45 protein-coding genes (1 of these 45 running past the window's edge) are annotated in these 57671 nt (G+C 73.0%); 8 read left to right on the top strand and 37 right to left on the bottom strand.

What is annotated here, in order from left to right; genetic code table 11:
- Window positions 1–640: the beginning of a diguanylate cyclase gene (locus ACIBQZ_RS37675; protein WP_396093694.1), read on the bottom strand. 959 nt of this gene lie to the left of the window's left edge; the window shows 640 of its 1599 coding nt (coding positions 1–640); its start codon is at window positions 638–640; the stop codon falls past the left edge of the window.
- A gap of 256 nt (window positions 641–896) precedes the next feature.
- Here ACIBQZ_RS37675 and ACIBQZ_RS37670 point away from each other — a divergent pair, with 256 nt between their 5' ends.
- Complete coding sequence (locus ACIBQZ_RS37670) at window positions 897–2321, top strand: S8 family serine peptidase (protein WP_396093693.1); 1425 nt, start codon at window positions 897–899, stop codon at window positions 2319–2321.
- A gap of 106 nt (window positions 2322–2427) precedes the next feature.
- Window positions 2428–4536: an MMPL family transporter gene (locus ACIBQZ_RS37665; RefSeq protein ID WP_396093692.1), complete on the top strand. Its 2109-nt coding sequence runs from the start codon at window positions 2428–2430 to the stop codon at window positions 4534–4536.
- Here the strand turns inward: ACIBQZ_RS37665 and ACIBQZ_RS37660 are convergent.
- Window positions 4424–5176 (bottom strand): winged helix-turn-helix transcriptional regulator, encoded by a 753-nt coding sequence (locus ACIBQZ_RS37660; protein ID WP_396093691.1) that lies wholly within the window; start codon window positions 5174–5176, stop codon window positions 4424–4426. The two genes, ACIBQZ_RS37665 and ACIBQZ_RS37660, sit on opposite strands and share 113 nt — an antisense overlap.
- Before the next feature lie 106 nt (window positions 5177–5282).
- Between ACIBQZ_RS37660 and ACIBQZ_RS37655 the strand changes: the two genes are divergently transcribed.
- Window positions 5283–6116 carry a class I SAM-dependent methyltransferase gene (locus ACIBQZ_RS37655; RefSeq protein WP_396093690.1) on the top strand — a complete coding sequence of 278 codons (834 nt, stop codon included), beginning with the start codon at window positions 5283–5285 and terminating at the stop codon, window positions 6114–6116.
- Window positions 6117–6156: 40 nt separating this feature from the next.
- Here the strand turns inward: ACIBQZ_RS37655 and ACIBQZ_RS37650 are convergent, their stop codons facing one another.
- From ACIBQZ_RS37650 to ACIBQZ_RS37525, 26 genes are all read right to left on the bottom strand, one after another.
- A complete protein-coding gene (locus ACIBQZ_RS37650) occupies window positions 6157–6624 on the bottom strand; it encodes an FMN-binding protein (RefSeq protein ID WP_396093689.1) in 468 nt (155 codons plus the stop codon).
- A gap of 25 nt (window positions 6625–6649) precedes the next feature.
- The gene (locus tag ACIBQZ_RS37645) at window positions 6650–8068 is read right to left on the bottom strand and encodes a ferric reductase-like transmembrane domain-containing protein (RefSeq protein WP_396093688.1); all 1419 of its coding nucleotides are present in this window, start codon (window positions 8066–8068) and stop codon (window positions 6650–6652) included.
- 89 nt (window positions 8069–8157) lie between these two features.
- Window positions 8158–9957 carry a BTAD domain-containing putative transcriptional regulator gene (locus ACIBQZ_RS37640; RefSeq protein WP_396093687.1) on the bottom strand — a complete coding sequence of 600 codons (1800 nt, stop codon included), beginning with the start codon at window positions 9955–9957 and terminating at the stop codon, window positions 8158–8160.
- A gap of 43 nt (window positions 9958–10000) precedes the next feature.
- Window positions 10001–10534, bottom strand: coding sequence for a GNAT family N-acetyltransferase (locus tag ACIBQZ_RS37635; RefSeq protein WP_396093686.1), 534 nt, complete (start codon window positions 10532–10534; stop codon window positions 10001–10003).
- A 51-nt stretch (window positions 10535–10585) separates the two neighbouring features.
- Window positions 10586–12487 (bottom strand): RiPP maturation radical SAM C-methyltransferase, encoded by a 1902-nt coding sequence (locus tag ACIBQZ_RS37630; RefSeq protein ID WP_396093685.1) that lies wholly within the window; start codon window positions 12485–12487, stop codon window positions 10586–10588.
- 4 nt (window positions 12488–12491) lie between these two features.
- On the bottom strand, window positions 12492–12716 hold the full coding sequence (locus ACIBQZ_RS37625) for a hypothetical protein (RefSeq protein ID WP_396093684.1): 225 nt from the start codon (window positions 12714–12716) through the stop codon (window positions 12492–12494).
- On the bottom strand, window positions 12709–15549 hold the full coding sequence (locus ACIBQZ_RS37620) for a BTAD domain-containing putative transcriptional regulator (RefSeq protein WP_396093683.1): 2841 nt from the start codon (window positions 15547–15549) through the stop codon (window positions 12709–12711). The genes ACIBQZ_RS37625 and ACIBQZ_RS37620 overlap by 8 nt, the downstream gene beginning before the upstream one ends.
- Window positions 15550–15752: 203 nt before the next feature.
- Window positions 15753–16604 (bottom strand): formyltetrahydrofolate deformylase, encoded by an 852-nt coding sequence (purU, locus tag ACIBQZ_RS37615; protein WP_396093682.1) that lies wholly within the window; start codon window positions 16602–16604, stop codon window positions 15753–15755.
- Window positions 16605–16633: 29 nt separating this feature from the next.
- Window positions 16634–17413, bottom strand: a complete 780-nt coding sequence (locus ACIBQZ_RS37610; protein WP_396093681.1) for a thioesterase II family protein — start codon at window positions 17411–17413, stop codon at window positions 16634–16636.
- Entirely contained in the window at window positions 17410–18261 is an 852-nt protein-coding gene (locus tag ACIBQZ_RS37605; RefSeq protein WP_396093680.1) for a thioesterase domain-containing protein, read from the bottom strand. Before ACIBQZ_RS37605 ends, ACIBQZ_RS37610 begins: the two co-directional genes overlap by 4 nt.
- Before the next feature lie 14 nt (window positions 18262–18275).
- Window positions 18276–21518 (bottom strand): amino acid adenylation domain-containing protein, encoded by a 3243-nt coding sequence (locus ACIBQZ_RS37600; protein WP_396093679.1) that lies wholly within the window; start codon window positions 21516–21518, stop codon window positions 18276–18278.
- A 25-nt stretch (window positions 21519–21543) separates the two neighbouring features.
- A complete protein-coding gene (locus ACIBQZ_RS37595) occupies window positions 21544–22845 on the bottom strand; it encodes an MFS transporter (protein WP_396093678.1) in 1302 nt (433 codons plus the stop codon).
- Window positions 22846–22879: 34 nt separating this feature from the next.
- The gene (locus ACIBQZ_RS37590) at window positions 22880–24019 is read right to left on the bottom strand and encodes a saccharopine dehydrogenase family protein (RefSeq protein ID WP_396093677.1); all 1140 of its coding nucleotides are present in this window, start codon (window positions 24017–24019) and stop codon (window positions 22880–22882) included.
- Complete coding sequence (locus ACIBQZ_RS37585) at window positions 24012–25055, bottom strand: saccharopine dehydrogenase (RefSeq protein WP_396093676.1); 1044 nt, start codon at window positions 25053–25055, stop codon at window positions 24012–24014. The genes ACIBQZ_RS37590 and ACIBQZ_RS37585 overlap by 8 nt, the downstream gene beginning before the upstream one ends.
- Window positions 25056–25083: 28 nt before the next feature.
- A complete protein-coding gene (locus tag ACIBQZ_RS37580; protein ID WP_396093675.1) occupies window positions 25084–26199 on the bottom strand; it encodes a cytochrome P450 in 1116 nt (371 codons plus the stop codon).
- An 11-nt stretch (window positions 26200–26210) separates the two neighbouring features.
- Window positions 26211–27443 (bottom strand): acyl-CoA dehydrogenase family protein, encoded by a 1233-nt coding sequence (locus tag ACIBQZ_RS37575; RefSeq protein ID WP_396093674.1) that lies wholly within the window; start codon window positions 27441–27443, stop codon window positions 26211–26213.
- Window positions 27443–29620 carry an iron-containing redox enzyme family protein gene (locus tag ACIBQZ_RS37570; RefSeq protein ID WP_396093673.1) on the bottom strand — a complete coding sequence of 726 codons (2178 nt, stop codon included), beginning with the start codon at window positions 29618–29620 and terminating at the stop codon, window positions 27443–27445. Before ACIBQZ_RS37570 ends, ACIBQZ_RS37575 begins: the two co-directional genes overlap by 1 nt.
- Window positions 29621–29638: 18 nt before the next feature.
- Window positions 29639–30559 carry a 3-oxoacyl-ACP synthase gene (locus ACIBQZ_RS37565; protein WP_396093671.1) on the bottom strand — a complete coding sequence of 307 codons (921 nt, stop codon included), beginning with the start codon at window positions 30557–30559 and terminating at the stop codon, window positions 29639–29641.
- On the bottom strand, window positions 30556–31572 hold the full coding sequence (locus ACIBQZ_RS37560) for a C45 family autoproteolytic acyltransferase/hydolase (protein WP_396093669.1): 1017 nt from the start codon (window positions 31570–31572) through the stop codon (window positions 30556–30558). The genes ACIBQZ_RS37565 and ACIBQZ_RS37560 overlap by 4 nt, the downstream gene beginning before the upstream one ends.
- On the bottom strand, window positions 31569–32174 hold the full coding sequence (locus ACIBQZ_RS37555) for a GNAT family N-acetyltransferase (protein ID WP_396093667.1): 606 nt from the start codon (window positions 32172–32174) through the stop codon (window positions 31569–31571). Before ACIBQZ_RS37555 ends, ACIBQZ_RS37560 begins: the two co-directional genes overlap by 4 nt.
- Window positions 32171–32431: an acyl carrier protein gene (locus ACIBQZ_RS37550; protein WP_396093666.1), complete on the bottom strand. Its 261-nt coding sequence runs from the start codon at window positions 32429–32431 to the stop codon at window positions 32171–32173. Before ACIBQZ_RS37550 ends, ACIBQZ_RS37555 begins: the two co-directional genes overlap by 4 nt.
- The gene (locus tag ACIBQZ_RS37545) at window positions 32421–33926 is read right to left on the bottom strand and encodes an AMP-binding protein (protein ID WP_396093665.1); all 1506 of its coding nucleotides are present in this window, start codon (window positions 33924–33926) and stop codon (window positions 32421–32423) included. Before ACIBQZ_RS37545 ends, ACIBQZ_RS37550 begins: the two co-directional genes overlap by 11 nt.
- Complete coding sequence (locus ACIBQZ_RS37540) at window positions 33926–37186, bottom strand: amino acid adenylation domain-containing protein (protein ID WP_396093664.1); 3261 nt, start codon at window positions 37184–37186, stop codon at window positions 33926–33928. The genes ACIBQZ_RS37545 and ACIBQZ_RS37540 overlap by 1 nt, the downstream gene beginning before the upstream one ends.
- Window positions 37183–39429 (bottom strand): class I tRNA ligase family protein, encoded by a 2247-nt coding sequence (locus ACIBQZ_RS37535; RefSeq protein WP_396093731.1) that lies wholly within the window; start codon window positions 39427–39429, stop codon window positions 37183–37185. The genes ACIBQZ_RS37540 and ACIBQZ_RS37535 overlap by 4 nt, the downstream gene beginning before the upstream one ends.
- The gene (locus ACIBQZ_RS37530; RefSeq protein WP_396093663.1) at window positions 39429–40460 is read right to left on the bottom strand and encodes an NAD(P)/FAD-dependent oxidoreductase; all 1032 of its coding nucleotides are present in this window, start codon (window positions 40458–40460) and stop codon (window positions 39429–39431) included. The genes ACIBQZ_RS37535 and ACIBQZ_RS37530 overlap by 1 nt, the downstream gene beginning before the upstream one ends.
- Window positions 40457–41764, bottom strand: a complete 1308-nt coding sequence (locus ACIBQZ_RS37525) for a lysine N(6)-hydroxylase/L-ornithine N(5)-oxygenase family protein (protein ID WP_396093662.1) — start codon at window positions 41762–41764, stop codon at window positions 40457–40459. Before ACIBQZ_RS37525 ends, ACIBQZ_RS37530 begins: the two co-directional genes overlap by 4 nt.
- A gap of 545 nt (window positions 41765–42309) precedes the next feature.
- Between ACIBQZ_RS37525 and ACIBQZ_RS37520 the strand changes: the two genes are divergently transcribed.
- The 5 genes from ACIBQZ_RS37520 to ACIBQZ_RS37500 all read left to right on the top strand — a co-directional run bounded on the left by ACIBQZ_RS37520 (window position 42310) and on the right by ACIBQZ_RS37500 (window position 49234).
- Window positions 42310–43272, top strand: coding sequence for a DMT family transporter (locus ACIBQZ_RS37520; protein ID WP_396093661.1), 963 nt, complete (start codon window positions 42310–42312; stop codon window positions 43270–43272).
- A gap of 294 nt (window positions 43273–43566) precedes the next feature.
- Window positions 43567–44736 carry a serine hydrolase domain-containing protein gene (locus ACIBQZ_RS37515; RefSeq protein WP_396093659.1) on the top strand — a complete coding sequence of 390 codons (1170 nt, stop codon included), beginning with the start codon at window positions 43567–43569 and terminating at the stop codon, window positions 44734–44736.
- A 279-nt stretch (window positions 44737–45015) separates the two neighbouring features.
- Window positions 45016–46191: an RCC1 domain-containing protein gene (locus ACIBQZ_RS37510; RefSeq protein WP_396093730.1), complete on the top strand. Its 1176-nt coding sequence runs from the start codon at window positions 45016–45018 to the stop codon at window positions 46189–46191.
- A 401-nt stretch (window positions 46192–46592) separates the two neighbouring features.
- Window positions 46593–48197, top strand: a complete 1605-nt coding sequence (locus tag ACIBQZ_RS37505; protein ID WP_396093658.1) for a methyl-accepting chemotaxis protein — start codon at window positions 46593–46595, stop codon at window positions 48195–48197.
- 8 nt (window positions 48198–48205) lie between these two features.
- Complete coding sequence (locus tag ACIBQZ_RS37500; protein ID WP_396093657.1) at window positions 48206–49234, top strand: BMP family protein; 1029 nt, start codon at window positions 48206–48208, stop codon at window positions 49232–49234.
- Window positions 49235–49255: 21 nt separating this feature from the next.
- On the opposite strand, the gene ACIBQZ_RS37495 is transcribed toward ACIBQZ_RS37500, so the two are convergent.
- From ACIBQZ_RS37495 to ACIBQZ_RS37455, 9 genes are all read right to left on the bottom strand, one after another.
- Window positions 49256–50362 carry an ABC transporter ATP-binding protein gene (locus ACIBQZ_RS37495; RefSeq protein WP_396093656.1) on the bottom strand — a complete coding sequence of 369 codons (1107 nt, stop codon included), beginning with the start codon at window positions 50360–50362 and terminating at the stop codon, window positions 49256–49258.
- Window positions 50359–51342, bottom strand: coding sequence for an ABC transporter ATP-binding protein (locus tag ACIBQZ_RS37490; RefSeq protein ID WP_396093655.1), 984 nt, complete (start codon window positions 51340–51342; stop codon window positions 50359–50361). Before ACIBQZ_RS37490 ends, ACIBQZ_RS37495 begins: the two co-directional genes overlap by 4 nt.
- 97 nt (window positions 51343–51439) lie before the next feature.
- Window positions 51440–52399 carry an ABC transporter permease gene (locus ACIBQZ_RS37485; RefSeq protein ID WP_396093654.1) on the bottom strand — a complete coding sequence of 320 codons (960 nt, stop codon included), beginning with the start codon at window positions 52397–52399 and terminating at the stop codon, window positions 51440–51442.
- A complete protein-coding gene (locus ACIBQZ_RS37480) occupies window positions 52396–53403 on the bottom strand; it encodes an ABC transporter permease (protein ID WP_396093653.1) in 1008 nt (335 codons plus the stop codon). Before ACIBQZ_RS37480 ends, ACIBQZ_RS37485 begins: the two co-directional genes overlap by 4 nt.
- Before the next feature lie 74 nt (window positions 53404–53477).
- Window positions 53478–55160, bottom strand: a complete 1683-nt coding sequence (locus tag ACIBQZ_RS37475) for an ABC transporter substrate-binding protein (RefSeq protein WP_396093652.1) — start codon at window positions 55158–55160, stop codon at window positions 53478–53480.
- Window positions 55161–55289: 129 nt separating this feature from the next.
- The gene (locus tag ACIBQZ_RS37470) at window positions 55290–55727 is read right to left on the bottom strand and encodes a hypothetical protein (protein ID WP_396093651.1); all 438 of its coding nucleotides are present in this window, start codon (window positions 55725–55727) and stop codon (window positions 55290–55292) included.
- Window positions 55728–55730: 3 nt separating this feature from the next.
- Window positions 55731–56447, bottom strand: a complete 717-nt coding sequence (locus ACIBQZ_RS37465) for a WXG100 family type VII secretion target (protein WP_396093650.1) — start codon at window positions 56445–56447, stop codon at window positions 55731–55733.
- Window positions 56440–56757 (bottom strand): hypothetical protein, encoded by a 318-nt coding sequence (locus ACIBQZ_RS37460; protein ID WP_396093649.1) that lies wholly within the window; start codon window positions 56755–56757, stop codon window positions 56440–56442. Before ACIBQZ_RS37460 ends, ACIBQZ_RS37465 begins: the two co-directional genes overlap by 8 nt.
- On the bottom strand, window positions 56747–57517 hold the full coding sequence (locus ACIBQZ_RS37455) for a YbaB/EbfC family nucleoid-associated protein (RefSeq protein ID WP_396093648.1): 771 nt from the start codon (window positions 57515–57517) through the stop codon (window positions 56747–56749). The genes ACIBQZ_RS37460 and ACIBQZ_RS37455 overlap by 11 nt, the downstream gene beginning before the upstream one ends.
- Between the last annotated feature and the right edge of the window lie 154 nt (window positions 57518–57671).

Here is a 57671-nt window from a genome sequence, read left to right as displayed (position 1 = left end):
GCCCGATCGCCCGGGCCACGGCGCGCATGCGCTCGACGGCGGACCAGGCCGTGTCGACGTTGCCGGCCTCGTGCTCGGTGTACGCGAGGTTGTTCAGCACGAGCAGCTGCCGGGTCAGGTCGCCGATGCCGACGGCGATGCGCTCGGCCTGCCGGTAGCGGTCCCGGGCCGCGTCGGTGGAGCCGGCCTCGGCCAGCGAGTTCGCCAGCCGGATGAGGTGGATGATGCGCAGGCCGTGCGGCTCCGTGTCGTCGAGAAGCTCGACGGCGCTCAGGGCGTGCTCCAGGCTGGCGGAGTGGTCGCCGAGGTAGTGGTAGGTGAGCGCGAGGTGGAAGTGGCTGCGCGCGCGCAGCGGCCGGCAGTCGTGCTGCTCCGCCCAGCGGTGCGTCGCCAGGAAGGTCCGGGCCGCGGCGCCGACGTCGCCCTCGCGCCGGCGCATGTCGGCCTGCACCAGCCGGGCCCGGTGGCCGAGCACCTCGTCACCGCACCGGTCGGCGGCCTCGGCGGCGGCGGTGGCCCGGGCCAGGATCGCCGGCACGTCGTGGCTCTCGTGGTTCTCCAGCTCGTCCAGCTCGGCCGCCAGGGCCGCCCCGGCGCGCGGGGCAGCGACCGGCGCGGGAGCGGGGGACGGAGAAATCACGCCTGCTCTATCGGCAGCCGGTCGCGGAACTGAACACACCCGGCGCGGCGGATGGCCCCGAACCCCGCGTTTGTGAACGAGGTCACCCGCCGGTTCCGCTCATGCCGTCCGGGCCCCCGCCGATCGGCAAACCGCATCGCAACCCCCACGCTACGGAGGACGCACGGTGAAGCGGACGAGAAGGATTCTGCGCACTGCCGCGGCGGCAGTGCTGCCGCTCGCTTTAGCCGGCGGCTCGGCCGTCGCCCCCGCCGGTGTGGCTCTGACGTCCGGCGGCGGCTGGGCGGGGCGGTGGCTCAGTACAGCTACCGGCAGTACGGCCGGCACGTCGCTGAAGGACGTCCGCACCATCATCGGCGCGGACACCGGCGCCGCGGCGAACCTGACCGGCGCCGGGGTCGGCGTCGCGCTGCTCGACACCGGTGTCGCGCCGGTGGCCGGGCTGCCCGCCGGGCAGATCGTCAACGGCCCGGACCTGTCCTTCGAGTCGCAGGCGGCGAACCTGCGCTACCTCGACTCGTACGGCCACGGCACCCACATGGCGGGCATCATCGTCGGCAACGACACGGCCGGCGGCGCCAAGGGCATCGCGCCCGGCGCCAAGCTGACCTCCGTCAAGCTGGGCACCGCCAACGGCGCCGTCGACGTGTCCCAGGTGATCGCCGCGATCGACTGGGTGGTGGAGAACCGTAACCACGACCCGGCGAACCCGATCCGGGTGCTCAACCTGTCGTACGGCAGCGGCGGCAACCCGGCCGCCTGGACCGACCCGCTGCAGTTCGCCGTCGAGCAGGCCTGGAAGGCCGGCATCGTCGTGGTCGCCGCGGCCGGCAACGACGGCAACGCCGCCACCAGGCTCACCAACCCGGCCACCGACCCGTTTGTCATCGCGGTCGGCGCGGCCGCCACCAAGGGCACCCTGTCCACCGCCGACGACGACCTGGCGCCGTTCACCAACAGCGGTACGGCCGACAAGGTGCCGGACGTGCTGGCGCCCGGCGAGTCGATCCTGTCGCTGCGGGACACCGGATCGAGCATCGACGTCGCGTACCCGGGCGCCCGCAGCGGCACCACCCTCTTCCGCGGCAGTGGCACCTCCCAGGCCGCCGCGGTCACCTCCGCGGCCGTCGCCCTGCTGCTGCAGGCGCGGCCGTCGCTGACCCCCGACCAGGTGAAGGACCTGCTCAAGCGCGGCACCACGCTGGCCACCGGCAAGGCGGGCGCGATGCGGCTCAAGCAGGTCAACGTCGCCACGGCGCTGGGCCTCACGCCGGTCGCGGCCACACAGAACTTCGTCGCGTCCAACGGCACCGGCAACCTTGACGACGCCCGCGGCGTCAGCCGGGTGGTGAGCAACAACGTCCCGCTCACCGGCGAGTTCACCGTCTTCGGGCCGTTCCACAGTGCCAACTGGGCCGCGTACTCCGCCACCGGCAACTCCTGGATCGGCGGCACCTGGATGGGCAACCCGATCGCCGGCAACGGCTGGACCGGCCGGTCCTTCGCCTCGAAGACGTGGGGCGCGGCGACCTGGCTGGGTGCGCCCTGGGGTGGCACCCAGGACTGGAGCGACCCCACGTGGTCGGGCCGGGCCTGGTCGGGCCGGGCCTGGTCCACCGGCGCCTGGACCGGCGCCCGGTTCGCCTCCAGCGAGGACTGGACGACGTCGCTCTGGGGCTGACCGCAGCACGCAAGGCACAAGGCACGGCCGGGCCCGGTTGCCCGGCCGTGCCTTCCGTGATTGCATGTGCCCCGGCTGTCCCTCCGGCGCCGGTCAGGAGGCAGTCATGCTCGCGGCGACGGGTCGTGCGGTGCACCGCCGGCGCCTCCCGATCATCGCCGGGTGGGTGCTGGTCGCGGTGGCCGGCGCCGTGTTCGGTGGCACTGTCTACGATCACACGCAGTCGATCGACCCGCTGCCCGCCGGAGCACCGGCCACCGTCGCGCAGGACCGCCTGGACGCGCTGGCGCCCGAGGGCGAACGACTGGTCGCCGTGATCTCCGGGCGCGAGGTCGGAGCCGTCGCGCTGGTCAACAGCGTCACCCGGATCGCGTTCGAGATCCGCGACATCCCCGGGGTGGCCGAGGTCGAGGATTCCTACACCACCGGCGCACGGCAGATCTCCCGCGACAACCGCAGCTCCCTGGTCACGGTCGAGCTGGAGCCGGGCCTGAGCGACGACGAGGCGTTACGGGTCGCCGACCAGGTGAGCGCCGCCCTGCAACGCATCGACGCCCCCGAGGTCCTCGTCGGCGGCGAGCTGCTGGCCGAACGGGAGTTCGGCGACCAGGCCGTCCGGGACGCGGCCGTCGGCGAGTCCGTCGCTCTGGTCTGCGTGGGGCTGCTGCTGGTCGTGGTGCTGGGCGGCCTGGTGGTCGGCCTGCTGCCGCTGGCGGCCGCCCTCGGCGCGGTCACCGCCACGCTGCTGGCGCTGACCGGGCTGGCCCGCCTGCTGCCGGTCAGCGAGTACGCGGTCAACGTGGTCACCCTGCTCGGCATCGGGCTGGCGGTCGACTACAGCCTGCTGATGATCGCCCGGTTCCGGGACGAGCGGGCCGCCGATCCGCGCGCGCCGCTGGCCGAGCTCATCGCCCGTACGGTGGCCACCGCCGGCCGGGCGGTGCTGGTGTCCGGCTCGGCCGTCACCGCGGCGCTGGTGGGGTTGTTCGCCTTCGGCGAGCCGCTGCTGGCCGCGATGGCGATGGGCGGGGCGCTGGTGGTCGCCCTGGCGACGGCGGCCGGGCTGACGCTCGTACCGGCGTTGATCGCGACCGGCCACCGGCGCATCCCGGCGTCCGGCGGGTGGCGCCGGCCGGGGCGGGGACCCGGCCTGCTGGTGCGCCTGGCCACGATCGCTCAGCGCCGGCCGGGCCCGGTGGCGTTGGCCGCCACTGCCGGGCTGCTGGTGCTGAGTGCTCCGCTGTTCTTTGTGGAGTTCGGCAACTCCGACGTCCGCGCGCTGCCGCGGACCAGCCAGGCGCGGCAGACGTACGAGGCGGTGCAGGACGGTTTCGCCGACCCGCCGAAGCAGCCGCTGACCGTGGTGGTCGAGGCGGGCCCGGAGCAGCCCGGCCTGAAGGAGCTGTTCGACACCATGCGGCGGCTGCCGGGGGTGTCCGACCTTTATGTACGGTCCGAGCTGCCGCCCGGGGTGAGCGTCGCCGACGTGGTGCCGAGCGGGCCCGCCGACGGCCGCCGGGCCCAGCAGCTGGTGACCACCCTGCGGGCCCTCGACGCGCCCGCCCCCGTGCTGGTGGCCGGTCCCGCGGCGGAGCTGGCCGACGCGAAACGCTCGGTGGCCGCGCGCCTGCCCGCCGCCCTGGCGATCATCGTGGTGGCCACCGGGGCGCTGCTGTTCGCGCTCACTCGCTCGGTGGTCGTACCGGTCAAAGCCATCGTGCTGAACCTGCTGACGCTGCTGGCGACCATGGGTGTGCTGGTCGCGGTCTTCCAGTGGGGCTGGGGCGCCGGCGCGCTGGGCTTCGAGCCGTGGGGTGCGCTCGACCTGACCACCCCGCTGCTGCTGTTCGTCTTCGCCTTCGGGCTGTCGATGGACTACGAGGTGTTCCTGCTGGCCCGGATCAAGGAGGAGTGGGACCGGCGGACGGGCACCGACCGTGCGGCCAACGACCGCGCCGTGCTGGCCGGGATCACCGCCACCGGCCCGGTGGTCACCACGGCCGCCCTGGCGATCGGCATCGTCTTCCTCGGCTTTGTGCTCGGCGAGCTGGTCGCGGTGAAGGAGATCGGCGTCGGGATGGCCGTGGCGGTCCTGCTGGACGTCACAGTGGTGCGCGGCCTGCTGCTGCCGGCGACGATGTCGCTGCTCGGGCGATGGAACTGGTGGCGACCGGGGCCGGTGGCCGGGGCACCGACGCGAACAGGGACAGCGTGAACCAGCGGGGCAGCGAGCGGCGTACCTGTTCGGGGCCCTGCACCCGGACCTGTCCGGCGCGCAGCGCCTCGGTCCAGCTCCGGTCGCCGCGCCAGACCTGGACCAGCGCGCGCAGCTCGGCGGTCAGCCTGACGGTCACCTCGTGACCGGGGTCCGCGTCACACACGTCCGCCTCGCCGTCGGCGATCACCAGCCACCAGGAGCGGGGATGGGGCGCCGGCACGTCGGGGAAGGTGACCGCGACGACGGTGCGGCCGGAGGGCACCACCGTGTGGTCGATGTTGCGGTGCATGTCCCAGAGCAGCAGCTTCGGGTCCAGGTCGGCGTCACCCAGCTCGCCGATCCAGCGGACGCCCCAGGCACCGACCGCCTCGATGATCGGCCGCAGTTCGAGGCCGGCCGTGGTCAGCCGGTACTGCACCTCACCGTCGGTGGGCCGGCGCTCGACGACACCGGCCGAGACCAGTTGCTGCAGCCGCTTGGACAGCAGCGTCGGGGACAGCCGGGGCAGCCCCCGGCGCAGGTCGTTGAACCGGCCGCCGCCGGCCATCAGCTCGCGGACGATGAGCAGGGTCCAGCGTTCGTCGAGCAGCTCCATGGCCTTCGCCACGGGACAGAACTGGTGATACGAGGCGCCCATGAGCAGCAGCGTAGGCCCGCCGCGCCGGTTCGGGCAGTACAGATCCTGTACTGGCCCGGGTCTCCGGCGGATCCGTAGCGTCGCAGCCGACGAGAGGAGCACCGCTATGACCGTCCAGCCGGACACGACCGAAGCCGACCGCACCCTCAAGGACCGCCACCGCGCGATGTGGGCGCTCGGCGACTACCCCAGCGTCGCCACGGAGGTGATTCCCCGGCTCGGCGCGACGCTGGTCGGCGCCTGCCGGACCGGACCGGGCCAGCGGGTGCTCGACGTGGCCGCCGGCAGCGGGAACGCCGCGATCCCGGCGGCGCTGACCGGCGCCGAGGTGGTGGCCTGCGATCTGACCCCGCCGCTGCTGGAGGCCGGCCGTACCCTCGCGGCCGCGCGCGGCGCGGTGGTCGACTGGCGGGAGGGCGACGCCGAGGCGCTGCCGTTCGCCGACGGCTCGTTCGACGTCGTCCTGTCCTGCGTCGGCGTGATGTTCGCCCCGCACCACCGGGCCGCCGCGGACGAGCTGGTGCGGGCCTGCCGGCCGGGCGGCACCATCGCCATGATCAACTGGACGCCGCAGGGCTTCATCGGTCAGCTCTTCGGCCTCATGAAGCAGTACTCCCCGCCGCCTCCGCCGGGCGCGCAACCGCCGCCGTTGTGGGGGCACGCGGACCACGTGCGCGACCTCTTCGGCGATCGGGTCGAGGAGGTCAGCGCCGAGGTGGACACCGCGGTGATCGACCGCTTCGCCGACGGCGCGCAGTTCCGCGACTTCTTCAAGACCCACTACGGCCCCACCGTCGCCGCCTACCGCCACCTGGCCGCGGAACCGGACCGGGTGGCCGCGCTCGACCGGGACCTCGCCGACCTGGCCGGCCGGCACAACCAGGGCGGCGGCATCATGCGCTGGGAGTACCTGCTGTGGACGGGCCGGCGGACGGGCTGATCAGCATCCCGGACGGCCGCGGATCAGCATGCGGCGTCGGTCAGCCGAAGTGGGCCGCGTCCAGGGCCGCCTGCAGCGACTCACGGTACCCGTCGCTGGTCACCGTGGCTCCGCTGACCGTGTCGATCCGGGCGCTCTGCGCCTGCAGGACCTGCTGACGCAGCTTCGGCAGGGCGTACCCGTTGATCTGGTCGTCCCGGCGGTTGCCGGTCGGGCGCTGCAGCGCCCGGACCTCGGTGATCTTCTTCCCGACGATTGTGACCTGGACCTGCACCGGCCCCCACCGGGTCTGCGCCGTCGTCCCGTTGACCCGCGTCGTGCGGACGGCGGGACGCCGCGACGGCGAGCCGGGCGGCGCGGCCGAGGGGGCGTCGGGGACGACACCGGGTGCGGCAGCGGCCGAGGTGGTGCCCGGCAGTGCGCCGCCGGTGCTCGTGCGATAGCTGAACAGCAGCACGAGCGCCGCCAGGGTGGACACGATCAGCAGGGTGATCCGGCGCATTGTCATCGTCTCCCTCGTTGATCCGGCGGCGTCACCATGCGAACTCCTCGGCGTGCACGTGGCCGGCGCCGACGCCCGCGTCGCGCAGGGTGGCCCGCACCGCCGCCATCCACGGCGGCGGTCCGCAGAGGAAGACCTCGTGGCGGTCCAGGTCCGGCACCAGCCACCGCAGCCCGGCCAGGTCGCTGACCTGGGCGAAGCGGGCGGGCAGCCAGGATCCGGGGCGGGCCCGGCCACCGTCGAGATACACCACCCGGACGCCGTGCCGGCGGGCCGCGTCGTCCAGCTCGGTCCGGAACACGGCGTCCTCGTGCCGCCGGATCCGGTAGAGCAGCGTGATCTCGGTGCCGGCTCCGGCGAGGTCGTCGAGCAGGGCCCGCATGGTCGTGATGCCGACCCCCGCGGCCATCAGCAGAGCCTTGCGCCCGCCCGCGACATGATCGGCGGTCAGCGCCCCGTACGGCCCCTCGACCAGCACCCGCGTGCCCGGGCGCAGGGTGGCGACGCGGGAGCTGCCGTCGCCGAGGTCCTTGACCGTGATCCGCAGCAGGCCGCCGGACGGCGCGGACGACAGCGTGTACGGGTGGGCCCTGCTCCAGCCCGGGCCGTCGAGGAACCGCCAGCTGAGGAACTGCCCGGCGCGGGCCGGAAGGCGGTCGAGGCGATGCCCGCTCAGATACACCGAGACCACGCCCGGCGCCTCCGGCACGACCGCGTGCACCCGGAGCCGGTGATAGGCCGAGCGGAACGCGGGCAGCCCGACCCGGAACACCAGCACCGCGCCCAGCGTCGCGGCGTACAGACCCCACCAGTACAGCCGCGCCGCCGGCGACGCGACGAAGTCCGCACCGGTCCACAGCTGGTGCGGCAGGGCCAGCCCCACCCCGAGGTAGGCGTACAGGTGGATGAGGTGCCACGTCTCGTAGCGCTGCCGGCGGCGCGCGGCGCGGATCGACAACACCACGACCAGGAGGAGCAGCGTCGTGCCCGCGGCCGCCAGCAGCATGCCCGGGTACCTGACGACGAGGTCCCAGCCCGTACCGGGGAGGTCCCCGCCGCCGGACTGCGCGTAGCCCACCGTGATCAGCACGACGTGGACGATCATGAGCCAGAACGACAGGAAACCCACCAGGCGGTGCCGGCGCGCCAGCGCGTCCTGGCCGTAACTCCGCTCCACCCACGGGATCCGCGCCATCAGCAACACCTGGAGCAGCAGCAGGTCGGACGCCACCAGACCGGTGAGCCGGCCGAGCGAGGTCGCCGGGCCGCCCGGCGTCGCAAAGGTGCGAAGACCGCCGTTGTGCAGCCACAACGCGACCACGATCACCACGCTGAACAGAGCGGCCGAGCCAGCGAGGTCGGCCCACCACCGGCGGGCCGGCGGCCGCCTGCGGATCGCCGCGCCGGACCCGGCGAATCGGACCCGGCCCATCACCTCGGCAGAACTCACGGCGGCTCACGGCTCCCTTCCCGGTCGGCTACAGATCCAGCGTCGCCGCCGAAGATGGGAGGATTCGAAGATTCACCCGCGCCGCGGCGTCACCCCACGACCACGGCTTGCCGGTCCGGGGGCGTGCTGACGCACTCGCGGGCGTACAGGCGGACGAGGGCGGGCAGTTCGTAGCGGATGCTGTGCGTGGTGACGGCCGGTTCGGGGGACAGCAGGGCGCCCGTATCCACCAGCGACTCCAGCCGGCGACGAGCCTCGTCGGGCGGGCAGGACAGCGTGGTGGCCGCGTCCTGCAGGGTCAGCGACGGGGCCGGCAGGGCGGCCAGCTGGCTGACGTCGGTGCGGTGCGCGCGGGACATCCCGTACCAGCTGTCGGCGATGCGGGGCCGGACCGCGAGGTCGCCGGCCACGAGCTCGTCCAGCACCGTACGGGAGCTCGCCAGCCGCTCGGCGAAGTCCCGCAGCGGCAGCAGGCGCATCGCCGCCAGTTTTAGCCCGCCGATCCGCACCGCCAGCGGCAGCCGGCCGATCGCGGTGACGACCGCGTCCGCCGCCGAGGGGTCCGCGGTGGTCCGGTCGCGGCCGATGATCTGTGCCAGCAGTTCCACCGCTTCGGCGCAGGTCAGGCAGGGCACGTCGATGCGGTGGGCGGCGGCCAGCCCGGTCATCCGGCGGCGCGAGGTGACCACGACCGTGGCGGCGCCGGCGCCGGGCACCAGCGGCCGGACGGCGGTCTCGTCCGGTGCGTCGTCGAGCATGAGCAGCATCCGCCGCTCGCCGAGCCAGGCACGCCAGTGGAAGCTGTCCTGGTCGGGGTGGCCGGTCATCCGGTCGGTCAGGCCGGTGAGCGCGGCCAGTTCGGCCAGGAGGTCGACCGTCGTGCGCGGTGTGCCGTCCGGTTCGCGCATGCGCAGCAGGATCCGGCCGCCGGGGAAGTCGTGCCGCAGCGTGTGCGCGAGCCGGACCGCCAGCGCCGTCTTGCCCACCCCGGCCGGCCCGGTCACGACGACCACCTGCCGGGTGCTGTGCCGCACGACCTCGGTGATCTCGCCGAGCTGCTCGGCGCGGCCGACGAAGTCCGGCAGGTCGTGCGGCAGGGACTGCGGCGCCGGCGCGGCAGCCGGCCGGGGGCGCCCGCGTTGTTCGGCGAGGATCGACCGGTAGAGCTCCTCGAGGGCGGGTGTCGGCTGCAGCCCGTACGCCGCGGCGAGCTGCCGGCGCACGTCCTCGAAGACCTGCAGGGCCTCGGCCTGGCGGCCGGAGCGGAACAGCGCGGTCATCTGCGCCGCCCGCAGGCGCTCGCGTTGCGGGTGGCGTTCGGCGGGTTCGGCGAGCGCGTCGGCGACCGCGGCGCAGTTCCCGAGCTCCAGTTCGGTCTCCGCCCACTCCTCCAGCACCTGCAGATGCTGGCCGTCCAGCCGGCGGGCCTCGGCGGCGAGGGGGTGTGAGCGGTGCAGCCCGGCGAACGGCGTGCCCCGCCACAGCCGCAGCGCGTGCCGGAAGTGCTGGACCGCCGGCTGCGGCGCGCCGCGGTGGCGGGCCTGGCGGCCGGCCCGGGCCAGCGCGCGGAACTGCAGCGAGTCGAGTTCGTCCGTCTCGACGTGCAGGCGGTAGCCGCCCGCCTCGTGCACCAGCCGGTCGGCGCCGCCGGCCCGGTCGTCCAGCAGCCGGCGCAGGTTGCTGATGTACACCTGCAGGTTCTTGCGGGCTGTGCGGGGCGCCGCGGCCTCGGTCCACACCCCCTCGCACAGGGAGTCGACCGGCACCAGCGTGTCCGGCCGGGCGAGCAGCATGGCGAGCGTGAGCCGCTGCTTGAGCGGGCCGACGTCAACCGGAACGCTGCCGGATACGGTGAGCGTCCCGAGCACAAGGAATCGCGGTTGTGTCACGCTCCTCAGGGTGGCGGTCGCGCTGGACGTCGCACTGGAGCGGTCACTGGAGCAGGTCGGGAATCTCCGCACGGAGCAGCCCGTAGATGAGCATGTCCTGCCAGACGCCGTGCCGGAACCGCACCTGGCGCAGCAGGCCCTCGCGGCGGAAACCGATCCGCTCCAGCGCGCGCTGCTCGGCGACGTTGCCGGCGTCGGTCTGCGCCTCCAGCCGGTTCGCGAGCGTGAAGCGGAACAGGTAGCTGATCAGCAGGCGCTGGGCGGTGGTGCCCCAGCCGTTGCCGCGGTGCTCCGGCAGCAGCGCGAGACCGATCTCGTAGCAGGCGCCGATCGGGCCGCCCCGGGTGCGGGCCTCCCAGCTGGCGATGCCGATGACGCTGTCGTCCGGCCCGACGACCGCCAGCGCGGTGGACTGGACGCCGACGTATCCGTCGGTCTGCCACCGCCGGTGACGCGCGCGGGCGTCGGTGAAGCCGGCCCATTCGAACGGGCCGAGTGCCTCGGGGTCGACGGTCAGTCGTTGCAGGAAGAGCTCGTCGGCGTCGAGGAAGGAACGCAGCGAGATCTGGTCACTCATGAACACCTCAGGGGAAGGGGCGGATCCGACATTCGGCGCGGGCGGGCGGGATCATCGAGGCACACCGGCGGGCAGGGCGAGCGCCAGGGCGAGATCGCCGTCGAGGACCATCAGGCCCCGGCGGGCGTACTCGATGAGGGCCTGCTGGACCGCCTCGGCCGGGAGCCGGCCGTCCAGGCGCCGGTACGCGGCCTGCGCGGTCAGCGGCCGATCGCTGCACGCGGCGTACAGGTCGGCGACGGGTCCCTCGAAGGTGTAGGTGCCCTCGGCGCCGGCGTGCCGTCCGTCGTAGATCTGCACGAAGCCCGGCGCCGCCCAGAAGCGCAGGACGGGCTCGTGGCCGTCGTCGCCGGCGGCTCGCCAGCGCGCGGCGCCGGCGCTGACCGCCTCGTAGGTGGCGTCGGGCAGCGCGCCGGGCAGGTCGTACTCGAAGAAGTAGGCGACCTTGCCCAGCTCCACCGCGGGTGGGTAGATGTAGCGGTAGCTGTGTTCCGGCAGCTTGCCGGGGGAGCTGCGGTAGAGCGGGCTGAACCGCTCGAGCCAGAGCCGCCCGGTGCCGGCCGGCGCCGGCAGGTGCGCCAGATGCGGCAGCAGGGCCGCCTGCTCGGCGTAGTCCTGCTCGGTCTCGCCGGGGAAGCCCCAGATGATGTTCCAGGACACGTCGATGCCGTAGTACCTGGCCCAGCGCAGCAGGTTGATGTTCTGCGCCGCGCGGACGCCCTTGTTCATCAGCGCCAGCACGTGCGAGCTGAGCGACTCGATGCCGGGCTGGATGGCCGAGACCCCGGCGTGGGCCAGGGTGCGTACCTGATCGCGGCTGAGGTTCGCCTTGACCTCGTAGAAGAGCTCGAAGCCGGTCTCCTGCTCGATGAAGGCGGGGAAGAGCTGCTTCAGGTACGACATGTCGACGATGTTGTCGACCGCCTCGAACCGGAAGGTGCGGTACCGGCGGGCCTGGGTCACCAGCTCGCCGGCGACCCGCTCGGGGGACTTGGCCCGGAACTGCATCGTGCTGCCGTTGAGGCCGCAGAACGTGCAGTGGTGCTTGGCGCCCCACCAGCAGCCGCGGGCGGACTCGAACGGCAGGCGGACCCGGGTGGGGCCGGCGGCGGGCAGCAGGCCGAGGCCGGCCGCGCGCTCGAAGAACTCGTCGTAGTCGGGGCTGGGCGACTCGTCGAGGCGGGTCAGCGCGGCCTCCGGCACGGTGCTGACGACCGCACCGTCCACCCGGCAGGCGATGCCGGGAAGGCCCGCCGGCCCGGCGCCGGTCGCCAGCGCGTGCATCAGCCGGGGCAGCGCGACGTCACCCTCGCCGACCACCGCCACGTCGACGCAGTCCACGGCACGGATCCATTCCGGACCCATCTCGCCGTCGAAGTTCGCGCCGCCGAAGACGGTCACGATCCGCGGGAAGCGCTGCTTGAGCCGGCGCGCGAGGGCGAACGACGCCGTGTTCTGCTGGAAGGTGGAGCTGAACCCGACGACGCGCACCGGCTCCCAGTCGTAGCCGTCGACCAGCGCGTCGAGATAGGCGGGCACGTCCTCGTCGCGGATCCGCAGCAGCGTCTCCCGCGCGAGCTCCGCGTCGCCCAGGTAGGCCAGGTCGGCGGCGAAGTCGTCAAGCAGCCGGCCGTCGGGGTCGGGCGCCTCCGCGCCGAACGCGGCCACCGAGAACAGCCAGTCGGCCACCATCCGGCTGCGCCGTTCGCCCAGGCGGTGATACCGCTCCACGCCCAGGCGAACGGCGAAGTCGAGGTTGGCGTGCAGGGTGCGTGCCGGGAACCCGTGCCCCCGCAGGATCGCCGCGAGCAGTCCGAGCTGGATCGACGGCCGGTCGGCGTCCATGAACGGCATGGTGACCAGCACCACGGGCCACTGCGACCGCAGCCGCGGATCGGCCTCGGTCGGCGTGGCCACGGCCTTGTTCAGCAGGGGCAACGAGTACGCCGGCACAGCGTCAGACCACGTTGACGACGATGGCCGCCCCGCTGCCGGCGAAGGCGACCGCGCCGGGGGTGAACGCCTCGTCGAACTGCTGGTGGACGGTGGACGGCGCCGCCGCGGCCGAGACGGCCGGCAGGCCCGCGGCCGCCGCGCTGAGCATGGCCCCGGTGGCGAGGCTGCCCAGCACGACGCCGGCGGCGCGCCGGTTCGGGTGGAGCGAGTGCTGCGGGTCAGACATGGTGGATCCCTTCAGGAGGTGCGGACGGGGTGGGTTCGGCCAACCAGGCGGACAGCTGCTCGCCGAGCGGGTGGCCGAGCTCGTCGAGGATGATGCGGGCCTGCAGCCAGAGCTTGCGGGCCGCCTGGAGGTCGCCGGTGGAGTGCTGCACGTTGCCCATGCGCAGCGTGGTGGTGGCGACCTCGTACCGGTCGCCGAGCTCGCGCCACAGCCCGAGCGCCTTCTCGTAACAGGACATCGCGGCGTCGCTGTTGCCGAGGTGGTGGTGGGCGAAGCCGAGCGCGTCCCAGGTGTCGGCCTGACTGGGCGAGTCACCGAGCCTGCGGTGCAGGTCGAGGGACTGGTGGCAGTAGTCCAGGGCCTGCTGGTGGAAGCCCCGCAGGCTGTGGAACCAGCCGACCCAGTTGAGCGCGTCCGCCTCACCGCTGGGCTCGCCGGCCGCCCGGAACAGCTCGAGCGCCAGCTCGGCCCGTTCGAGCCCGGCCGCGATGTCGCCCTGGCGTTCCAGCACGCGGCTGTAGTCGAGGTGCAGGCGGGCCTGCCCGGCCCGGTCGCCGAGCTCGCCGAACAGGTCGAACGCCTGCTTGGCCTGGGCCTCCGCGTCGGTCAGCAGGCCCTGCTGCAGGTAGGCCAGGCTCAGCAGCCGATGGGTGAGCGCCTGGCCGGCGACGTCGCCGACCTGCCGGCTCGCCGACAGGGCGATCCGGAGCACGCCCGCCCAGTCGTGCCATTTGCCCTGGTAGTTGAGGAACGCGGTGATCGTCCAGGCCAGCCGGCTGGCGTGCCGCGGGAAGTCCTCGGCCTCGGCCTGCTCCACCGCGGCGAGCAGGGCGGCCTGCTCGCCCAGGAACCAGACCAGCGCCTCGGCGGGCCCGTCGACCCGCGCCACCACGGTGGCCGGGTCGGCCGGCTCCACCCCGATCGGCTGCCGGTACGGGTACAGCGTGCGGTCGGCCAGCCAGGCCGTGTGCAGGTAGTGGTCGAGCAGGCGGAGCACGGCGTGGCGCCGCTCGGCGTCGCTGTCGACGGCCAGGGTCTGCTCCCTCGCGTACGCCCGCAGGAGATCGTGGAACCCGAACCGGCCCGGGGTGGCCTCCTCGACCAGGTGCGCGCTGGTCAGCTCGCGCAGCAGGCGCCGGGCCTCGGCCACCGGCACGCCGGCGAGGCTGGCCGCGGCCGGGGTCGCGATGTCCGGCCGGCGGTGCAGCCCGAGCAGGCGGAACAGCCGGGCAGCGGCCGGGCCGAGCCGGGCGTACGACCACGACAGCACCGCCCGGGCGTCGTTGGCCGGGTTCTCCCCGACGAACGCGTCCAGGCCGCCGGCCGCCTCCCGCAGGTCGGTGGCCAGCGCGGTGAGGCTCTGCTCGGGGTAGACGGCCGCCCGCGCCGCCACGATCGCCAGCGCCAGCGGCAACCGGGCGCAGTCGGCCACGATGGCGTCGAACGCGACGGGCTCGGCCGCCACCCGCGCCGCGCCGACCCGGCCGCTGAAGAACTCGCGGGCCTCACCCGGGGCGAGCAGGTCCAGCGACAGCACGTCGGCGCCGGCGGCGGCCACGCCGGCGAGCCGGCGGCGGCTGGTGACGACGACCGCGCAGCCCGGTGCGCCCGGCAGCAGCGGCCCGATCTGCTCGGAGTCCCGGGCGTTGTCGAGCACCACCAGGATCCGGCGCCCGGCCAGCAGGCTGCGGTAGAGGGCGGCCTGGTCCTCCAGCCGGGCCGGGACCTGGGCGTTGGGGACCGCGAACGCGTCGAAGAAGCCCCGCAGCGCGTCACCGGGCTCGACCGCGGAGCCGTGGGCGTCGAAGCCGCGCAGGTTGACGTACAGCTGACCGTCGGGGAACCGGTCGCTGACCCGGTGCGCCCAGTGCACGGCCAGCGAGGTCTTGCCCACCCCGGCCGTTCCGATGATCATGGCGATGGCGGTGGCGTCCTCCCGGTCCAGCAGCTCGTCCAGCCGGGCCAGCTGCCGCTGCCGCCCGGTGAAGTCGGCCATGCCGTGCGGCAGCTGCGCCGGGGTCGGCGGCCGGTGCACCGGCACGGCCGGGGGCAGCGGCACCGCGGCCACCGGCCGGGGTGTGGTCAGCTCCGGGTCGTCGTCCAGCAGCCTGCGGTGCAGCTCCTGCAGCTCGGCGCCGGGGCCCACGCCGAGCTCGGCATAGAGGTAGTCGTGGGTCTCCCGGAACGCCGCGAGCGCGTCGGCCCGCTGCCCGCTGCGGTAGAGCGCCTGCATGAGCAGCCCGCGCAGCCGTTCCCGCAGCGGGTGCTCCGCCACCAGCCGGCGCAGCTCGGCGACCAGGTCGCGGTCGTCGCCGAGGCAGAGGTCGACCTCGATCCGGTCCTCGAGCGCGCCGATCCGGCGTTCGGCGAGGCGCTCGCGCTCGGCGTCGAGCAGCGGGCCGGCCAGACCGTCCAGCAGCGGGCCGCGCCACAGCCCCAGGGCGGTGTGCAGCGCCCGGGACGCCGCGGGCAGGTCACCCGTGGCGCGTGCCGCGCCGGACCTGGCCAGCTCCCGGTCGAAGTCGGCGAGGTCGAGACCGCCCTCCGGCAGGATGAGCCGGTATCCGGCGTCGCTCCAGGTCAGCACGCGGGACTTGCCGTCCGGCGGGCGCACCGGCTCCAGGCTGCGCCGCAGCGCGGAGACGTTCTTCTGCACCAGGTTCACCGCGTAGGCCGGGGGCTCCTCGCCCCAGACCGCCTCGATCAGCTGCTCGCGGCCGAGCGAGCGGTTGGCGTGCAACGCCAGGATCGCGAGCACGACCCGCTGCTGCACCGGCCCCAGGCTGGTCGGCTGGTCGCCGCGCCAGGCGCGCAACGGACCCAGCACCTCCACCCGGATCCGTAAGTCGCACGGATCGGTCACCGCCGGCCCTTCCAATGCAATCGCATTGTGCCTCTCCCGTCGACATTGCGTAACGGAGTATAGGAGGCGCGGACGAGTCCGCTGATGCGATACGGGCTTTGACGAGACAGTCGGGAAACCGACAGAGTTCGATCTGTCCGGCCGCCGCGCGGCGGCGCAGCTGAGCGGCATGATCAGAAGACCAGGACCGTGTTGTCGTGTTGCAGCAGCCGGTCCTCGCAGTGCCAGCGGACGGCCCGGGCGAGCACCGTGCGCTCCACATCGGCGCCGAGCCGGGCCAGGGCCGTGGCGTCGTCGCGGTGCGAGGCGCGCACCACGTCCTGCTCGATGATCGGGCCTTCGTCCAGCTCGGCGGTCACATAGTGTGCGGTCGCGCCGATCAGCTTGACGCCGCGGGCGCGGGCCCGCTGGTACGGCGCGGCCCCGGGGAAAGACGGCAGGAAGGAATGATGAATATTGATGACCGGCACGCCGATCTTGTCGAGGAAGGCGCCGCTGAGGATCTGCATGTAGCGCGCCAGGACCGCCACGTCACACCGGCCCTCCAGCAGGTCGGCCAGCTCCGCCTCGGCGGCGGCCCGGCCGGCGGCCGGCGTCGGCACGTGGTGGAACGGCACGCCGAACCACTCCACTGTGGAACGCAGGTCGGGGTGGTTGCTGGCCACCATGGTGATCTCCGCGGCGAGTTCCCCGCGCCGCTGGCGCCACAGCAGGTCGACCAGGCAGTGGTCGGCGCGGGAGGCCAGCACGGCGATCCGCTTGCGGTCGTGGGAGTCGATGATGCGCCAGGTCATCCGGTACGGCGCGGCCACGGTCAACCCGAACGCCTCGAGCAGGTCGCGCCGCTCGTCGGGCAGGACGAACTCCATCCGCAGGAAGAACGTCCCGCCCTGCGGGTCCGACGTGTGCTGATCGGAGCGGACGATGTTGGCGCCGCGTTCGTGCAGGAACCGGGCCACGGCGGCGATGATGCCGGGCCGGTCGGGACAGGACACGAGCAGGCGCAACGGGGCGGAGGACGGCACGGTGTGCTCCCTTCGGATCGGCGGAACGTTCAGATCAGCAGGTCGGACTGGCCGGGCGCCGTCGTCGTGCCGGCGGTGGTGAGCCCGCGCAGCACCTCAAGGACGGGCTGCGGGTCGGTGCTCAGGTAGAAGTGGCCGCCGGGAGCCCAGCGGGTGTCGACCGGCAGGGTCGTCTCGCCGGCCCAGCCGGCCACCCGCTCGGCGGTCACGTGGTTGTCGTCGACGCCGTTGACCAGCGTGATGCCGATCGGCAGCGGCGCGGCGGGCCGGTACCGGTAGCCGGCGACCAGCCGGAAGTCGGCCTGCACGCCCGGCAGGAGCAGGTCGTGCAGCTCCTCCGCCGCCACCACCTCGGCCGGCAGGCCGCCGAAGGAGCCGATCGCCTCCGCGAAGGCGCGGCCCCGCAACGCGGCGGCCCGGACCACCCGCGGCGAGGGCATCAGCTCCGGCGCCGCGGCGCCGGAGGCGACCAGGTGCAGCAGCCGGGGATCGTCGCGGAGCAGGCGGGCCACCTCGAACGCCACGACGGCGCCCAGGCTGTGCCCGAACAGGACAAACGGCCCGGTGGCGTGCGCGGCGACGGCCTCGGCCGCCCCGGCGGCGAACGCGCCGATCGTCGCCGGCGCCTGCTCGGCGTAGCGGTGGCCCCGCCCCGGCATCGTCACGGTCGTCACCTGCGCGGCCGTGGCCAGCGCCGGCTGCCAGCGCAGGTACTCGGCGGTGTTGCCGCCGGCGTGGGTGAAGCAGTAGACCCGGGGCAGGCCGGGGGCCGCACCCGCCGCGCTGCGGAACCAGTCGGCTGTGGTCACGGCGTACTCCTCGGGGTCGGTGCCGCCCGGACCGCCTCGGCGATCAAGACGACGGTCGGCGGTCGCAGGCAGTCGTAGTGTCCGGCGGCGACGTGCAGGCACCGCGCGCCGCCGCCGAACAGGCGAGCCCAGTCGGCGGTCGAGTCCGGGGAGCCGGCCGCGTGGACCAGCACGGCCGCCGCGTCGAGCGGCCCGGTCGGCCGGTAGCCGGCCAGGGCCGTGGTGTGCGCGGCGAAGGTGGCGTGCCGGCGGGTCAGCTCGGCGGCGAGCGCCGCCCGCTCGGACGGGTCGTCGGCCAGCCGCTCGGCCAGGTGTGCCAGCTGGTGTGCCACCGGCGCGGTGGGCTCCGGGGCGGCCGGTTCGTGGCCGGCGGTGCGCAGGGCCTCGGCCACGAACAGCGCGGCGAGGCCCTCGGCGGAGTCGGCGTACCGCGCGACGGCCCGGTACGGCGCGTCGATCAGCGTCACCAGCGCCACCTCGCCGCCGGCCGCGGCCAGCCGGCGGGCCGTCTCGTACGCCAGCACGCCGCCCATCGACCAGCCGATCAGCCGGTACGGACCCGCCGGGTGCGCGCCCCGGACCAGGCCCGCGTACCGGTCGGCCAGCACGGCGAGATCGGCGACCGGTGCGCCGCGCGCCGCCTCGATGCCGGACACCCGGTAGGCGCCGTCGAGCTCCCGGGCCAGCGCGCCGTACTCGTGGACGGTGCCGCTGACCGCGTGCACCGCGAAGGCGGGCGCGCCCTCGCGACCCAGCGGGACCACCGGGCCCGCCGCCGCGGCGGCGGGCCCGGACCGGTTCTGCCGGAGCCGGGCGGTCAGGGCCGTCCGTTGTGCCTCGGTCAACATGGTCGTCCCCCCGCTCAGCTCAGCACCGCGTCCAGGCCCTCGTCACCCAGATCGATGTCGTCCAGCCCGAACTTGTCGCGGAGCAGCACGGTCAGCTGCGCCGGCGTGGGCGCCAGGAAGACCGCGGTCACGTCGGCGTCCACGGCCAGGTCGGTCCGCAGCCTGGTGATCAGCCGCATCGCCTGCAGCGAGTTGCCGCCGAGGTCGAAGAAGCTGTCCTCGACGCTGACCCGGTCGAGCTTGAGCAGGTTCGCGTACATGTCGGTCACGGCCGTCTCGATCAGCGTGCGGGGCGCCACGAACGCGGTGTCACCCTCGGTGACGTCCGGGTCCGGCAGCGCGGCCCGGTCGATCTTGCCGCTGGCGTTGAGCGGGAACGTGTCGAGCACCAGGATGTGGGTGGGGATCATGTACGCGGGCAGCACCTGGGACAGATGCTGACGCAGGTCCGGGACGCTCAGCGCGGGCCCGCCCGGGGCCATCCGCGCGTAGCCGATGAGCTGCTTGTCGCCGGCGGGGTCGTCGCGCACCACGACGGCGGCCTGCTCGACGGCCTCGTGCGTGGCCATCGCCGCCTCGATCTCGCCGAGCTCGACCCGCAGGCCGCGGATCTTGATCTGCCCGTCGATCCGGCCGAGGAAGACCAGGTTGCCGTCGGGGCGGCGCCGCACCAGGTCGCCCGTGCGGTACATGCGGGCGTCCGGCTCGGCCGAGAACGGGTCCTCGACGAACTTCTCGGCGGTCAGCTCCGGGCGGTTCAGGTAGCCGCGGGCCACCCCGGGGCCGCCCAGGTGCAGCTCGCCGGCCACCCCGACCGGCACCGGGTGCAGGTGGCTGTCGAGCACGTACGCCCGGTAGTTGGGCTTGGGCATCCCGATCGGCGGCGCCGCGACGTCCTCGGGGCGCAACTCCATCATGGTCGCGCCGATGGTGACCTCGGTCGGGCCGTAGCCGTTGCACAGCCGCAGGCCCGGCCGCAGCCACCGGCGGACCAGCTCGCCGGAGAGCTCCTCCCCGGCGGAGATCAGCACCCGCTGGTCGGGCAGCTCCGCCCCGCTGATCAGGTTGAGGACCGCCGGCGGCAGGCAGGCGAAGGTCACCCGTTGCTCGCGCATCAGCGCGGTCAGCCGCGGCGGCGACATCAGCGTCTCGCGGCTGCCGAAGATCGCCGCGCCGCCCGAGCCGAGGGCGAGGAACATGTCCATCACCGACACGTCGAAGTTCAGCGACGCGAACTGCAGGAACCGGTCGTGCTCGTCGAGCGGCCAGTGCGCCACCATGCCCTGCACGAAGTTCGAGACCTGCCGGTGCTCGACGATCACCCCCTTGGGCCGGCCGGTGGAGCCGGAGGTGTAGATCGCGTAGGCGGCGTTGGCCGGGCCGACCGCGACGTCCAGGTCGGTGTCCGCGACCTCGCCGTCGTCCGCCCAGTCCCGGACCGGAACGATGACCGTCGCGTCGAAGTCGCGGCCGTCGGCGTCGGCGAGGATCACCCGGACACCCGCGTCGTCGATCATGAACTCGAGCCGGTCGGCCGGGTAGTCCGGGTCCAGCGGCACCCACGCCCCGCCGGCCTTGAGGATCGCCAGGATGCCGGTGAGCCGCTCGATCGACGGTCGCATGTGCACGCCGACCAGCGACTCCGGGCCGACCCCGCAGTCACGCAGCCGCCGGGCGCCACGGTTGGCGGCGGCGTTGAGCTGGGCGTACGTGAGGGCCCGGCCGTCCATCACCGCGGCCTCGGCCTGCGGCACCCGGGCGGCCTGCTGCTGGACCAGCTCGTGCAGCAGCGCCGGCGACACGTCCATCGTGTTGGAGTTCCAGGCGACCAGCTCCTGGTGCAGGTCGTGCTCGGTCAGCACGGGCAGGTCGGACAGCCGCCGGGACGGGTCGGCGACGATCCCGCGCAGCAGCACCGCCAGCGAGTCGAGCATCCGGGCGACGGTGGCGGCGTCGTAGAGCGCGGTCGCGTACGCCACCTCGACCACCAGGTCGCCGTGGGCCTGCATGAAGAAGTTCAGGTCGAACTTGGCGGTCGGGGCGTCGATCGGCAGGACCGAGACGGTGACGCCGCCGGCCTCGATGTCGTCCGGCTCGTCCTCGTTGATCGTGAAGCCGATCTGGAACAGCGGCGCCCGGCTGGCGTCCCGCTCCACCTTCAGCGCCTCGACCAGCCGGGGGAACGGCAGGTCCTGATGCGCGTACGCGCCCAGCACGACCTCTTTGACCCGGCCGAGCAGCTCGGTGAACGCCGGATCGCCGGAGGTGTCGGTGCGCACCGGCAACGTGTTCACCAGGTAGCCGATCAGCGGCCCCAGCTCGCTGCGGCCGCGGTTGGCGCTGGCGGTGCCCACCACGATGTCGTCCTGCCCGCTGTAGCGGTGCAGCAGCACCTGCAACGCGCTGAGCAGCGTCACGAAGACGGTGGTGCCCTCGGCCCGGCTCAGCTCCCGGAGCCCGGCCAGCACCTCGGCGCCCATCGCCTTGCGGACGATCGCGCCGTCGAAGGACTGCAGCACCGGCCGGGGCCGGTCGGTCGGCAGCTGCACGGAACCGGCGCCGCGCAGCTGCTCCTGCCAGTACGCCACCAGCTCGTCCACGCCCGCGCCGTCCAGCCGGGCACGCTCCCACAGGGCGTAGTCGGCGAACTGGATCGGCAGCTCCGGCAGGCCGGTCGGCGCACCGGCGACCTGGGCGGCGTACAACGCGGCCAGCTCCTTGACGCAGACGGCGAAGGACCAGCCGTCGAACGCGCTGTGGTGCACGTTGAGGTGCAGCGCGTGGCTCCGTGGCGTCAGGCGGACCAGCTCGGTGCGGATGAGCGGCCCCTTCGCCAGGTCGAACGGCTGCAGCCCGAAGGCGACCGCCTCGGCGGCGAAGGTGGCCTGGCGCTCCGCCTCGGACAGCCCGGACAGGTCGCGCGCCGTCCAGCTGACCGGGTCCGGCGGCGGGTCGACGACCTGCACCGGCCGCCCGTCGACGGTGTCGATCCGGGTGCGCAGGATCTCGTGCCGGGCGACCAGCGCGTCGAAGGCCCGGCCCAGCGCGTCGGTGTCCAGGTCACCGTCGAGCCGCAGCGTGCCGGCGACGTTGTAGGTGGGCAGCCCGGGGGCGAACTGGTCGATGAACCACAACTGTTCCTGGCCGCTGGACAGCGGCAGCTCGGTGAGGCTCGGGTCGCGGCGCGGGATCGTGGTCGTGCCGCGCCCCTGACGCAGGCGGGCGGCCAGGGCAACTCGCTGGGAGTCGGACAGCATCAGATTTCTCCTCGGGAAAGGTGGGTCAGGCCGCGGGGACGGGCGCGGGGCCGGCGGGGGCGGGCGCGACCAGCGGGTCGTCCGGTCCGCTGGGCAGCGCCGGCAGCCGGAAGACGGGGGAGAAGAACGTCCAGGCGATCGGGGCGGTCAGCAGCACCACCGTGATCACCATGGCCGGGCGCAGCCCCAGGGACTGCGCGAGCGTGCCGCCGAGCAGCGCACCCAGCGGGATCGTGCCGAACAACACCATCCGGTAACTCGCGTTCATCCGGGCCAGCAGCCGGTTCGGGGTGACCACCTGGCGCAGCGAGACGGTGTTGATGTTGTAGATCACCAGCATGAAGCCGGCCGCGCCGTACGCCGCGGTGAGCAGCGTGACCGAGGCGAGGTCACGGCCCTGGGCGAGCAGGAACGTCAGCGGTGCGAGTCCCGCGACGACGGTGGCCAGGCGCAGCGAGCGGCCGTACCCGACGGTGCGGGTGATCCGGGTGGCCAGCAGCCCGCCGGCCAGCGCGCCGAGCGACCCGATCCCCAGCACCAGCCCGAGCTGCCCGGCGGTGAGACCGAGGTAGCGCACGGTGTAGAGCACGAAGACCGTCATCATGGCGTTCTGCGCGAGGTTGAACGTGGCGGACTGACTGAGCAGGTTGCGCAGCACCCGGTTGCCGAACACGGCGTGCAGCCCCTCGCCGATGGCCGCCCGTACGGTGGGCCGGTCCGCCGCGGCCTGCGGTTCGGGCTCGCGGACGGTCAGCAGCAACAGCATGACGACGCTGAAGGCGTACGAGACCGCGTCCAGGCTCAGCGTGAGCGGAGCACCCAGCGTGGAGACCAGGAACCCACCCACGCCGGGTCCCACGATCATGGCCAGCGAGAACGACGTCTGGAGCCGGCCGTTGGCGTCGGGCAGCTGCGGGCGGTCGACCAGGTTCGGCACCAGCGACAGCGACCCGACGTCGAACAGCACGGTGAACGTGCCCAGCACCAGCGCGATGGCGCCCAGGGTCCAGATGGTCAGGCCGCCGACGGCCGCCAGCAGCGGCACGAGCCCGATGCAGACCGCCCGGAAGGTGTTGCTGGCGATGAGGACCGGCAGGCGGCGGCGCCGGTCGAGCCAGATGCCGGCGAACAGCGACACGACCACGATCGGCACGTAGCGCAGCGCGTTGAGCACGCCGACCTCGAACGCCGACGCGCCCAGCGTGAGCACGGCGACCAGCGGCAGGGCGAAGCGGGTCACCTCGGTGCCGACGAGCGACACCGTCTCCCCGATCCAGAACTTGCGGAAGTCCGGGTTGCGCAGCGCGCCCGGCACGGCTTCGGCCATCAGATCTCTCCGGTTCAGCGGTTCGGCGGACGGGTCAGGAATTTCTCAGCACGCAGTCGAGGCCTCGCCCGCGCAGGAACGTCAGGCAGCGGCCGGCCGCGGCCGGGTCCGCCAGCGCCCGGTGCAGGCCGGCCGGGGTGGCCCCGGCGAGGATCTCGAGGACGCCGTACGCCAGTGGCAGCGACACCGCCCGGGCCATCGCGGTCTCCTGGTCGTCTCCGACGGCGTCGAGCAGGTAGCGCCCGGACCAGCTTCCGGCGTCGGCGGTGACGTTCAGCTCGACCGCGAGCACCACCCGGTCGCGGTCACCGGGACGCATCGGGTACCGGGCGGCGAGTTCGGCGGCGAGCGCGTCCAGGTCGGCGGGACTGCCGTCGCGGACGACGGCGAACACGTCGCGCCAGGCCGCCCGCCAGCCGCCGAGACGCAGGGTGCCCCGCACGAACGTCTCCGGCCGCCAGCCGGCCGGGAAGTCGTACTGGGCCAGGAAGGGCACGCTGTCGCGGTTGGGGTAGACCTCGAACGCCTCGCCGTCCAGGTCGTACGCCGAGACCGCCTCCCAGGGACGCTCGACCGTGCGGGGCACACCGCCCTCGATCGAGCGGGCGGGGGAGCCCAGCGCCGACAGCACGCCCCGGGGGGCCCAGCTGAACCGGTAGCGGAAGTCGTTGGGCTCGGCCGGCACGCCGCCGCAGAAGGACGTGAACCGTACGGATGCCGGGCCGTCACCGACCGCCTTGCGGGCGCGGGTCACCAGGTCGTGCGCGAGCAGGTGGTCGATGCCCGGATCCAGGCCCGCCTCGGTGAGCACCACCAGCCCGGCGGCGCGGGCCGGGCCGTCAGCGGCGGCGAGCTCGGGGGAGGTGTAGCTGGTGCAGGCGAAGTGGGCACCCCGGTCGAGGCAGAGCCGCAGCAGCCCGGCGTGCTCGGTGGCCGGCAGCATGGAGATCACGACATCGCCGGGCCGGACCGCCCCGGACAGCCCGGCGATGTCCGCGGCGGCCACCCGGCCGGACAGGCCGAGTCCGGCGAGGCGGTGCTCGGCCCTGGCGACGGAACGGCCCCACAGCGTCAGTCGCGGCGTGGCGGCGGCCAGCTCGGCCAGGCCGCTGCCGGTGGACAGGCCGGGGCCGGCCCAGTGCACGGTGCCGCTGGCGGCGATCGGCTCAGACATCGGCGGTCCTTCGTTGCAGGGCGAGCCGGAACTCGCCGGCGGCGCGCTGCCAGACCGGGTCGGCGGGATCGTCGAGCCGGGCCAGCAGCGGGGTGAGCTGGGCGGAGAAGGCGGTGCTGGCCTCCGCCGGCAGCAGCGAGGGCAGATTGTCGATGGCGATCAGGTCCAGCGGGTGCCCGCCGCCGCGCAGCCGGACCACCGGCTCCGGCCACGACGTGACCCGCTGGTAGATCGGCAGCGTGTTGCAGTCGGAGGTGACGTCGCAGGTGACGTCGCAGATCAGCGACAGCCGGCGGGGGCTGTCGAGGTCGCGGTGGGTGACGAACGGCGGCACCGGCTCGTGCACCAGGACCGTGTTGATCAGCAGGTCGTGGTCGAGCAGCGCGGCCCGGTCCAGCTCGCGGGTCTCGGCCAGATCCCAGCAGGTCGCGGCGAGACCGGCCGCGGCCAGGGCGTCCTGCGCGCCCTGGCCGCAGCGGCCCTGCGCGCCGATGACCAGTACCCGCGGGGCCGGCTCGCCGGTGCGCGGCGCCAGTGCCGCGTCGAGCTCGCCCTTGGTGTACGGGTGCAACGGCGTCGTCAACCGGCCGCGGTGCCGCAGGATCGACAGCGCGGCGCCCAGATACCCGGCCCAGTAGCCGAACGAGGCCAGCCGCCGGCCGGCGTCGTCGGTCAGGTACTCGGCGTCCAGCAGCATGCCGCCACCGGCCGCGAACCGGCGCAGCAGCTCCTGGGCCCCCTCCTGGTTCTTGTAGGCATGACCGAAGTAGACATGTCGGTGGCGCAGGGCGGCCGGCAGCACCGGAAGCTCCTTGAGCCCCACGACGACCACGTCGTCGGGTGCGTCGAACCACGTGGCGGCCGGCACGATCCGGCAGCCGGCCGCGCGGTATCGCTCGATCTCGACGACCCGCTGCGGCGACTCCTCGACGGTGACGGTCGCGCCGTCGCGGACGAGGCGCTCCGCGTCCACGGCGGTGATGGCGGTACGGCGTTCGGTCTGCCGGGTCTCGTGACGTAACCAGAGGTGGGGCAAGGTGGGCTCCTTCGGCGACAGCGGCCGGCTAGAACGCGGGGATCCGCGCGTTCGCCAGTGGCAGGTAGGTGACCGGCTCGGTGCCGGCCGGGGCGAGACCGGCGGAGAGCACCCCGTCGACGACCGCGGCGGCGATCGTGGTGGCGATCAGCCGTCCGGGGCACGCGTGTGCCCCCGCGCCGAACGTGAACACCGCGGGATCGGGCCGGTCGGTGCGGAACTCCGCGGGCGCCTCGTTGACGGCCGGGTCCCGGTTGGCCGCGGCCAGCACGAGCAGGACCGCGTCGCCGGTGGCCAGCTGGGTGCCGGCGACCACGACCGGTTCGGCCGCGAACCGCCGGGTGTTCTGGATCGGCGCGTCGTGCCGTGCGACCTCGGCGACCACCGCCCGGGTCGGGGCGGACCCCCGGCGCGAGGCGTCCCGGGCCAGGGCGACCAGGGTGTTGCCGATCAGCCCCGCGGTGGCGTCGAAGGTCTGCGACAGCAGCCCGAGGCCGTTGGCGAGCACCGCGGCCGGCTCGGCGTCCGGCCCGGCCGCGCGGACCAGCTCGGCGAGCAGCCCGTCGCCGCGGGCGTCGAGCGCCGGGCCGAGCAGGTCCCGCAGCGCGGCGGCGGCCGTCGCGGCCCGGGCCAGCTGCTCCGGGGTCGCGGTGGCCGGGATGCACTGCACGAAGTCGGCGATCAACGCGCTCGCCTCGTCGGCCGCCGGGTCGTCCAGTCCGCTGAGGACGGCCACGACCTGGGTGGGCACCCCGAACATGAGTTCGCGCAGCGGGGCCTGACGTTTGATCGCGTACGCGGTGCGCTCAGCGGTCACCGCGGTGACCCGGTCCGCGTCGGCGCTGCCGAGCGCCGTGACGACAGCCCGCTTGAGCCGCTGCTGCGGCGCGCCGTCGGTCATCCGCACCAGCCGGCCGAACACCTCCCCGGCGGGCGTGCCGACGATGCCGGCGGGCACCGGCGCGGCCGGCGGGCGCACCCGCAGGGCGGGCTCGTGCAGCGCCGCGGTGACGGACGCCGCGTCCGCGGCCACCCACAGGCCCAGGTCCTCGTCGCGGCCGAACGGGCGGTCGGCGGCCAGGGCGGCGTAGTAGGGGTACGGATCGGCGGCGGTCACCGCGGTGATCGGGTTCAGGTCGGGCACGGTCGGTCCTCTCACAACTCACACGGAACGTCGAAGATCGCGCCGCACAGCTGAGCGCGTCGCAGGTCCAACGAGCCGGCGATGACCTCGCGCTGGACCTCGGTGGCGCCCTCATAGATGCGGAGTGATCGGATCTGACGGTAGAGGCGTTCCGTGATGCTGTCGGCAACCAGGCCCGCGGCGCCGAACATCTGCACGCACTCGTCGACGATGGACTGTGCCGCCTCGGTGGCGTAGACCTTGGCGATCGCCGAGTGCTTCTGGTAGCGCGCCGCCCGGTCGGCCTCCCAGGCGCCGCGGGCCACGAGCAGGCCCGCGGCGTTCAGGCGTACGTCCATGTCGGCCAGGGTCGCGCGGACGGTGCCCAGGTCGCTGAGCCGGCTGCCGTAGATCGCCCGGTCCCGGGTGTGCCGCAGGGCGCTGTGCGCCGCCCGGCGCGCGAACCCGACGGCGGCGGCGCCGACCGTCATCCGGAACCGGTCGAGCACCTCCAGGGCGATCGCAAAGCCGGCGCCGGAGCGGCCCAGCAACGCGTCCGCGCCCAGCCGCACCTGCTCGAGGTGCACGTGACCGAAGGCGCGCGGGGCGACCAGGTCCGCGGGCTCGATCCGGACGCCCGGCGTGTCCGCCGGGACGAGGAACATGCTGAGCCCGAGCGCGGCGGCGCCCTCCCCGGTCCGGGCCAGGACCACGTAGACGTCGGCCGTGCCGGCGTTGGCGATCCACGCCTTGACCCCGTCGAGGACATAGCCGTCACCGTCGCGGGTCGCCCGGGTCGCGGCGGCGGCCAGGTCGGAGCCCGCCTGCGGCTCGGAGACCGCGAACGCTCCCTGCAGCGTGCCGGCCGCGAGCCCGGGCAGGAACCGCTCGTGCTGGGCGGGCGAGCCGTGGCGCAGGATCGGCGTCGCCGACAGGGCCTGGATGGAGAAGGCGAAGTCGGCCAGGTCGTCGGCGTAGGCGAAGGCCTCCCGGGCCAGGCACAGCGACCGCAGGTCACCGTCGGCGCTCGGGCCGCGCGGATCCAGGAAGCCCAGCAGACCGGCGTCGCCCAGCTCCCGCAGCAGGGTGCGGCCGTGCTCGGCGGGCGGGCTCGGCAGGGGCCGCTGCCACAGCCCGGCGTGCCCGGCGGTCCAGGCGGTGACCCGCTCGGCCAGGTCGGTGTGCCGGTCGGTGTAGAAGGGCAGTTGCAGCATCGCCGGGTCGAGGCCGGCCAGGGTCGGTCGTGCGTTGCTCAGCAGCGTCATCAGATCGTCATCTCCGCGGTCGCGGCCGGCGCGCTCATCGCCCGGACCAGGGTGGCTTCGACGAAGTACGCGAACGAGGCGTAGCCCCGCCAGATCCGCCGCCACTCGGGCGCCACCGCGTCGGCGCCGACCGTGCGCGCCACCTCGTCGAGGTAGCCGACGATGATCTCCGCCGACTGGCGGGCGTGCCCGGCCGAGAAGTTGTCGATCGACAGGTGCGCCTCCTCGTAACCCGGGTCGAAGCCGTGATGCCGGAGCTTCTGCATCTCGTGCAGGCGCATCTCGCCGAGACCGAACATCTCGATGCCCAGGTTGTAGCCGAGGATCTCCGGATAGAAGGTGTCCGGGAACAGCGCCAGGCTCAGCTGGTGGATCGAGAAGCCGTACAGGTGGTCGGGCAGCTCGCCCTGGTCGAGGAAGGCGTCGTCGCGGATGTGCGGCACGTCGATGCCCATGCTGTGCAGCACCCGCACGATGAGCGTGATGTGGTTCTTGCGGACGTCGCCGCGGCCCATCTCGTCGGCGTAGATCGACGCCAGCATGCCGTCGCTGATCCGGTGGTAGCGGCCCACGTTGCCGATCCGGTGCGCCCAGGCGCCGTCGATGAGGCTGCCGAGCGCGTACGTCTTCTGGCCGAAGACGACCTCGTCCCGGTCCGGGATCTCGGTCAGCGGCCGGTACGGGTCGACGAGCTTCTTCCAGTAGATCTGCTCGACCCGCTCGAGCAGCGCCGCGGGCGTGTAGTCGAGCCAGCTCGCGTCGGTGAACCGGCCGCCGGCGCCGAACGTGAACAGCATCTCGGCGGCGGCCAGGTTCGCGGCCGCGTGCTCGCGGGCGATCGGCAACGTGTTCGGGTACGACTCGATGTTGACGAGCCGGTGGAACAACGCCCGGTCGTCGGGCGGCGCGGCGACGGCGTAGCCGACATCGGCGGGCTCGGCCGCGCGCAGCGCCGCCGTCCAGCGGGCCGCGGCCTGGTCGCCGAGGCGGTTGACCGGCGGGTCGGTGTCGGGCAGCGTGCCCGCCGCGGCCGCCTCGGCCCAGGCCCGGAAGACGGCGGCCTCCCGCTCGTCGAAGATGCCGAACATCGGCCCGCCGAACTTGATGGCGCGCAGGAACCGGCCGTCGCCGCCCCGGATCGCCTTGAGCTGCCGCGAGTTGCGCATCGTGCGGACGAAGGCGGCCAGGTTCAGCTCGGGGTCGTCCAGCAGCTCGGACAGCTTGCGGCCGGCGACGCGGACCTCGCCGTGCTGGCGGCCGGCGTACGGCGCATGCCGCCCGATGATCTCGCAGACCTTGCCCTCCAGCGGCAGGTCCGCGTACCAGCGGGCGGTCGCCTCGAGCAGGTCCACATGCTCGCGTTCCAGGGCGACGACGAGATCGGCGGCGGTGACCAGCCGCTGCCAGTCGGCGGGGCCGGCCGCCGCGGCGTAGTCGAGCAGCACCTCGCCCAGGTCGGTGTCGCTCAGCCGGGGCGTGCGGCCCAGCAGCCGGTCGTCGACGCCGAGCAGGTGATGGGCCACGTGCGCGCCGGTGGTCTCGGGCAGGAAGCTGGCGGACAGGCGGGACAGCGACAGCTGGAACAGCCCGTGCAGCGCGGTCAGGTCCCGGGTCCGGGCCTGGCTGAGGAAGTCGACCGCGTCGATCGCGGGCAGGTAGACACCGGCCTCCTCGAGCGCCCGGCGCCGCTGGTGGTGGATGCCGCGCTGCGGGTTGCCCTCGCCGTGCAGCACGAAGTGCTGGCCGAAGAGCTGGTTCACGATCACCGCGGGCTGGGTGGCCGGCTGCGAGAGCGTGTCCAGCCAGCAGCCGCCGAGCAGCGCGAGGGGGGCGCGCTGGCGCAGCACCGCGTCGCGCACCTCGGTGTCCGCGACGGCCGCGAGCGCCTCCAGCCGGGACGCGAGGCCGGCGCGGACGCCGACGATCCGGGCGGTGAGCGCCGCCGCGTCCTCGGCCGGGACGCTGCGCCGCGCGGTGTGCTCGTCGAGGAAGGCCGCGACGACGCGGCGGGCGACCAGCAGGCCGACCTGGCTCTCCTGGTCGCGCAGCAGCCGGTGCAGCGCCTCGGCGGGGCGACCGGTGAGGATCGCGCTCGCCGGCGCGGCGGCGGACGGGTCGAACTCGAACGTCCGAGCCGACAGTGACGTGGTCCTGTCCGGCAGTTCGATGGCGGGCACTGTGTCCTCCCCGGTTCTTTACGACGTGGTTCGGGCGCGCAGCAGGACTCCGTGGCGGGCGCCCGGCACGCTGACGGCGAGCAGGTAGGTGGAGCCGTCGGTGATGTCACCGCGGCGGATCCGGTCGGCGAGATTGATCAGCGGGTCGGCGGCGAAGCAGTGCCCCAGCCGGGCCACGTTGCCGGTGTCGAGCTGCGCGGCGGTGAAGCCGCCCTGCCGCTCCTTCATGGCGAGCAGCGGCAGGAACAGGTTGGCGGGCAGCAGGGCGGCGAGGTCACCGGTCGCCACGCCGGTGGTCTTGGCCAGGTCGTCGTTGACCTGCCGGGCCAGCTCCGGGCTGATCTCGTGGGACCAGTCGAGCTCGGCGTTGTGCTGCGCGCCGGCGCAGCCGAGCACCTCGAAGGCCGGTGCGCCGAGTGCGGCGTCGGCGACGAGGCAGCTCGCGGCGCCGTCGCTGAACAGCGCGAACTGCTCGAAGCGGGCATCCTCGGCGGCGACCCGGTCGGCGGTGACGACCAGGACCCGGCGGTGGCGCCGGGCGGCCACCCAGGCGGTGGCCAGGTCGATGCCGGCCAGCAGGTTGGTGCAGCGGTTGAGCGTGATCCCGGTGCAGGCGGCGGTGGGCAGCCCCAGCCCGGTCATGACCTCGGCGACGAAGCCGCCGTGCGTCTCGGGGCCGCCCGCAAAACGCGTGCAGCACAGCAGCACGGCGTCGATCCCGGCCGGGTCCGCGCCGGCGGCGGCGAGGGTCGCGCGCCCGCTCGCCACGGCCAGCGCTCCCACGGACCGGGTCGTGCGCCGTACGCTGCCCCAGCCCCACAGCGCGGGCTGGTCGGGCATCCGGTGCTCGCGGAGCCGGTCGGCGAAGTGCGGCAGCTCGCGGTGCGGGACCTCGATCTCGCCCAGCTCGTACGCGGCTCCGCTCAGCAGGACGGTCATCGGAGCGTGAACACCTCCGTGCTCGACCGGGCTGGATTCCCGGGGCGGACGTGCAGCTCACCCCGCTCGGGCAGCGCGACGACGGCGGCGACCGTGCGCTCGCGGCGGATGTCGCCGTCGCCCGCCACCGTGATCGGCGCCCGCGCGAGCAGGTCCAGATGCTCCTCAGCGCCGGCACCGGCCGGCAGCGCGGCCAGCGCGGCCCGGCACGCCTCGAGGCGGCGCAGCGACGAGTTACGGGCGAAGACGTTCAGCTCGTCGTGCGCCACGAACTCCGGGTCGAGGTAGTGGTTGGTGTGCACCGGCTGCGCCATCGCCCGGAACCGCACCCGGTCGCCGAGCACCTCGGCGTAGCCGGCCTGCTCCCGGTCACACAGCATGAAGCAGCGGGAACTCGCCAGCGGCAGGGCGGCCAGCTGCTTGCCGGCGTCGCCGACGTTGTCGCAGGTGTCGAGCACGTGGCGGATGGCCAGGTAGGGCGGGACGCCCGGCCCCCACTGCCCGCCGAGGACCAGGTTCAGGCCGACCGCCAGGCCACCGCTGTTGAGCCCGAGGTAGCCGAGCAGGCCACCGAAGCTGAGCAGCAGCGACCGCCCGGTGTTGAGCACGGTGATCTGGTCGTCGAGATCACCGTTGAGGTCGACCGTCTGTGCCAGCACCGGTGCCGGGCCGGCCATCGCGTACGTCGTGCAGTCGCCCATCGCCGGCACCTTGGAGTAGCCGAGCAGTTCCCGGCGCACCTGGAGCAGCACCGCGTCGCGGTGCCGGAGCCCGGCGCCGTCGGCCAGCCCGCGGATCTCCTCCGCCAGCTCGGGCAGCGCCTCGGTGATCGCCGCCGCGTAGCGGTCGAGCAGCGGCTCCAGCTCGTCCCGGTCGACCGGCCGGGGCAGGATCCGGTCGAGCCGGGCCAGCCCGTCGTCCAGGAAGTCGTGCAGCGCCCCGGCCCGGGCGCGGCCGTGCCGCAGCCCGCGCTCGTACGGGCCGCCGGTCAGCACGACGGACGGGATCGTCACCGGGCCACCGCCGCCGCGGCTGCGGCCAGGATCCGGTCGACCCCCGGCCACTCCGTGCGCAGCACGCTGTAGAAGATCGCGTCGCGGCGCCGCCCGCCCGGCATCGGGTTGAAGCTGCGCAGCACGCCCTCCTCGACCGCGCCGATGCCGCGCAGCCCCGCGCGGGCCTGCTCGTTGAGCACGTCGGTCTTGAACTCCACCCGCTCGGCGCCCAGCACCGTGAAGGCGAACCGCAGCAACAGCCGCTTCGCCGGCCGGTTGAGGCCCTGGCCGCGGAAGTCGCGGCCGAGCCAGGACCAGCCGATCTCCAGCCGCCGGTCGGGCTCGGCCAGGTTGCCGTAGCTCATGCTGCCCGCGATGCGCCCGGACGCCTTGTCGACCACCACGAACGGGATGCGCTTGCGGGCCCGCAGATCGGCCAGCATCGTCTCGAAGAACGCGTCGAACTCCTCCTGGGTCTCCACCCGGGACACGAAGTAGCGCCAGATGTCCGGGTCCATCGCCACGTCGTGGATCGCCGCCCGGTCCTCGGCCCGCACCGGACGCAGCAGGACGACGTCGTCCTCCAGCCGGGCGGCCGCCGCCTGCTCGGCCCAGCTCATGCCACGGCTCCCTGGTGTGCGGACAGCGCGGAGACCAGGTCGTCGCCGCTGCGGACCGCGGCGATGTCCTGCTCGGTGAAGTGGGCCACGTCCACGCCGGACTCGTCGCACGCCGAGATCACCAGCAGCACCTTGTTCAGGGAGGTGAGCCCGTACTGGCCCGCCAGGTCCGCGGACATGTCCAGCTCGGCGGGGGTGACGTCGGTGAGGACCTGCACTATCCGGTCGCGGACCATCGTCTGAAGATCAGTGGACATGCACACCATCGCCTTTCGCCGTGATCGCCGTGGAGTACCGCGCCAGGATCTGGGCCCGCCGCGGCTTGTACTGGGAGGTCAGCAGCCCGTTGCCGATGCTGAACGGCTCGGCGGCCACCACCACCCGCCGGATCTGCTCGTCGCGTTCCAGCGCCGCGTTGGTGCGGGCCAGGTGCCGCTCGATCGCGGCCGGGTCGGTGGCACCGGCCGGCGACACCACCGCCACCAGGTGCGTCTGCGCCGGGCAGAACACCACGGCCTGGTCGATCAGCGGGCTGTCGCGCAGCTGCTCCTCGATCGGCCGGACCACCACCTTCTTGCCGTTGTCCAGCACGATGACGTCGTCCGCGCGGCCCCCGATCCAGAGGAAGCCGTCGGCGTCGATGCGGCCGAGGTCGCCGGTGCGCACCACGCCGTCCGTGCCGAAGACGCGCTCGGATTCGCCGGGCGCGGCGTAGGTGTAGCGCATGCCGACCGGGTCGTCGCTGCGGACGCAGACCCGGCCGTCGGCGTCGATGAGGACCTGCTTGCCCGGCAGGACCTGGCCGACGCTGCCGCGCCGGTTCGCCTTCGGGTGGTTCTTGCTCACGATGCAGGTCTCGTTGAGCCCGTAGCCCTCGAAGATCGGCATCCCGCAGTCGTCGAAGAACCGCAGCGTCGCCGGGTCGGCCGGCGCCGATCCGGTCCACAGGTAGCGGATCCGGTCGCCGAAGAGCGCCTGCGACGCCTCGGTGACATCGATCGACCGGCGGGCGGCCTGTTCCTCGATGTGCCGCTGGGCCGTCGCGAAGAAGCCCGGCACCCCCATGACCACCGTCGGGCGGGTCCGCCGCATCGCCGCGAAGGCCGCCGCGTACGAGCTGATCGTCACGTCGTGGCCGAAGACCAGCGCGGAGTAGACCCAGTACCGCTGCTGGAGCAACGACAGCGGCAGGAACACGAAGATGTCGTCGTCCGGGCCGTGGGCGAACATCTCCTGCACCGCCCGCAGCGACGCGTCGATGCTGCCCACCGAGGCGGCCAGGCCCTTGGGGCGGCCGGTGCTGCCCGAGGTGAACTTGATCGTGGTCGCCTCGTGCCGTTGCCAGGGCAGCGCGATCCCGCCCGGACGCTCGGCGAGCTTGTCGACCTGGGCGATCGGCCTGATCCGGGCGTCGCCGGAGACGGGCGCGTCGGTGAACAGCAGGGTGAGCCCGTACTCGTCGGCGGTCTGCGGGGTGGCGTCGAACTTGCCGGGCTCGAACCCGCAGGTCACCGCCTTCATCCGGAGGGCGGCGAGATCCAGCAGCACCCACTGGAGGCTGTTGGCGGCCAGGATGCCGATCCGGTCGCCGGGGCGTACCCCCTCGGCGTACAGGGCCGCGGCGAGCCGGTCCGCCGCGGCGTGCACCTCGGTCAGCTCGATGCTCTGGTCGCCGCCGAGCCGGGCGATCCGCAGCCGGTGCCCGGGCGCCGGAACTGCCGACACCATTTGGTTGATCAGGTTGTCGGTCATCACGCGTCCGCCCGCAGTCGCCGCGCCAGCAGGCGTACGGTCCGGACCTCGTACATCTGCTCCAGCGGGATGGTGACACCGAAGTGCTTGCGTACCTCGGTGAGGATCCGGGCGGCGGCCAGGGAGTCGCCGCCCAGGTCGTACACGCTGGCCTCCGGCGCCACCGTGGGCACCCGCAGGATGCCCGCCCACAGCTGGGCCAGCTCGGCCTCGACGGAGTCGGCCGGCAGGGCCGGTCCGGACCCGGCCGGGGCCGCACCCGGTGCCGGTTCTGCGGCTGGCTCCGCGGCCGGCGCGGTCTCGGCGAGCCGGCCCCGGTCGACCTTGCCGTTGCGGGTCAGCGGGAGGCTCTCGTGCCACGCCACCCCGCTCGGGATCATGTAGTCGGGCAGCTGGACGGCCAGCTGCTCGCGCAGCTCACCGAGGGTGGGCCGAGCCGTGCCGGCGGCCACCAGGTGGGCCACCAGCCGGTCGCCGTGCGCACCGGACGTCCGCACGACCACGGCCTGCTTCACCGCGGCGAGCCCGACCAGCCGGGCCTCGATCTCGCCGGCCTCGATCCGGTAGCCGTTGATCTTGATCTGGAAGTCGCTGCGCCCGAGGATCTCGATCGAGCCGTCCGGCAGGTACCGGCCCAGGTCGCCGGTGCGGTAGAGCCCGTCGGCGAAGCGCTCCGCGGTCCGCTCGGTGTCTCCGTGGTAGCCGCGGGCCACCCCGGTGCCGCCGGCCCAGATCTCGCCGGCCACCCAGTCCGGCCGGTCCCAGCCCTGGGGCCCGCGGACGAACGCGGTGTTGTTGCGGTTGGGCCGCCCGTACGGCACCGGCCGGCTCCCGTCGTCGGCGGCGCCGATCGGGTGCAGGATGTTCCAGATCGTCGTCTCGGTCGGGCCGCCCAGCGAGACGACCTCGAGGTCCGGCTTGAGCCGCAGCAGCGCGGCCGGCAGCTCGGGCGGGATCCGGTCGCCGCTCATCATGACCAGGCGCAGGCTGTCCAGCCGGGACGGATCGGCGGCGGCCTGCTCGTGCAGCAGCGCGACGATCGCCGGCACCGAGTTCCACACGGTGACGCCGTGCCGGGCGCACAGGTCCAGCCAGTGCGCGGGATCCGCGGCCCGGTCCGCGTCGGGCAGCACGATCGCCGCGCCCACCGACAGGGCGCCGAAGACGTCGTAGACCGACAGGTCGAAGTTGAACCCGCTGATGCCGAAGAACCGGTCGGTGGCATCGACGCCGAACCGCGCCGTGCAGTCCGCGACCACGTTGGCGACGTTGCGGTGGCTGACCATGACGCCCTTGGGCTGCCCCGTCGTGCCGGAGGTGTAGAGCACGTAGGCCAGGTCGTCGACGTGTGCGCGGGCGGGGGAGTCCACGGTCTCGGCCGAGAGCACGTCGTCGAGCAGGAGCGCGTCGGGTTCCGCGCCGGGGGCGTTGGTCAGGACGTACCGGACCTTGCCGTCCTCCAGCAGGAAGGCCCGCCGCGCCGCGGGCAGCCCGGCGTCCACCGGCAGGTAGGCGGCCCCGGTCAGCAGCGTGGCCAGGATGCCGACGATCTGCTCCGGCCCGCGCCGCATGACCAGCCCGACCAGGTCGCCGCGGCCGACACCGCGCTCGCCCAGCCAGCACGCGGCGCCCCGGGCCCGGCGGACCAGCTCGCCGTAGGACACCCCGCCGTGCGCGGTGATGATCGCCGGCGCGTCGGGCCGCTCGGCCGCCCGGTCGAGGATGTCCTGCCACAGCAGCCGCCCGCTCTCCGGCGCCGCGGTGGCGTTGGCCTGCTCCCGGCGCCGCCGCTGGCCGGCCGGGAGCAGGTCGACGTGCGCCGGGTCCCACCCGGCGTCGTCGCAGAGGCTCTCCAGCAGGTGCTGGTAGCCGGCCACGAGGGCGGCCGGCAGCCCGTCCGGGAACAGCTCGTCGACGGAGTCGACCTGGACGATCAGGCAGCCGTGCTGCTCCATCGCGAAGACGTTGAGGTACACCTGCGGCGTCTGGCTGACCGTGAAGACCTCGGGCCCGAACAGGTCGAGGGCGGAGCCGTCGACGCCCGGCCGGACGTACCCGATGGCACAGTTGAAGGTGTACGGCGCGCGGGCCGGGCGGCCGCTGCGGCCGATCTCCCGGAGCACCTCGACGCCCGAGACGTGCCTGTTCTCCAGGGCCTGGCGCAGGTTCTGCTGGATCCGCACGCACCGCCGCGCGAAGTCCGCGTCCGCCTCGACGACGGCCTCGACCAGCATGACGTCGGAGAAGTTGCCGATCGCGTCGAAGATGCGGGGGTGGATCGGCGGCCGGTTGGCCACCGTGGTGTTGATCGTGAACCGCTCCCCGGCGCCCCAGTACGCCAGCGTCTGGGCGTACGCGGTGAGCAGCACGGCGTTCGGCGTCAGGCCGCGCCGCCGGGCGATTCTGGTGAGCTTCGCCCACTGTCCCTGCTCGAGGCGGACCTCCCGCTGGGTGAAGCGGGGGCGCCGCACCGCGGCCGGGTTCGTCGCCAGCGGCAGGTCGGGCACCGGCGCCAGGTCGTCCAGGCGGTCGCGCCACCAGCGCAGCGATCGCGCCGCGGGCGCAGACCCGGCGGCCTGCTCGAGCTCGCGGACGTAGTCGCCGAACGCCGCCTCCGGCCCGGCCGGCGTCTCTCCCCGGTACGCCTGCCACCAGGCCCGGAAGAACAGGAACATGCTGATCCCGTCCATCACCAGGCCGTCGTGGCTGACGTGCAGCACCATCCGGTCGTCGGCCAGGATGCTGACCTCGGCGTGCACCAGCGGCGGCCGGCCCAGCGGCAGCACCCGGTGCGAGGCGCGCTCGCGGTAGGCGGCGTGGGCCCGCTCCCGGTCGGCGGCCGCCAGGGCGCGCAGGTCCCGGATCCGGATGTGCACCGGTACGTCGTCGTGCACGAGCTGGCGCCCGCCCGGGGTGAACTCGGTGCGCAGCGCGGAGTGCCGGGCGACCACCGAGGCCAGCGCCGCCTCCAGCCGCGGCACGTTCCAGCTGCCCTCGAACTCGTGGTAGACGTGGCTGGCGCCGCCACCCAGCTCCGCCACGTCGCCGCGGCCGACCAGATAGGCACGCTGCAGCGGGGTGGTCGGGTCGCCCGGCGGCGCCTCGAGGTGCGTCAGCAGGTCGCTCTTGAGGGCGCGGATGCGGGACACCAGCTCGGCGTCCATCCGCTCGGTCGGTCCCTGCAGGCGCAGGTCGCCCCCGGTGGCCGTGATGGCCAGCCCGCGTGCGCCGATGTCGCGCAGCAGCTCCTGGATGCTCATGCCGGCACTGCCCCGGCGAGGGCGGGCGGACGGGCGATGGCCGCCGCGAGGTCGGTCACGGTGGCCGCACCGAGCAGCTCGTCGATGCTGAGTTCCACGCCGCAGTGCTCGAGGATCTGGTACTGCAGGGTCACCGCGTGCAGGGACGTCGCGCCCAGCTCGGTGAGGGTGTGCCCGGCGACCTCCTGGCCGGGCTCCAGCAGCGCCGTCACGGTCTCGCTCAGCCAGCCGAGGTGCGCCGGGCCGGCGGCCGGGGCCGGGGCGGCGCCGGGCGCCCGGAAGAAGACCCGGTCCGCCAGGCTGATCGGCGAGCCCGGCTCGACCAGGGTGACCGTGGCCGGCCAGGCCGTGACCGGGCTGCCGCCGAGAGACTCCGCGAGCTTGGCGGCGAAGCGGGGCATGACCGGCGTCGCGCAGGTCGCCAGGAGCTTGGCCGCGGCCAGTTCCAGGGCGACGGCGGTGCGGGCCTCGGCGCGCCAGCCCGCCGACTGCGCCACCCGCGCCTCCTGCGCCACGAACCGGCGGACGTCGGCGACGATGCCGTCCAGCTCGGCCGAGGCCTGGTTGAGGGAGAACCCGTCCGGGCCGAGCGCGCCGGTCACCGCGGTCAGGCGGGCGGAGAGCCGGGCGAGGAAGGCGGTGTGCTCGGGGGTCCAGTTGCCGGCGTCGGGCGCGGTTGCGCCGTACGTCTCGGTGACCCGGCGCCCGAGGTCGTGCAGCCACTGCTGCCAGCCGCCGATCAGGGTGTCCCGCACCGCGGCCTCGTACGCGGCGAGCTCGAAGTTGGTCCGCCGGCCCTCCGAGCGGATCCGGGAGAGGTAGTAGCGCACCGCGTCGACGGTGTCCGGGCCGAGGATCTCCTTGCCCCAGATCGCGTGCCGCCGGCTGGTGCTGAACTTCGCGCCGTCGAGCAGCAGGAACTCGTTGACGTGGTAGTCGATGTCCGGGGTCCACTGCGGATAGGCCAGCTTGTACAGCGCCGGGTAGAGGATCGCGTGGTAGAAGCTGTTGTCGTAGCCGAAGAAGTGGACGATCTTCCAGTCCGGCCGCGGCTCGTGGGCCTGCCAGCCGGTGCCGAGGCGCTCGCCCAGCTCGGCGATGCCGTGCAGGAACCCGTAGGACATCTCGGGCCACACCCAGATGACCTGATCGGTCAGGTCGGTCTCGGCGGGCGGCACGCCCCAGCCGGACGGGTGGCTGACCGGCACGTCGACGCGGCCGCGGGCGAACAGCCGCTCGGCGAGCTCGCGCAGCCGGGCCGGCACCCGGCCGAGGTGATGGTGCTCGGCCACCTCGTCGGCGTGCTCGTGCAGCGGGAGCAGGTAGCGGCTCTGTGTGCCGGCGACGGGCGGCACCGCGGAGTGCCGGGCGACCGGGTCGACCAGGTCGTGGCAGAAGTTCGGCTCGCCGCACTCCTCGCAGATGTTGCCGCCGGCGCCCGAGCCGCAGTGCGGACAGCCGCCGGAGACGTCCACCTCGTAGAGGTAGCGGCCGGTCTCGCCGTCGCGCAGCGCGGGAGCCTCGCCGGGCGCGATTCCGCCGGAGGCGACCAGCCGGGAGAAGAACGCCTGCAGTTGCGCCCGGTAGGTGGGGTCGGCGTCGGTCACCGTGTACTGGTCCAGCGGCACGTCGAGCAGCTCAAGGGTCCGGGCGATCTCGGCGCTGTAGTGCGCGGCGGTCTCGGCCGGCGTACGGCCCTCGCGGCGCGCGCACTCGACGACGTAGCTCTGGTAGTCGTCGCTGCCGGTCAGGTGCCAGGCCTGGTTGCCGATCAGCCGCTGGAAGCGCACGTACACGTCGGCGCCGAGGTACGGGCCGGAGAGATGACCGAGGTGCAGGTCCCCGTTGGGGGTGGGGGGCGTGGAGAAGACGAAGACCGGACGGTCGCGCAGCCTGCCCCGTTCGACGGTGCCGGCCCGCTCGCCGGCCCGCTCGGCGTCCCGCCAGTACAGCGTGGCGAAGATCAGGTCAGTGGTGCCGTCGTTGGCGACGACATGGGTCTCGAACGGCTCGAACTGGGCCACCGAGCCGGGCTGCACCCGGTGCCGGCGCCCGTCGACGATCAGGTCACCGGTGCCGGCGACGATGACAAACGTCTCGGTCTCGTCGTGCTGGTGCGGGTCCGAGCTGACCCCGGGCCGCACCCGGCCCCAGCCCGCGCCGACCCCGAGACCGTCGATGCTGCTCATGTCGATGCCGAAGGCGTCCGAGAGGTCGGCCACGTCGTAGGTGCTGAGAATCATCACTGGCCTTTCGTGTCGAGCAGGTCCACGGCCTCCGCGGCGATGGCGGGCCCGAGGCGGTACCCCGACCCGTTGGCGCCGCCGGCGAAGACGACGCGTCCGGTCGCGTCGAGGGCCCGGACGGCGGGTTGCCGGTCGGGGGTGTACGCGTCGCAGAAGACGCGTCCGGTGGTGCAGCGGCCGGCCAGTTCGGGTGCGTACCGCGCGAGCACGGCGCGGGCCTCGCGCAGGTGGTCCGGCGTCAGGGCGGGCGCCGCGGCGTCGGGGTCGACGTCCCACTCCTGGCAGGTGTAGCTGAACAACCAGTGGCCGCGGTGCCGGAGCGGCAGCAGGAACGCGTCCTCGTCGTGCATGACGATGCACGGGTCGGTGGCGTCGACGGGCGTGTCGACGTGCAGCGCCACGATCCGCTTGATCTTGATCTCCAGCGGGGCGAGCAGCTCGCGCCACGCGAGGTCCCGCGTCCACGGGCCGGGGGCCAGCACGACCCGGCCGGCTATCAGGTCCGCGCCGGTGGACAGGCTCAGCCGTACGGCGTCGTCGCCGGGGCGGACGGCGGTCACGGCCACGCCCTCCCGTACCCCGGGGGGAGCGAGCCGGGCGGCGAGCGCGCCGACCTCGGCGTACTGGCCACCCTCGACCGTCCAGGCGCGACCACCGGGCGGCACCGCGACGTCCGGCCGGCCGGTGCCGGCGGTCTCGGTCAGCTTCGCGCTCGGCAGGTACGCCTCCCGCACCGCATCGGCCGATCCGGCGTCGGCGACGACCGTCATGGCGAGCGGATGGATCGGGGCGCCGGGATCCTCCTCGGCCAGTCGCGCGTAGTAGGCCTCGCTGTAACCCGCCATGTCCCGGACCCGGGCCGAGGCGCCCCGGGGGAAGTGCAGGCCGGCCGAGCGCCGGCTCGCCCCGGAACCCGCCGCGTCGCGGTCGATCACGACGACCCGGGCGGCCGGGTCGCGGCGGCTGATCTCGCGGGCGATCAGGGTGCCCACGATGCCGGCACCGACGACGGCGACGTCGGTGGTCACGACGCCACTTCCTGCTTGCTCGACCACTCGATGAACGACGGGGTCTGGTTCTCCGTCCGGACACCGCGGATCTTGTCGACGATCCGCTGGGCGCGCCAGGCGAGCAGGCTCAGGTTGGGGTCGGCGAGCCCGCGCTGCCCGCGCGCCGCGTTCTGGACGAAGATGTTGCGGTCGGCCGGGCCGTCCCAGGCCACCGCGAAGCTGTCGTCGATGCGCAGCTCGTCGCCCTCGCGCTCCAGCCGGTGCGCGATCGGGGCGAGGAAGTCCATCCGGGCCGGCCGGAAGCCGGTGGCCCAGACGATGACGTCGACGTCGAGCTCCTCGCCGACGTCGTGCAGGTCGTTGTGGGCCAGGGTGATCTTCCAGCCCTCGTCCTCGGCCCCGGTCACCTGCAGCACTTCCCGGTTCGGGTAGAGGGCGAACAGGTCCACGCAGCCGTGCACGAACCGGTGCAGGTAGGCCCGCTGGTAGATGTCGCGCAGGGTCGCCTCGGAGATGCCGTCGCTGGTGAGGACGTGGCGGCGGCTGAACGCGTCACGGGTGGTCCGCTCGAGCTTGGCGAAGTAGTCCGAGAAGGACGGCATGTAGTAGTCGTTGGTGAAGGGCGAGTCGTCGATCGGCAGGAAGTTGGGCCGGCGGGAGACCCAGGCCACCCGGCGGGGGAGCTCGTTCGCGGGACGGGAGATGAGCTCCAGGAAGGCCTCGGCCCCGGACTGCCCGCCGCCGACCACCGCAACCCGCTTGCCGGCCAGCTCCGCCGTGCGGTACAGGAACTCGCTGACGTGGAACTGGGTGCGGCCGAGGGCGTCCCGGGCGTGCTGCGGCACCCAGGTCTCGGTGCCCACCCCGATCGCGATGTTGTCGGCCCGCATCGTGCCACCGGTCGTGCGCACCACGAACTCGCCGTCGAAGTCGACCGACAGCACCTCCTCGTCGAAGGCGATGTTGGCGTTGCGCTGGCTGGCCCACCGCATGTAGTTGCGGAACTCCTGCCGCGGCACGGCGTCGAACTGCGCGTTGATGAAGTGGTACAGCCGGCCCTGCTCGTGCAGGTAGGACAGGAACGAGAAGGCGTTCGTCGGGTCCGAGAGCGTGACGAGGTCCTTCAGCGTCGACACCTGCAGGGTCGCGCCGGGCATCTGCTGGCCGTCGTGCCACCCGAAGGTCGCCCGGCGCTCGATGAAGCGGTTCGTGATCTCGGAGTGCCCGTGCATCAGGCTGGCCAGGCTCAGATTCGCCGGCCCCGCGCCGATGCCGAGACACCGGAAATGTCTGACATCCTCGTCCCGTGACTTGGCTTCCACGTTCAGAATCACCTTCCTGATGCGGGGAACGCGCATTCGTGGTCCCGGCCGCAGGATTACGCCTTCACGACGTCCTGGAAAGCTTTCCCACTGCGGTTTCGGCAACCTTCGACGGGAAACGTAGGCCAGGCACTTGGGGCTGTCAACGAGCCTTATAGAGACGCTTAATTTTCGGTATTGAAGTGCTTAAAAACGCTGGTCCGGGCGCTTCGACACCCGCTTTTACCGCCTTTTCTGTCGTCCGTCCGACACCGCCACGCCCCTCGCCGGCGAGGGAATCCCGACGATCCGGACCGTCGCAATCACCTGAGTTCGCTACTAAACCGACGAGCCGGACATCTGGCGTTTCTCGGGCCGTGCCGCCCGCGCCACGGTATTCGAATTCCCGCACATTTACGGTCGGCAAATCGACGTACGTCGAGGCGTATAGGCAATGCGAAGGCATTCGTGGCCCGTGCTACGGTCGCCGGGCCGGCCGCACCCCGAGCGCCGCGGATTCCGGTGGGGCCCGAGCTGTCGGCAACCGCAACGGAGGTTTGTCGTTCATGGTGGATTCCGCGCGCCGGACCTCGCGAAGCGCGCTGGCCGCCGCGGCCGTCACCGTTGTCCTCTGGGCCTCGGCCTTCGTGGCGATCCGCGCGGCCGCACCCCACTTCTCGCCGGGTGCGCTGGCCCTGGGCCGGCTCCTCGTCGGCTCGGCCTGCCTGCTGGCCGTGCTGCTGGTGCGCCGCCAGGGGCTGCCGCCGCGGGGCGCCTGGCCCGGCATCGTGATCTCCGGCGTGCTCTGGTTCGGCCTCTACATGATCACCCTCAACTGGGGTGAGCGCCTCGTCGACGCGGGCACCGCCGCGATGGTGATCAACGTCGGGCCGATCATCATGGCGCTGCTCGGCGGATGGCTGCTGCACGAGGGATTCCCGCCGCGGCTCATGGCGGGCCTCGCCGTGTCGGCCGCCGGCGCCGTCGTCGTCGGGGTGTCCATGTCGGGCGGGGGCCGGTCTTCGCTGCTCGGCGTCGCACTGTGCCTGGTGGCGGCGCTGTCGTACGCGGCCGGGGTCGTCGGCCAGAAACCCGCGCTGCGCCATGCCTCCGCCCTGCAGGTCACCACGTTCGGCTGCGTCATCGGCACGGTCGCCTGCCTGCCGTTCGCGGGGCAGCTGATCTCCGAGGTCCAGGACGCGCCGGTCAGCATGATCCTCTGGGTCGGCTACCTCGGCGCGTTCCCGACCGCGCTGGCCTTCACCACGTGGGCGTTCGCGCTCGCCCGCTCCACCGCCGGCCGGATGGGCTCGACGACGTACGCGGTCCCCGCCGTGGTCGTCCTGCTGTCCTGGATCTTCCTGGGCGAGGTGCCGGGCCTGCTGACGGCCCTCGGCGGCGTCCTGTGCCTCGCCGGCGTCGCGGTGTCCCGCAGCACCAGCCGCCGCGCCCCGACCCCGGCCGCCGCGCCGACCGAACCGAGCGCGTCCCCCTCCGTCGAGTCGGCGACCCAGCAGGCCGACCGCTAGGACCGGATCTTCGCCGCCGTCACCCAGGCCATGGCGGTCCAGCACGGCGGCGCCCCGGCGCCGGCCGCCGTGCTGCGCTGCGCCGCCCGGCGCATCAGCGGCCCCGGCCGCCACGCGTCTCCGGACGATCTCGCCGCCGCCGCGGCTGTGGACGAGCGCGAGCGGACGCGCAAAGGCGGGTACGCGGGGGTTAACCCGACCCCGCTTCGGGGGGACTGCCGGATGGGAACGCAGCGAGAAGCTTCCTACCGTCAAGGTTCCTGGTTCACCCGGATCCCTTGGAGGTTCCCTGTCATGTCCACGCATCTGGGCCGGTGGGCCCTGGCCGCCGCGCTGGCGGCGGCCCTGGTCGCCGGCAGCGCGGTGCCGGCCACCGCCGCCGGGCCGACCCGCGACGACCGGCGGTTGCAGGTCGCGCTCGACGACCTGCACGACCTCGGCATCACCGGAGCCCAGGGGATCACCCGGGTCGACGGTGTCACCACCCGTGCGCGTGCCGGCGTCGGCGACCTCGAACGCGGCACGCCGGTGCCGCTCGACGGTTACTTCCGGATGGGCAGCAACACCAAGACCTTCGTCTCGGTCGTCGTGCTGCAGCTCGTCGGCGAGGGCAGGCTGTCGCTGGACGACACGGTCGAGCGGTGGCTGCCCGGGACGGTCGCCGGCAACGGCAACGACGGCCGCCGGATCACCGTTCGCCACCTGCTCCAGCACACCAGCGGCATCCACAACTACACCGACGACCTCGCGGTGCTGAACTCCCACGAGGCCTACCTGGCGCACCGGTTCGACCACTACGAAGCCGTCGATCTCGTGGCCCTGGCGATGAAACACGAACCCGGCTTCGCGCCCGGGACCCGGTGGGACTACTCCAACACCAACTACATCCTCGCCGGCATGGTCATCGAGCGCGTGACCGGCCGGTCGTGGGCCACCGAGGTGCGCGCCCGCATCCTCCAGCCGCTCGGGCTGCGGCGCACCTCGTCGCCGGGCGACCGGCCGTCCCTGCCGGCGCCGCACGCCAAGGGCTACCAGCAGTGGACCCCGCGGGGCCCGCTGACCGACACGACCCTGTTCAACCCGACCGTGGCGGGGGCGGCCGGCGACCTGGTCACCACGCCGACCGAGCTGGCCCGTTTCTGGCAGGCGCTGCAGCGCGGCCGGCTGCTCAAGCCGCGGCAGCTGGCCCAGCTCCACCGGACGGTGCTCGCCGACACGTTCCAGGACCTCATCCCCGGCGCGCGGTACGGCCTCGGCATCATGTTCATCCCGAACCGGTGCGGCGGCTACTGGTCGCACGGCGGTGACGTGCCCGGCATGAGCACCGCCAACGGCGTGAGCCCGGACGGCGACCGCGTGGCGGTGCTTTCGCTGACCACCCAGCTCGCCGACGAGCAGGCGGCGCGCGCGGTCTACGGGCGCACCTTCCGGCTCATGGACGACGTGATCTGCGGAGCCGGGTAGCGCCGGCCCGCCTCCGGTGCGGGGAGGTCCGTCCGGGTGCTGAGCCCGGGCGGGCCGGTCGCGCTCGTGGGAGCGCTCCCATGGTCGCTCCGCCATCGATTATTGTCAACAGTGCCGACCAATAAAATCGCTATTAATGCGCGGAACAGTGACTCCCTTGAATGTGCGGAAACATTCTGGCATCTTCCTCAGCGGAGCCGAGTGCTCGTCCATCCCCATTCTGCCTGCTGAAGGCCACCCCAGCCGGCCGTTCCCATGCAAGGAGAACACGTGTCCGCCATTTCCAGATCCGGGCGCCCGCGAAGCATTGCCGTTGCCGTTGCGACGGTCATCGGGATCCTCGCAACAGCCATCGGGACCCTGCTCGGCACGGCCTCGGCGAACGCCGCGCTCAGTGCCCCGGCGGTCTCCAGCGTCGCCTCGGGGTACGGGCACACCTGCGCGGTCCGGATCGACAAGACGCTGTGGTGCTGGGGCAGCAACTACCTCGGCGAGCTGGGTGACGGCACCACCACGGCCCGGACCACTCCCGTCCGGATCGGCGACGCCGCCACCTGGGCCAGTCTCGACGCCGGCACCAGCTACACCTGTGGGATCCGGACCGACGGGACGCTGTGGTGCTGGGGCAACAACTTCAGGGGCCAGCTCGGCGACGGCACGACCACCAACCGCACTTCGCCGGTGCGGGTCGGCACCGCCAGCTCCTGGGCCAGTGTCAGCGCGGGCGACGGACACACCTGCGCGACCCGCACCGACGGCACCCTGTGGTGCTGGGGCTTCAACCGGTTCGCGCAGCTGGGCATCGGCTCCGATGTGTACACCGTGAGCGCCCCGGTCCAGGTCGGCACCGCCACCACCTGGGCGGGCGTGACCGCCGGCTTCGCGCACACCTGCGCCGTCCGCACCGAGGGCACCCTGTGGTGCTGGGGCAACGCCACGGACGGACAGCTCGGCGTCGGTGACCTGACCTACCGGGCCACGCCGGCCCAGGTCGGCACCGCCACCACCTGGAGCGGCGTCACCGCCGGCTACGCCTTCACCTGCGGGGTCCGCACCGAGGGCACCCTGTGGTGCTGGGGCGAGAACGGGTACGGACAGCTGGGCGTCAGCGGCACCCACCGGACCACCCCCGTCCAGGTCGGCGCCGGCACCGCGTGGACCGGGGTGCGGGCCGGCTTCGACACGGCGTGCGCCACCGGCACGGACCGGTCGCTGTGGTGCTGGGGCAACAACTCGACCGGACAGCTCGCCGACGGGACCACCACCCACCGGAACGCCCCCACCCGGATCGGCGCCGCCACCACCTGGGCGGACAGCTATGCGCCCGGCTACCACGTCTGCGGGTCCCGCACCGATGACAGCCTCTGGTGCTGGGGCAACAACGCCAACGGCCAGCTGGGCGACGGCACCACCGCCACGCGGCCGGCACCGGCCCAGGTGGGCTTCCCGGCCTGAGCGACCTCAGCGACAGGGATCCGGCGTAGGGGCCGGCGACTGGTGGAGGCTGCGGTGCGCCGGTTGAACTGACCGCGGTAGGCGTCCTCGTCCCGCACGGTCCACGTGTCAGGCCACATCGTCGTGGCCCGCGGGTGCCGGTGCGGGAACGGGCGCATCCGACCGAGGCACTTGACGGTGTCGCCGGCGCCTATACCGCGCGGATCGGAGCCGACCACGTCGAGCCGGTCCAGCAGGCACCGTTCGGGCGAAAGCCCGGTGACGGCACCGGAAGAGTGGAATGATCCGTGGTGAGCCCCGGCAACCACCGACAGCCGCCGGTCACCGGCTCATGATTGCCCGCGTCTGATCGTGGGCAGCCGTCAGGCAGCTGGTCGCATCCATCTTGAAGGGCCCTTGACGTGCGGCGGTTCTCGATCGGCACCCGGCTGGCCGGGACCTTCGCCGCGGTTCTCGTGCTGCTTCTGGGGGTCGCCGTGATGGCGTTCGGCACCATCGTGCAGCAGCGGAACGCGGCTGCGCAGGTGCGGAGCCTGGAGGTGCTGACCCGGCAGGGTGAGGCGATCAAGACGCACGCCGCCACCCTGAACGGCTGGCAGTCCAGCTACATCAACGACATCTACCGGCTCGGCGCCGCGCGCGCCCTCGGCGGCGACTCGGTTGCCTTCAAGGCCTGGCAGCAGGAACGGGACGTCTTCCAGGAGTTCCTCGAGCAGGTCACCGTCGGCGTGCTCACCGACGCCGAGCGCGCCATGTACGACCGGGTCCGGGCGGAGCTGGCGAACTACGTGCAGGTCAACGAGATGCTGGTGGCGGCGTACCGGCCGGGGACGGCGCAGGCGCTGTGGAACGCCGACCAGATCGCCATGTACGACAGCTGGAACAGCTACTACCGGATCATGGTCGCCGCTCAGCAGCTCGCCGGCTCGGTGGATGCCCGCAGCGTCGCCGCCGTCCGCGCCTCCGCCCGCGACGCCGCGCGCGCGCAGTGGGCCATCGCGATCGTGACCGGGCTGGCCCTGCTGCTCGGCGCGGTCTCGGCGTTCGTGGTGACCCGCAGCATCGTGCGCCCGGTGGGTGCCGCCCGGGACGCCCTGCGCCGGGTGGCCGACCGCGACCTCACCGTCGCGCCCGTCGACCACGGACGTGACGAGGTGGCGCAGATGTCCACCGCCCTGGCACAGGCCGTCTCGGCGGTCCGGGCGGTCGTCTCCGACGTGGCCGAGCAGGCGGAAGCGCTGGCCCGCACCTCCGCGGAGCTCGACGCCGTCTCCGGGGCGTTCACCAGGTCTGTGGGGGAGACGTCCCAGCAGGCGGACCTGGTGGCCGGCGCCGCGGAGGACGTGAGCCGCAACGTCGACTCGATGGCCGCCGGGTCGGAGGAGATGGGCATCTCGATCGAGGAGATCGCCCGCAACGCGACCGAGGCCGCGCACGTGGCAGGGCAGGCGGTGACGGCCGCCGAGACCGCCAACCAGACGGTGGCGAGCCTGGGCACCTCGTCGCAGGCCATCGGTGACGCGGTCCGGCTGATCACGAGCATCGCCGCGCAGACCAACCTGCTCGCCCTCAACGCCACCATCGAGGCCGCCCGCGCAGGCGAGCTGGGCAAGGGCTTCGCGGTGGTGGCCGGCGAGGTCAAGGACCTGGCGCAGGAGAGCGCCCGGGCAGCCGAGGAGATCGACGGCCTGGTCAAGGCCATCCAGAGCGATACCGGCGCGGCCGTCACCGCCATCGGGCACATCGGCACGGTGATCGCCCGGATCAGTGACTTCCAGACCAGCATCGCCGGGGCGGTGGAGGAACAGACCGCCACCACCGGCGAGATGAGCCGCGGCGCGACCGCTGCCTCCACCGGCACGTCCACCATCGCCGAGAACATTCGCGCGGTCGCGGCCGCCGCCTCCGCCACGTCCGGCGAGGTGGCCCGGTCCCGGGAGGCGGCGGCCGAACTCACCCGCATGTCCACCACCCTGCGCGACGCGGTCGGGCAGTTCCGGTACTGAGGATGCTGATGCGCCAGAGGATCGTCGCGGCTGTGCTCGTCGCCACCCTGTCGGGTTGTGCCGCACCACCGGTTGCCGTCTCCAGCGGTTCCCTCACCGGCCTGGGCCGCGATGTGATCCGGGTCGGCGTCGCGTACGACACGGCGGGACGTGGTGACAAGAGCTTCAACGACTCGGCCGGGGCCGGGCTCGATCGCGCCCGCGAGGAACTGCTGATCGAGACCACCGAGGTCACCGCCAAGCAGGAGAGCGACGCCGGCCGCGCGGAGAGCCTGCGTGAGCTGGCACGCGGTGGCAGCAACCCGGTCATCGCCGTCGGCTTCCTCTACGCGACGGCGATCGGCGTCGTGGCCAAGGAGTTCCCGGACACCCTCTTCGCCATCATCGATGACGCCTCGGTCACCGCCGACAACGTCGTCTCCCTCCTCTTCGCCGAGGAACAGGGTTCCTTCCTCGTCGGCGCCGCCGCCGCGATGGCCTCCCGGAACGGGCGGATCGGTTTCATCGGGGGCGTCGACGTGCCGCTGATCCGCAAGTTCGAGGCCGGCTACACCGCGGGCGCCCGCAGCGTGGACGACACCGTCCGCGTCGACGTGCGCTACCTGAGCAAGCCCCCCGACTTCAGCGGTTTCGGCGCCCCGGACAAGGGCAGGAGCGTGGCCGCCCGGCTGCTCGCCGACGGTGCCGATGTCGTCTACGCCGCGGCCGGCGGCTCCGGCTCCGGCGCGTTCGAAGCCGTTGCGGCGGTGCCCGGGGCGTGGGCCATCGGCGTCGATTCCGACCAGTACCTGAGCGCGTCCGCCGCGGTGCAGCCCCGGGTGCTGACGTCGATGCTCAAGCGGGTTGACAACGGCGTGTTCCAGGAGATCCAGGCGTTCGTCAAGGGCGACCGCGAAGGCGGGGTCAAACGGTACGACCTCACGGTCGACGGGGTCGGCTACGCGACCTCCAACGCCGCGCTCAAGAAGTACCAGCCGCGGCTGGAGAAGACCCGCTACCGCATTCTCAGCGGCGCAGTGCGCGTGCCGACGGGCTGAAGATCCCCCGAGGGACGGTCATCACGGCGCGGGCAGGTCCGTCCGGGTCTGGATCAGCTCGGCGCCCACGTCGGGTGCCGTGTCCGAATCCGGGCGGACCAGCTCCGCGCGCACCTCGTGCATCGGCAGCTCACCACCGCGGATCTCCGCGGCGAAGTGGCAGGCCACCCGCTGCCCCGAGTCGTCGAAGACCCGCAGCTCCGGCCGTTGTTCGGCGCAGCGGGGCTGCGACCAGGGACAGCGCGTGCGGAACCGGCATCCGCTCGGCGGATTCGCCGGCGACGGCAGGTCGCCGGCCAGCAGGATCCGCTCCCGCCGGTCCTCCACCCGCGGGTCGGGGATGGGCACGGCCGAGAGCAGGGCCCTGGTGTACGGGTGCAGCGGGCGCTCGTACAACTGGTCGCCGTCCGCCTCCTCGACCAGCGAGCCCAGGTACATCACGCCGATGGTGTCGGAGATGTGCCGCACGACCGCCAGGTCATGCGCGATCACCAGGTAGGTCAGCCCGAGGGAGTCCTGCAGGTCGCCGAGCAGGTTGAGCACCTGGGCCTGGATCGACACGTCCAGGGCGGACACCGGCTCGTCGGCCACGATCAGCTCGGGGCCGAGCACCAGGGCCCGGGCGATGCCGATCCGCTGCCGCTGCCCGCCGGAGAACTCGTGCGGGTACTTGTGCAGCGCCGACGCCGGCAGGCCGACCGAGTCCAGGGTGGACTTCAGCCGTCGCTGCACCTCGGCCTTGTCCTTGTGCAGGCCGTGCGCCTTGAGACCCTCGACGAGCAGGGACTCCACCGACTGCCGGGGGTCCAGACTGGACAACGGGTCCTGGAACACCATCTGGATGCGCCGGCGGAACAGCCGCAGCTGCTCACCCTTGAGCGCGCGGACGTCCGTACCGTCGAAGGTGATCCCGCCGCTGGTCGGCTCGACCAGCCGGAGCAGGCCGCGGCCCAGCGTGGTCTTGCCGCACCCGGACTCGCCGACCAGGCCGTAGGTCTCGCCCCGCCTGACCTTCAGCGACACCCCGTCGACGGCATAGACGTAGCCGACCGTACGGTCGAAGAGCAGTCCGCTCTTGATCGGGAAGTGGACCTTGAGGTCGTCGATCTCGACGAGGGCGTCGCTCACGCCGGCACCTCCTGCGGTACGGGGTTGGTGCAGCGCAGCGCGCCGCCGCGGCGGGTAGGCTCGAGGGGCACCGTCTCGCCGATGCAGGCGTCGATCACCCGGTCGCAGCGCGGCGCGAACGCGCACCCCTCCGACCAGGGAATGTTGTCGCTGACCGAGCCGCGGATCTGGTGCAGCCGCCCGCCGCGGTCGGCATCCAGCCGCGGCACGGACTGCAGCAACCCATCGGTGTACGGGTGCCGCGGGTCCGCGAAAAGGTCGTGGCGCCCGGCCCGCTCGACCACCTTGCCGGCGTACAGGACGTTGACCGTGTCGCAGAGCCCGGCCACCACCCCCAGGTCATGGGTGATCATCACCAGCGCCGTGCCGGACTCCTCGACCAGCTCCTTGAGCAGCGTGAGGATCTGCGCCTGGATGGTCACGTCCAGCGCCGTCGTCGGCTCGTCGGCGATCAGCAGGCGCGGCTTGCAGGCCAGCGCGATGGCGATCAGCGCGCGTTGCCGCATGCCGCCGGAGAGCTGGTGCGGGAACTCCTTGAGCCGCCGCGCCGGATCCGGGATGCCGACCGCGTCGAGCAGCCCCCGGGCCTCCCGCAGCGCCGCCTGCCGGGTCCGGCCCTGGTGGCGTTCCAGCACCTCGGCCACCTGCAGGCCGAGCGGGAGCACCGGGTTCAGCGAGGACAGCGGGTCCTGGAAGATCATGCCGATGTCCCGGCCGCGCCGGTCCCGCAGGTCCTGCGGGCGCAGCCGGAGCAGGTCGGTGCCGGAGAACCGGACCTCGCCGGTGACCCTGTTGCCGCGGCGCGGCAGCAGACCCATGATCGCCAGGCTGGTCACCGACTTGCCGCAGCCGGACTCGCCGACCAGCCCGACGGTCTGGCCGGGTTCCACGGTGAAGCTGACGCCGTCCACCGCGGTGACGGGCCTGGTGCCCTTGCGCTGGAAGACCACCGACAACTCACGAACGTCGAGCAGGGCCATTGAGCCTTTTTCAACGTGGCGGGGGCCTCGCATGCCCGCGCTGGGCAACGGCCTGGCAGCCTCAGGCCCGATGTCAGGTTGAAAATTGCTCATAAGATCACCGCCGGTTCTTCGGGTCGAGGGCCCCGCGCATGCTCTCGCCGAGCAGGGTGAAACCGAGGGCCACGACGATGATGGCCAGGGCCGGGAAGTAGGCCAGCTCCGGGCGGACCTCGAAATACCGTACGCCGTCCACGCCGAGCATCAGGCCCCACTCGGCCCGGTTGATGTCCGGGTCGCCGAGGCCCAGGAACGACAGCGCGGCGGCGTCCAGGATCGCCACCGCGAAGGTCAGGGTGGCCTGCACGATGACCGCGGTGAGCGAGTTCGGCAGCATGTGCCGCAGCACGATGTCCCGGCGCCGCACGCCCAGCGCGCGGGCCGCGAGCACGTGGTCGCTCTCCCGCTGCGCCAGCATCGACCCGCGGAGCAGCCGGGCGAAGATCGGCACGTTCACCACCGCGACCGCGATGATCACCGTCCACTGGGTGGACTCGCTGGCGAGGGCGACCAGCGTGATCGCCAGCAGCAGGCTGGGCAGGGCCAGCATGACGTCGGTGAGCCGCATGATCAGCACGTCCACCCAGCCGCCGACGGCGCCGGCGATCGCGCCGAGCAGCACGCCGAACAGCAGGCCGATGAGCGTGGCGAGGACGCCGACGAAGAGCGTCTGCCGGGCGCCGTAGATCATCCGGGACGCGAAGTCGCGGCCCAGCGGGTCACTGCCGAGCGGATGCCCGGCGGTGGCGCCCGGGATCGAGTCGACGGTCAGGTCCTTGATCAGCTCGGGGAACCGCCGCACCGGGTCGTGCGGCGCCACCAGCGGCGCGAAGATCGCGATGAAAAGGAACAGCAGGATGATGACCGCGCCCACGATCGCGGTGGGGTCGCGCAGCAGCCGGCGGCCGGCATCGCGGACCAGGCTGACCCCGCCGGCCTCGGCCGTCCGTGCGGTCAGCTCGTCGATGCGCCGGCGCTTGTGCTCGGCGAGCGTCGAGAGCCCTCCGGATCCGCTCAATGCACACGCACCCTCGGGTCGATGATCGCGTACGAGAGGTCGACCAGCAGGTTGACCACGATGAAGACGACGGCGGCCAGCAGGATCAGCGCCTGGAGCACCGGATAGTCGCGGCTGCCGCTGATCGAGTCGGTGATCAGCGTGCCCAGGCCGCCCCAGTTGTAGACCTTCTCGGTCAGCACCGCGCCGGCCAGCAGCGCACCGGTCTGCAGGCCGATGGTGGTGACCACCGGCAGCAGCGCGTTGCGCAGCACGTGCCGCTTGCGGATGGTGGCGTTGCGCAGGCCCTTGGCGTCCGCGGTGCGGATGTAGTCCTCGTCCAGCACGTCCAGCACACTCGCCCGGGTGATCCGGATGATGATCGCCAGCGGGATCGTCGCCAGGGTGAAGGCGGGCAGCACCAGGTGCCAGAGGGCGTCGGCGGAGGCGTCCAGCTCGCGGGTCAGCAGCCCGTCCAGCACGAAGAAGCCGGTCACGTCGGTGTTGCCCAGGCCGGTGGAGATCCGGCCGGACGGCGGGAAGAAGCGGATGTCCTGGGTCAGCCAGTCCTTGAGCAGGTAGCCCAGGAAGAAGATCGGGATGGAGATGCCGATCAGGGTGACGATGATGGTCGCGTTGTCGAGCAGCCGCCCGCGGTGCCGGGCCGCGAGGTAGCCCAGCGGGATGCCCAGCCCGATCGCGATGATGATCGCCGCGACGGCCAGCTCGACGGTCGCCGGGAAGGACCGGCCGATCACGTCCAGCACCGGCTCGCCGGTGCGGATGGAGTTGCCGAAGTTGCCGGTCACCACGTTCTTCAGGAAGCGGCCGTACTGGACCCAGATCGGCTGGTCGTAGCCGAGGGCCCGGGTCAGCAGCTCGCGGGTCTGCGGGGTCGCGCGCTCGCCCAGCAACGCGTCGACCGGTCCGCCGGGCAGGCTGCGCAGCCAGAAGAAGACCAGCGTCATCAGGGCGATCAGGGTGACGACCAGCTGGATCAGGCGGCGCAGGATGACTCTCACCATGGGCAATCCTTCTCAGATTCGCGCCGGACGGCCCGGACCTGCGAAAGGCCCGGGCCGTGCGGCTACGCCTGCTGCTACTTGGTGAGCGAGACGGTGTTGAACTCCTCGGCGGTGAGCGGGCTCGGCACCAGGCCGGCGACGTTCTTCGTGGTGACCAGGGCCGGCGGGGCGTGCCAGATCGGCACGGCCGGCAGCCACTTGCTTGCGAGGTCGCGGTTGACCTGCTCGAACGCGGCCTTCTTGGCCGCCGGGTCGACGGTGGCGTCGGCCTTGCCGATGGCGGTGAACATCTCGGTCATCGCCGCGTCGCCGAACTCGGTCTTGGCGCGGCCGAAGAACGTGCCGACGAAGTTGCCCGGGTCGTTGTAGTCGCCGGTCCAGCCGAGGATGTGCAGGTCCTGCTTGCCGAACTGCTGCACGTCGTCCTTGAAGCCGCCGTTCCATGGCCGCGGGACGCCGTTGACCTTGATGCCGGCGGCCTGCAGGTCGTTCGCCAGCACGGTGAAGATCTCCTGCGGGTTCGGCATGTACGGCCGGGACACCTCGGTCGGGTAGTAGAAGTTGAGCGTCAGCCCGGTCGCGCCGGCCTCGGCCAGCAGCTGCTTGGCCTTGTCCACGCTGTAGTCGTACTTCTGCACGTCCGGTGCGTAGCCGGACACCGAGCTCGGGAGGAACTCGTCGGCCACCACCGCGCCGCCCGGTCCCTTGGTCTGCACGAGCTGGGCGCGGTTGAGCGCGTACGCGATGGCCTGGCGGACCCGCAGGTCCTTGAGCTTCGGGTTGTTCTTCTGGTTGATGCCCAGGTAGAGAATGTTGAAGGCGGGCCGCTCGAGCACCTGGTAGCCCTCGCCGGCCAGCGCCTTGCGGTCGGCCGGGGCCGGGAAGTCGATCGCCTGCACCGTGCCGGCGCGCAGCTCCTGCTTCCGGGTGTTCTCGTCCTTGATGATCTTGATGATCATCTTGTCGACCTTGGCCTTGTCGCCCCAGTAGTCGGGGTTCTTGTTCAGCGTGATCTCGCCGGTCGCCTTGTTCCAGCCGCCGAAGGTGAACGCGCCGGTGCCGGTCGGGTGCTCGTTGGCGAACGCGCTGTACGAGAACGAGTCGCCGTTCTGCGTCACCGTGTCGGCGGCGTACGCCTTCATCGCGGCCGGGCTCGCGATCGAGAACGCGGTGAGCGTGAACGCGCCCGGGAAAGCGCCCTTGTACTTCTTCATCGTCACGACCGCGGTGGCGGCGTCCTGCGCCTTGCAGTTGTCGTAGACGGCGTCCGGGCTGCCGGCGAAACCACCGAAGATGTCGGTGTAGTAGATCATCTGGGACTGGGCGGCCTCGCCCTTCATGGTGTACCAGCGGTCGAAGTTCGCGCAGACCGCGGCCGCGTCCAGCGGGGTGCCGTCGTGGAACTTGACGCCCTGGCGCAGCTTGAACGTCCAGATCTTGCCGGTGGTGTCGTTGCTCCAGCTCTCGGCCAGCCCGCCCTCGATCTCCGCGGTGCCGGGCTTGTGGGTGATGAGCGTGTCGTACATCTGCCGGATCGGCCGGAACGACTCCCCGTCGTCGTTGAAGATCGGGTCGAAGTTCTTCGGATCGCCGGCCCCCGCGAAGATGAAGGTGCCGCCGGTAGCGGCCTTGCCCTCGTCGCCACCGCTGTCGCGGTCGCTCTCCGCGCAGCCGGCCGCGCCGATCGTCAGCGCGGCTATGACCCCGGCGGCGATAACCGTCCGGAGCCTCGTCGCCTGCGTCCCTGATGCACGCATCGCATTCACCTCGTCCTATGGGTACGGACAACCGCGGTGGCGGCTGGTCACCGATGGCGCGACCCTAACCACTCGCGGCGAACAGGTGGTGCGTTGGTATCGGATTGTGTCCTTTCCGGACTGGCGAGGCTATTCGGAGTGGGTGCGGCGCACCGCCACGCGCGTGATGAACAGGGTGGTGAGCGCTTCGAACGCGGTGACGACGGCCCCGGTCGTCTGGAGCACGCCGACGATGGCGGAGGCCCCCGTCAGGAGCGCGATCGTGAAGAGCGCGACGATGACCGCCAGCACCCGGAGCCCGGCGAGCCCGGACGCGAACCGGGCCGCCGGGTGGCCCCGGCCGCCCCGGGCGAGGGCGACCGCGGCGAGCAGGAGCACCGCCGCGCCGGCCGCGGCCGAGGCGCCGAGCAGGATGAAGGTCGCCGATTCCGGACCGGTCAGGTTGCCGCGTCGGTGCCCGTTCCATACCAGCAGGCCCAGCGCGGCCAGGGCGGCGTCGGTCAGGACCAGGATCCCGGTCAGCGTCGCGAGGAGCGGGCTGCCCCGGCGTACGGCTGGGTCTGTCATGTCTCAGGCCCTGGCCGCCGGCGGCCAGTGTCCTTCATGGAAGCCGGAGTTGTCGGCGAGCTTCTGCCGCAGCGTGGTGTCGGCCGACGAGGCGACGGCCTTGAGGGTCTCCGCCCCGACGATGATCGCCCCGGCCGCGACCAGACCCGCCCCCGCGGCGATGACGGGCCCGGCGGGCAGGCCGACGATCGTCGCGGTGGAGGCCAGCGCGCCGACGATGCCGACGATGAGCGTCACCAGCGCGGTGACCAGCCCGCCCCAGCACGCGAGGATGCCCCGGGCCAGGTCGTTCAGCGCCGTGGCGATGCCGTCGGTCAGCGCCGACTTCACCTTCTCCAGCGCCGCCTTCTGGAGCGGCAGCGTCTGCCGGTAGGCCTCCGCGGCGTCGCCGTCCCAGGTGGTGTCCACGTCGAGCAGGCCGGCGTCGGCGGACTGCACCTGGCCGCTGACCGGCGCGCCGACCCGGTCGCTCCAGGCGTCGGCGGTCGACCACAGCGCCGAGAGTGACCCCATGTTCGAGATGATCTCGTGGAGGTTGGCCCAGATCCGCTCCAGGAAGCCGCAGAAGGTGTGCCAGCCCGCCACGACCTTGTCCCGCGCCGGCCCGGGCAGCCAGGGCAGCTTGGCGTTGATCGAGTGCTGCAGCTCGGTGGTCCTGGCGTCGATCCGGCCCAGCACCTCGTTGATCTTGTCCAGCAGGGCGGCCTCGGTGCTACTCACGGACGTCCCACACCCCCTTGAGCTGCGCCGCGGCGTGCTCGTCGTCGCGCTCGTAGGCGGTGGCGACCTGGTCGAGGGTGGTACTCAGGTCGCCGTACACCTCGGTGGCCTCGGCGAGCAGCATGACCGCCTTCCACTGGATCTCGGCGTAGGTGCCCAGCAGCCCGGTCGGGGCGCTCGCCCACGACAGGTGAGACTCACCGAGCGTCAGCTCGGCCGCCTCCCGGCCGGCCTGCCGGGTCACCGCGGCGACCCGCTCCCAGACCCCGGCATCGTGGCGCAGCGCGGCGAGCGCGACCTCAAGACTCACCGGCGTCTCCTCCGTCCGTCATCCGGAGCCGGCGCGCCAGCCCGAGCGGATCCTGCACGGCGCGCTGCACCGCACCGAGCGGACTCTCCGCGATCAGCTTGCCCACCCCCTGAGCGGCGACCTTCTCGTCCGCCACCCGGAACGCCGCCGTGAGCTGCCGCCCGACGTTGATCTCGTGGGCCGCGCGCAGCCACCCGCGGTCGAGACGCACCGCGGTGACCTCCCCGCCGCCGGTCATGGTCACCGTGACGTGCCGGTCGGGGCTCTGCCCGGTGACGGTGGCGCTCAGCGTGGCTTCCAGCTTGCCGGACACCTCGTTGATGCCGCGTTCGAGCGACTCCGCCAACTCCAGCAGGCCGGCCAGCGCGGCCCGGCGATCCTCGGCGGACATCGGGCCGGTCGCCGCCGCGTGGAGTCGCCGCTGGAAGTCGTCCCGATCCAGCGGCGGCCGAGCCGCGGCGCTGCCGCTCGGCGCGTCGTCACCGTAGGCCTCGCCCCACGCGTGGAGCCGTCGCACCGCGGCGTCCCGCACCGCCTGGAGCACGGCCTCGGGCAGCGCGTCGGCGCCGAGTCGCTGCCGCCAGCCGGCCGCCACGGTGACCCTGGCGACCCGGCCCTGCGCGTCCAGCAGCACGGTCACCGACCCGGTGGTGTCCGACCCCGGATCAGCCGGGACCTGCGCCGCGGAACGCGCATGGCGCAGCAGGGCGTCGCCTTCCTCGCGAAGGCGTCCCATGGCGTTCAGGCCGTCTGCCGACATGCATCAACCCCGATCGCTGCCGTCAGCCAGCGTACGCCGCGGGCGTGGCTGCCCCCCAGCTAGACGAGTGATTCCTAATCTTGGTCGGTGAGCGGCGTGGCGGGTTGATCGGGACGAGAAGGGAGGGCATCGATGGTTGTTTGTGAAGACAGAC

This window comes from Actinoplanes sp. NPDC049599, assembly GCF_044465625.1.
Taxonomy (GTDB): domain Bacteria; phylum Actinomycetota; class Actinomycetes; order Mycobacteriales; family Micromonosporaceae; genus Actinoplanes.
The sequence above is the reverse complement of the archived record's forward strand: the minus strand, read 5'-3'. Positions and strand labels throughout refer to the sequence as shown.

Coding starts and splice junctions, on each gene's coding strand:
- ACIBQZ_RS37665 (WP_396093692.1), top strand. CDS start 2,428: ATGCTCGCGGCGACGGGTCGTGCGGTGCACCGCCGGCGCCTCCCGATC.
- ACIBQZ_RS37660 (WP_396093691.1), bottom strand. CDS start 5,176: ATGGGCGCCTCGTATCACCAGTTCTGTCCCGTGGCGAAGGCCATGGAG.
- ACIBQZ_RS37655 (WP_396093690.1), top strand. CDS start 5,283: ATGACCGTCCAGCCGGACACGACCGAAGCCGACCGCACCCTCAAGGAC.
- ACIBQZ_RS37650 (WP_396093689.1), bottom strand. CDS start 6,624: ATGACAATGCGCCGGATCACCCTGCTGATCGTGTCCACCCTGGCGGCG.
- ACIBQZ_RS37635 (WP_396093686.1), bottom strand. CDS start 10,534: ATGAGTGACCAGATCTCGCTGCGTTCCTTCCTCGACGCCGACGAGCTC.
- ACIBQZ_RS37625 (WP_396093684.1), bottom strand. CDS start 12,716: ATGTCTGACCCGCAGCACTCGCTCCACCCGAACCGGCGCGCCGCCGGC.
- ACIBQZ_RS37605 (WP_396093680.1), bottom strand. CDS start 18,261: ATGTTGACCGAGGCACAACGGACGGCCCTGACCGCCCGGCTCCGGCAG.
- ACIBQZ_RS37600 (WP_396093679.1), bottom strand. CDS start 21,518: ATGCTGTCCGACTCCCAGCGAGTTGCCCTGGCCGCCCGCCTGCGTCAG.
- ACIBQZ_RS37595 (WP_396093678.1), bottom strand. CDS start 22,845: ATGGCCGAAGCCGTGCCGGGCGCGCTGCGCAACCCGGACTTCCGCAAG.
- ACIBQZ_RS37590 (WP_396093677.1), bottom strand. CDS start 24,019: ATGTCTGAGCCGATCGCCGCCAGCGGCACCGTGCACTGGGCCGGCCCC.
- ACIBQZ_RS37575 (WP_396093674.1), bottom strand. CDS start 27,443: ATGACGCTGCTGAGCAACGCACGACCGACCCTGGCCGGCCTCGACCCG.
- ACIBQZ_RS37565 (WP_396093671.1), bottom strand. CDS start 30,559: ATGACCGTCCTGCTGAGCGGAGCCGCGTACGAGCTGGGCGAGATCGAG.
- ACIBQZ_RS37555 (WP_396093667.1), bottom strand. CDS start 32,174: ATGAGCTGGGCCGAGCAGGCGGCGGCCGCCCGGCTGGAGGACGACGTC.
- ACIBQZ_RS37550 (WP_396093666.1), bottom strand. CDS start 32,431: ATGTCCACTGATCTTCAGACGATGGTCCGCGACCGGATAGTGCAGGTC.
- ACIBQZ_RS37545 (WP_396093665.1), bottom strand. CDS start 33,926: ATGACCGACAACCTGATCAACCAAATGGTGTCGGCAGTTCCGGCGCCC.
- ACIBQZ_RS37540 (WP_396093664.1), bottom strand. CDS start 37,186: ATGAGCATCCAGGAGCTGCTGCGCGACATCGGCGCACGCGGGCTGGCC.
- ACIBQZ_RS37535 (WP_396093731.1), bottom strand. CDS start 39,429: ATGATTCTCAGCACCTACGACGTGGCCGACCTCTCGGACGCCTTCGGC.
- ACIBQZ_RS37520 (WP_396093661.1), top strand. CDS start 42,310: ATGGTGGATTCCGCGCGCCGGACCTCGCGAAGCGCGCTGGCCGCCGCG.
- ACIBQZ_RS37515 (WP_396093659.1), top strand. CDS start 43,567: ATGTCCACGCATCTGGGCCGGTGGGCCCTGGCCGCCGCGCTGGCGGCG.
- ACIBQZ_RS37500 (WP_396093657.1), top strand. CDS start 48,206: ATGCGCCAGAGGATCGTCGCGGCTGTGCTCGTCGCCACCCTGTCGGGT.
- ACIBQZ_RS37490 (WP_396093655.1), bottom strand. CDS start 51,342: ATGGCCCTGCTCGACGTTCGTGAGTTGTCGGTGGTCTTCCAGCGCAAG.
- ACIBQZ_RS37480 (WP_396093653.1), bottom strand. CDS start 53,403: ATGGTGAGAGTCATCCTGCGCCGCCTGATCCAGCTGGTCGTCACCCTG.
- ACIBQZ_RS37475 (WP_396093652.1), bottom strand. CDS start 55,160: ATGCGTGCATCAGGGACGCAGGCGACGAGGCTCCGGACGGTTATCGCC.
- ACIBQZ_RS37470 (WP_396093651.1), bottom strand. CDS start 55,727: ATGACAGACCCAGCCGTACGCCGGGGCAGCCCGCTCCTCGCGACGCTG.
- ACIBQZ_RS37455 (WP_396093648.1), bottom strand. CDS start 57,517: ATGTCGGCAGACGGCCTGAACGCCATGGGACGCCTTCGCGAGGAAGGC.